Consider the following 55665-nt stretch of genomic DNA (forward strand, 5'->3'; position numbering starts at 1 on the left):
GCGACGTTCTGATCGAAATGCTGGCTGGTCAGATACCCGCCCAACCGCGCTGTCATCATTGCTGACGTGATACCGTGGCCGGAGACGTCGATGCTGTAGAACCCGATCCGGTTCGCGCCCGGCGAAAACATCCCCACCAGGTCACCTCCGATGTGGCCGCAGGGTTTGAGCAGCAGGCTGACCCGGGACTTGCCAAATTCCCGATAGAGTTCCGGCACCAGTGATTCCTGAATCTTGCGCGCCTGGATCAGATCCTTGTCGATGGCGTCATGAGCAAGGCGCAGTTCGGCCAAAGCGGTTTCGATCAACCGGTTCTTGTCCGAAAGCTCGCGCTGCATATCAAGAATGCGGGCCCCTGCCGAAATGCGGGCCCGCAACTCGTCTGCTTCAAGCGGTTTGATCAGGAAATCATCCGCACCGGCATCCAGGCCGCGCGCGACTTCCTGCTTCTCACTTTTTGAGGTCAGAAGGATGAAATAGGTGTACTGGTCGTTCTCCAACGCGCGAAACGCCCGGCAGAATTCCAGCCCGCCCATGCCCGGCATCACCCAGTCACTGAGCACCAGATCGGGCAGGCCCTTTTTGCAGATCTCGATCGCTTCTTCACCGCTGTCGGCCTCGACAACCGTGAATCCCCATTTCTTCAGCGACGCCACCAGAATACGGCGTTGCAGGCGGCTGTCATCGACCACCAGCACCGTCCGGATGGCTCCAAAATCCAGGTCAGCCTTGGCCTCAATTTGGCTGGACACTCGCACGCGAAACCTCTGCGCATTTTCCTACGGGGGTGCGGCAAAGCTATGGCGCACGGCTTAACAACCGATGAAAGCTGTTCACCGCAGCGGCTTAACCCGGATTTTACCCCTGGCCGGTATTCAGAGACGATACCGGTCAAGGTGGAGAACGGTGATGATACACTGGCCAAGGGTGCGCCAGCTGCGTGATGAAGTCGGGGCCGAGGAGTTCGACGAAGTCGTCCGGATTTTTCTGGATGAAGTCGGTGAGGTCATGGGCCGCTTGACGTCGGACACTGACCGATCCGCGCTTGAGCAGAACCTGCATTTCCTCAAAGGCAGTGCATTGAGCCTTGGTTTTGAGAGTCTGTCCAAACTCTGTCAGGATGGCGAACGGCGCGCCGCTGCGGGCCATGGGGCGGAAGTCGATCTGGACGCGGTCGTCGCGGCCTTCGACCGCTCGCGCGCGGAATTCATGTCCGGCTTGAAGGACAACCTGTAATCGGTCAGATCACAAACTGTGCCAGCGTCTCGTCCTCGGTGATGTCGGTATAGACGAACCCGGCATCGTCCAGATGTGCGAACAGGCGCAGGAAATTGTCCGGCTTGCTGGTCTCGATCCCAATCAGGACCGAGCCGAAATTGCGCGCCGATTTCTTCATGTATTCGAACCGGGCGATATCATCCTCGGGGCCGAGGATGTTCAGAAATTCCTTCAGCGCACCGGGGCGCTGCGGCAGGCGCAGGATGAAGTATTTTTTGACGCCCGAGTAGCGCTGCGCCCGCTCTTTGACCTCGGGAAGACGCTCGAAATCGAAATTCCCCCCCGAGGTGACGCAGACGACCGTCTTGCCGCGCACAAAGCTTTGGACGTCGCCCACCGCCTCGATCGCGAGGGCCCCGGCGGGTTCCAGAACGATGCCTTCCACGTTCAGCATCTCGATCATGGTGGTGCAGATGCGGTCCTCGGACAGAACGATCACGTCCGACAGGTGCCGGTCACGCAACAGCTGGAACGGCTTGTCTCCGATCCGGCCCACCGCCGCGCCGTCGACGAAATTGTCCACCTTGTCCAGCGACACCGGATGGCCCGCCGCCAGCGCCGCGCGCAGGCAGGCCCCGCCCGCGGGTTCGACGAACAGGCAATGGGTGCGGTCGCCGAACCACGTCGCCACGCCCGAGGACATGCCGCCCCCGCCCACCGGCAGCACCACGTGATCGGGCAGGCGGCCCAGCTGTTCCTCAATTTCGACGGCCAATGAAGCCTGCCCTTCGATCACGTCGTCATCGTCGAAGGGCGACAGGAAATACCCGCCCTGCTGCGCGCACCACTCCTGAGCCGCGGCAAGCGTGTGGTCGAAATAGTCGCCGGTCAGGTGGATCTCGACGTTGTCGCCTCCAAAGATTCGGGTCTTCTGGATCTTTTGCTGAGGTGTTGTCACCGGCATGAAGATCACGCCTTTGACCCCCATGTGCTTGCACATATAAGCCACGCCCTGCGCGTGGTTGCCCGCGCTGGCGCAGACGAACAGGTCCTGGCCCTGCTGCTTGCGCATGGCGTTGAACGCGCCGCGGATCTTGTAGGACCGCACCGGGCTGAGGTCTTCGCGTTTCAGCCAGATGTCGGCATCATATTTCTCGGACAGATGGGCATTGCGCTGCAACGGTGTTGCAGGAAATACGGTGCGCATCGCCTGTTCGGCGGCGCGGGCGCGGGTCATGAAATCACTCATGCCGCTTTCCCTGCCCCATCAGGCCGACAAGGGCAAGGAATACATCGGTGTACGGGCGATCAGCCCAGTTCGCGCTTTTCGATGAACACGCCGTACATCGTGGTCAGGATGCTGACGTTGATCATCGGCAGGATCAGGATCCCGAAAAACAGGGCGATCAATACACCCAGTACCGGAATGATCGACAAAACTCCGATCGCCAGCTGAACAAGGAACTGAAACAGGAACGAGATCACGATAAGAACGACGATTGTACCTCCGGTACCCAGAGTGTTGTTCCAAGCCTCGCTCAACGTGATCGGCTGGCCGATTGCCGCAGCCGGCAGGATGATGGACAGCCGATAGAAGCAAATAGCCAGGAAAACCAGGTAGCCGATGGTCAGGATGATCGAAATGGCGATCAGTCCTTCGCCCAGCAAGCCTGTCAGGATCCCCATCGGCAGGAACGCAATTGCCATCAGGATCCCCAGCATCAGCCCGCGTCCGAAATAGGCCAGAATGCGATCGAACCGAAAGGTGGGCAGCACGCCGGAAGGATACTCTTCCAGAAGAATGTATCTGTGCCAGGCCACCGCGATCCAGCCCATGACGAGGACCATCACGACGAACAGGAGAAACGCGAACAGAATAAGGGCCCCCGGATTCACCCCCGGCGGTAGCCCGTTCGGATTGTCATCAAATGCCTCGAGTGGAATTCCAGACACCATGAACACGCCGATGATTGCAACCGTTCCGATTATGGCCGGACCGATAACGATTTGCGCTACCTGCTTGAGGTTGCCAAAAACCATCCGAAGCGAGTGGGCAAAAATATTCCATCCGAGCATTCCGAATTTTCCTTAATCAATCCATGGTTGCTACCGTTTGACTGCAAATCCGCCGCCCGGTCAATCCACAGCTTCTTGCCCCCACGTCGAAAACCCGCTAGGGGCCAATCGTCTTACGCATAAGGGGAAGTCAGATGTCCGCGCCCAAGAAAGTTGTTCTGGCCTATTCCGGTGGCCTTGATACCTCGATCATCCTGAAATGGCTGCAGACCGAGTATGGCTGCGAGGTGGTGACCTTTACCGCTGATCTGGGTCAGGGCGAAGAGCTGGAGCCCGCCCGCCAGAAGGCCGAGCTGCTGGGGATCAAGCCCGAGAACATCTATATCGAGGACATCCGCGAAGAGTTCGTCCGCGATTTCGTCTTCCCCATGTTCCGCGCCAATGCACAGTACGAAGGGCTTTACCTGCTGGGCACGTCCATCGCGCGTCCGTTGATCTCGAAGCGCCTGATCGAGATCGCCAAGGAAACCGGCGCCGACGCAGTGGCCCACGGCGCCACCGGCAAAGGCAACGACCAGGTGCGGTTCGAACTGGCGGCCTATGCGCTGAACCCCGACATCAAGGTGATCGCGCCCTGGCGCGAGTGGGACCTGACCAGCCGCACCAAGCTGCTGGAATTTGCCGAGGCGCACCAGATCCCGATCGCCAAGGACAAGCGCGGCGAGGCACCCTTCTCGGTCGATGCGAACCTCCTGCACACCTCGTCCGAGGGCAAGGTTCTGGAAGACCCCGCCGTTCAGGCGCCCGACTATGTCTATCAGCGCACTGTCCACCCCGAGGACGCCCCGAACGAACCCGAATATATCGAGATCGGCTTTGAAAAAGGCGACCCGGTCAGCATCAATGGTGAGGCGATGAGTCCCGCCACCATCCTGACCAAGCTGAACGAATACGGCGGCAAGCACGGCATCGGCCGTCTCGATCTGGTCGAGGGCCGGTTCGTGGGCATGAAGTCGCGCGGCATCTATGAAACACCGGGCGGCACCATCCTGCTGGAGGCGCATCGCGGCATCGAGTCCATCACCATGGACCGCGGCGCGATGCACCTGAAGGACCAGCTGATGCCGCAATATGCCGAGCTGATCTACAACGGCTTCTGGTACAGCCCCGAGCGCGAGATGCTGCAGGCCGCCATCGACAAAAGCCAGGAACACGTCACCGGCACCGTTCGCGTGAAGCTGTACAAGGGTCTGGCCTCGACCGTGGGCCGCTGGTCGGATCATTCGCTGTATTCCGAGGCGCATGTGACCTTCGAAGAAGACGCCGGTGCCTATGACCAGAAAGACGCTGCGGGCTTCATCCAGCTGAACGCGCTACGGCTCAAGCTGCTGGCGGCACGCGACAAGCGGTTGTCCAAGTGACCGAGGATGACGGCATAAACGACGAACTGGAAATGTTCATCGAAGCGCAGGACACGGTCTGGTCCGATGTCCTGCGCGAACTGGAACAGGGGGAGAAGACCAGCCACTGGATGTGGTTCGTCTTTCCGCAAATGGCCGAACTGGGCCAGTCGCACATGGCGCAGCTCTACGGGATCGAGGATCTGGACGAGGCTGCCGCCTATCTGGCTCACCCCGAACTGCGCCGCCGCCTGACCGAGGTAGCCCGGCTGATGCTGACCCACGCGGGCAAGGACCCGGCCGAGATTCTGGGCAAGGTGGATGCCAAGAAGCTGCGGTCGTCCATGACCCTGTTCGCCGCTGTGCCCGATGCTCCGCCCGAATTCCTGGCGGTTCTGAATGCGTTCTATGACGGGCGGCCCTGCCCGCGCACGCAACAAGCCCTGGGCTGAGCGGTTTCCCGTAAGGTCACGCTTGCCCCGGGTCCGGCGCTCTGTCACGCCGAACGCAAGTGCGAAAAAGGGAGGCAGGGATGCTGCAGGAGATCGCCGAGGGAATCCAGAAGGGACTGGCCGACAAACGCTTTGACGGCTCGTTGAAATTCGATTGCGGCGCCGATGGCGTGATCGTGCTGGCCGACAACACGGCCACCACCCAGGACCGCGAGACCGATTGCACCATCCGCATCTCGCGCGACAATCTGGGCAAGCTGCTGACCGGCAAGCTGAACCCGATGACCGGGGTGATGATGGGCAAGCTCAAGATCTCGGGCGACATGGGCGTCGCGATGAAGCTGGGGCAGCTGCTGGGCTAGGCGATAAACTCGTCTCACCACCGCGTGACAAACGGTTTCAGCCGATTGTCAGCCGCCCCGTCGCGCGGCAGCCTGAGGCAGAAAGGAGGTCCGCCATGACCCGTTGCCTCGACCAGATCAAGCTGACCCTTCTGTTTGCGCTGATTGCGCTGGCGCTGATCCTGCGCGCTCAGCCGGCCCCGGCGGCCGGGACCGAGACGCTGACCGTGGCGGGCGGTTGTTTCTGGTGCGTCGAAGCCGATTTCGAGTCCGTGCCCGGCGTGATCGAAGCGGTTTCGGGCTATACCGGCGGCACAACCCCAAACCCCACCTACAGCCAGGTCACGAGCGGCGGCACCGGCCATTTCGAGGCGGTGCAGATCACCTTCGACCCGGCCCGCGTTTCCCGTGAAACCCTGCTGAGCCTGTTTTTTCGCTCTGTCGATCCCACCGATGCCGGAGGCCAGTTCTGTGACCGGGGCGAAAGCTATCGCACCGCGATTTTCGTCTCTGACACAGGAGAAAAAGCTTTGGCCGAACGCAGCAAAGCCGAAGCGCAGCGTGCGCTGAGTCAGGCCATCGTGACTCCGGTCCTGCCGCTTGGGGCGTTCTATCCGGCCGAGGCCTATCATCAGGATTACTACAAGGGCAAAAAGCTGGTGTTCACCCGGTTCGGGCCGAAACGCCAGCTGAATGCCTACAAGGCCTATCGCAAGGCCTGCGGCCGCGATGCGCGGGTCCGGCAGCTGTGGGGCAGCGCCGCACCGTTTGCCGGATCTTAATCCAGCGCGGCCTCGCGCACCTCTTTCAGATCGGGAATGACGTCTGCCGTACCAGGCCGCATCACCATCAGCGCAGCGGCCCGGTTGGCCTGGGTGATGGCCTGCGCCATCGGCATCCCCCGGTCCATTCCGGCCAGGACATATCCGGTAAAGGTGTCCCCGGCCCCGGTCGTGTCCACGGCCTTGACCTTGTGGGCGGGAAACTCTGCCGCCGCCTGGCCGCGTTGATGATAGCGGGCGCCTTTTGACCCCAGCGTGACGATGACATGTTCGACCGGCAGATCGGCCGGGGCCAGCCCCGTGGCCTGTTGCAGCTGGGCGGCCTCGACCTCGTTCAGGATCAGGAAATCCAGATAGGGCAGCACCGCCTGCACCGCCGGCGCGCTGAAGGGGGCTGCTGCATAGCACACCGTCAGACCCCGCTCGCGGCCCAGCTTCGCGGCCTCGACCTGTGCGGTGGTCTCGTTCTGGAAAACCAGAAGATCGCCCGTGTCAGAGTCTGTCAGCGCGGCAGAAACCTGATCGGCCCCGATTGCGTGGTTGGCGCCGGGGTACAGGATGATCAGGTTTTCGCCCTGCGCATCCACGGCGATGATCGCATGGCCCGTGGGCTGATCGACCTGCGCGATGTGCCGCGTGTCGACCCCGTATTCGGTCAACCGGTCGCGCGCCCACAGCCCGTCGGCCCCCACGGCGCCGATATGGCACACATGCGCCCCGGCCCGCGCCGCGGCAACCGACATGTTCGCGCCCTTGCCGCCCAGAAACCGCTGCAAACCGCTGGCCGCCAGGGTTTCACCCGGCGCCGGCAGGTGCGGCAGCGCATAGACCATGTCGGCATTGATCGAGCCCAGGTTCCAGATTGCCATCGGATCACGCCATGTCGCACGAGGCCAGGATGGCCATGTTCAGGATGTCATTCGCGGTCGAGCCGGTCGAACAGATCTGGATCGGCTTGTCGATGCCGGTCAGGATCGGGCCGATCACCGTGGCTCCGGCCATTTCCTGCATCAGCTTGGTGGAAATCGAGGCCGAGTGCCGCGCGGGCACGATCAGGATGTTGGCCGGCCCGGTCAGGCGGCAGAAGGGATAGGCCTCTTGCTGGTGGGCGTTCAGCGCCACGTCGACGGTCATCTCGCCTTCGTATTCGAAATCGACGCCGCGCGCCTCCAGCACTTGCGGGGCCTTGTACAGCTTTTCGGTCCGTTCGGACACCGGATAGCCAAAGGTCGAGAAGCTTACAAACGCCACCCGCGGTTCTAGCCCCATATGACGGGCAACCGTGGCGGCGCGTTCGGCAACCGTCGCCAGATCGTTCTCGTCGGGCCATTCATGCACCAGCGTGTCGCCGATCAGCACGATCCGGCCCTTGTGCAGCAGCGCGGTGATTCCGGCGGCGCCATGGGCAGCATCGGCGTCGAATACGTGATTGATCTGATCCAGAACATGCGCCGATTTCCGGGTTGCACCTGTCACCAACCCGTCGGCGTGCCCATGGGCCAGCATCAGCGCGGAAAACACATGCCTGTCGCGGGCCGCGAGGCGATGTACGTCCTTGCCATCGAACCCGCGCCGCTGCAGGCGTTTGTAGAGAAAGTCCTTGTAGGTTTGCAGGTGCTGCGTGTTGGCGGCGTTGATCACCTCCAATTCACGCACTGCGTCGCCCAGACCAGCGGCCTCGAGCTTGGCTTTCACGTCATCGTGCCGGCCCACCACCAGGGCTTTGCCAAATCCTGACCGTTGATACATCACCGCCGCACGCAAAACGCGGGGGTCGTCACCTTCCGCAAAGACAATCCGGTTTTGTGCCGCACGGGCCCGGGCGTTCAGGCCGCGCAGAATGCTGGCGGTCGGGTCCATGCGCGACTTGAGGCTCAGCTCATAGGCCTCCATGTCGATGATCGGCCGCCGGGCCGCGCCTGTGTCCATCCCCGCCTTCGCCACAGCGGGCGGAATCCGATGGATCAGACGCGGATCAAACGGCGTTGGAATGATGTAGTCGCGCCCGAAGGTCAGCGATTTTCCATAGGCCAGTGCCACCTCGTCGGGCACATCCTCGCGCGCCAGACGGGCCAGCGCGTGGGCACAGGCGATCTTCATCTCGTCGTTGATGGCGCGGGCGTGGATGTCCAGCGCCCCGCGGAACAGGTAGGGAAAGCCCAGAACGTTGTTGACCTGGTTGGGGTAGTCGCTGCGCCCGGTGGCCACGATGGCGTCAACGCGCACCTCGTGCGCCTCTTCCGGGGTGATTTCCGGATCGGGGTTGGCCATGGCGAAGATCACCGGATTGTCGGCCATGCTGGCGACCATCTCCTGCGTGACCGCGCCTTTGACGGATACGCCCAGGAACACGTCGGCGCCCTTCATGGCCTCTTCCAGCGTGCGCAGCTCGGTCGAAATCGCGTGGGCCGATTTCCACTGATTCATGCCCTCGGTCCGGCCCTGATAGATCACGCCCTTGGTGTCGCAGACGATGCAGTTCTCGTGCTTGGCGCCCATCGCCTTGAGCAGTTCGATACAGGCGATGCCCGCCGCCCCGGCCCCGTTGAGGACGATCTTCACATCCTCGATCTTCTTGCCCGAGATGTGCAGCGCGTTGATCAGCCCCGCCGCACAGATCACAGCCGTGCCGTGCTGGTCGTCGTGAAAGACGGGGATGTCCATCTCTTCCTTCAGGCGCTGCTCGATGATGAAACATTCGGGCGCCTTGATGTCTTCCAAGTTGATGCCGCCAAAGGTCGGCCCCATCAGCTTGACCGCGCGGCAGAATTCGTCGGGGTCCTCGGTGTCCAGCTCGATGTCGATCGAGTTCACGTCGGCGAAGCGCTTGAACAGGACGGATTTGCCCTCCATCACCGGCTTAGAACCCAGCGCGCCCAGGTTGCCCAGCCCCAGAACCGCCGTCCCGTTCGAGATCACGGCCACCAGGTTACCCTTGTTGGTATAGTCATAGGCGGTTTCGGGGTTTTCCGCGATCGCCTCGCAGGGCACGGCCACGCCGGGGCTGTAGGCCAGCGACAGATCGCGCTGCGTGGTCATGGGAACGGTGGCCTGCACCTCCCACTTTCCAGGGGTGGGTTCCAGGTGAAAGGCCAGCGCCTCTTCTTTGGTGATCTTCGCTTTGGGCATTGTGACGGTCGGTTCCATGACTTCGGGGCTTTTCGCCTCATACCGCAGCCGGGGGCGCGCCTCAACGACTATGCGATTTCAGCTTTCGTCGCGGTTGGGGGATTTGTAAGGTCGCGCCGGAATACGCCAGAGGGGAGCAGCCTTGTCCAACGTCACGCCGATGATGGCGCAATACCTGGAAATCAAAGAGGCCCACAAAGACGCCCTGCTGTTTTACCGCATGGGCGATTTCTACGAGATGTTCTTCGAGGATGCCGTGAACGCCGCCGAGGCGCTGGACATCGCCCTGACCAAGCGCGGCAAGCACAATGACGAAGACATCCCCATGTGCGGCGTGCCGGTACATTCGGCCGAGGGCTATCTGCTGACGCTGATCCGCAAGGGCTTTCGCGTGGCGGTCTGCGAGCAGATGGAAAGTCCGGCCGAGGCCAAGAAAAGAGGCTCTAAATCGGTGGTAAGGCGCGATGTCGTGCGCCTTGTCACCCCCGGCACCCTGACCGAGGACGCCCTGCTGGAGGCCCGCCGCCACAACTTTCTGGCCACCTATGCCGAGGTGCGCGACGAGGCCGCGCTGGCCTGGGCCGACATCTCGACCGGGGCGTTTCACGTGATGCCGCTGACCTCGGTGCGCCTCAGCCCCGAGCTGGCCCGGCTGGCCCCGTCCGAGCTGATCGTGGCCGATGGCGCCGAGGCCAATCTGCGCGACACGGTCCAAGACCTGGGCATCGCGCTCACCCCGATCGGGCGGGCCAGTTTCGACAGCACTGCGGCAGAAAAACGCATCTGCGGCTTGTTTCACGTGGGCACGCTGGACGCGTTCGGCAGCTTTGGCCGGGCCGAGATCTCGGCCATGGGCGCGCTGATCGACTATCTGGAAATCACGCAAAAGGGCAAACTGCCACTGCTGCAGACGCCGATGAAGGAATCCGAGGATCGCGTCGTGCAGATCGACGCGGCCACCCGCCGCAACCTGGAACTGACACGGTCCTTGTCGGGCGGACGGGCCGGGTCGCTGCTGTCGGTGGTGGATCGCACGGTGACCCCGGGCGGCGCGCGCTTGTTGGAGCAACGCCTGTCCAGCCCCTCGCGCAATCTGGATGTGATCCACGCGCGGCTGGACGCGGTCGATTTTGCCGCCCAGGACAGCTTGATCGCCGCCGATCTGCGCGAGGCGCTGCGCAAGACGCCCGATCTGGACCGCGCCCTGTCGCGCCTGTCGCTGGAGCGCGGCGGTCCGCGCGATCTGGCCGCCATCCGCAACGGGCTGGCGCAGGCGCAGGCCATTGCCGAGATCTGCGCCGGTCAAGACCTGCCGGTGCTGCTGGCAACTGCGGTGCTGAACCTGGTGGGCTTCGACGACCTGCTCGACCTGCTGGATCAGGCGCTGGTCGCCGACCCGCCGCTGCTGGCGCGCGATGGCGGGTTCATCGCCCCCGGCTTTGACGCCGAACTGGACGAGGCCCGCACCCTGCGCGACGAAGGCCGCTCGGTCATTGCCGGGTTTCAGCAGAAATATGCGGAACATACCGGCATCGCCTCGCTGAAGATCAAGCACAACAACGTGCTGGGCTATTTCATCGAGACCACGGCCACCCATGCCGAAAAGATGCTGAACCCGCCCTTCAGCGAGACCTATATTCATCGCCAGACCACCGCCAACCAGGTGCGGTTCACCACGGTTGAGCTCAGCGAGATCGAAACCCGCATCCTGAACGCCGGCAACCTGGCGCTTGAGATCGAAAAGCGGCTCTATCAAAGGCTTTCCGACGAGATTCTGGCGCAGGCTGCCCGCATCAATCAGGCCGCGCGCGGGTTGGCTGAACTGGACCTGACCACCGCGCTGGCCGATCTGGCGCGGGGCGAGAACTGGTGCCGCCCACAGGTGGACGGCTCCCGCGCCTTTGATGTCGTTGCGGGGCGTCATCCGGTTGTGGAACATGCGCTGCGCCAGCAATCCGGTGATGCCTTCATCGCCAATGACTGCGACCTCAGCGCCGAGGACGGTGCGGCCATCTGGCTGCTGACCGGCCCCAACATGGCCGGTAAATCGACCTTCCTGCGCCAGAACGCACTGATCGCGCTGCTGGCGCAGATGGGCAGTTTCGTTCCGGCCGAACGCGCCCATATTGGGCTGGTCAGCCAGCTGTTCAGCCGCGTGGGCGCCTCCGACGATCTGGCGCGGGGGCGATCGACCTTCATGGTCGAGATGGTGGAAACCGCGGCGATCCTCAACCAGGCGGATGACCGGGCGCTGGTGATCCTCGATGAAATCGGGCGTGGCACCGCCACCTATGACGGCCTGTCCATCGCCTGGGCCACGCTGGAACATCTGCACGCCGCCAACCGCTGCCGCGCGCTGTTCGCCACGCATTACCACGAACTGACCGCGCTGGCCAGCAAGCTGGAGGGCGTCGAAAATGCGACCGTCGCGGTCAAGGAATGGGAGGGCGAAGTGATCTTCCTGCACGAGGTTCACAAGGGCGCGGCCGACCGCTCTTACGGCGTGCAGGTCGCGCAATTGGCCGGCCTGCCCGCCTCGGTGGTCGAGCGCGCACGCGTGGTTCTGGACCAGTTGGAGAAGACCGAGCGCGAGGGCGGCAAGCAAAAGGCGCTGATCGATGATCTGCCGCTGTTTTCCGCCGCACCGCCCCCGCCGCCACCGGTTGCGAAGGCCTCGCCAGTCACCGACATGCTGGACCAGATCCTGCCGGACGAGCTGACCCCCCGCGAAGCACTGGACCTGATCTACAAACTGAAAGAGGCGGCCAGATCCTGACCGCCCCATTCAATTGTCACTGAAGCACTGGCCCGTCAGCTGGCCGGGGTCGAGCTGACCCCCACCTGCGCCGGACGCAGCAGGCGGTCATGCAGCATGAAACCTTCGGCCGAGACCTGGATGATCTCGCCCGCTTTGGTGCCCGGCACCGGAGCTTCGAACATGGCTTCGTGCAGGTTCGGGTCAAACTTGTCGCCAACTTCGGGTGTGATGACCTCGATCCCGTGTTTCTGGAATACGTCCTTCAACACGCGCATGGTCAGCTCGACACCTTCGATCAGGCCGGCTGCAACTTCTTTCTGCTCGTCCGTAGCCGCCTCGAGCGCTCGTTTCATGTTGTCGTAGACCGGCAGCATGTCGCGCGCCAGTTTGGACCCACCATACTGTTCGGCCTCGCGGCGGGCCCTGTCGCCACGCTTGCGTGCGTTTTCCGCATCCGCCAGGGCGCGCATGAACTTGTCGCGCAACTCGTCGCGCTCGGCCTTCAGGGCATCCAGTTCCAGCGCTTCTTCGCTGATCTCGGCCATCTCCTCGGCCAGTTCTTCCGCCTCGGCAGTTGCAATGTCGTCCAGAAAGTCTTCGTTCTTCGGCTCTGCCATCTTTTACCCTCTAGCTCCGATCGGAAATCAGCTTCCCAACCAGTTGCGCCGTGTAGTCCACGATCGGCACGATCCGCCCATAGTTCAGACGGGTCGGCCCGATCACGCCAACGGCGCCGATTATCTTTCGATCAGCGTTCATATAAGGAGACACCACCAAAGAGGAACCCGAAAGTGAGAAAAGTTTGTTCTCGGAACCGATAAAAATGCGCACACCTTCGCCTTCCTCGGTCAATTCGAGGAATTCGGCAATGTCACGCTTGCGTTCCAGATCGTCAAACAGGACCCGGATTCGCTCCAGCTCCTCTTCTTGACCGGTTTCGCCCAGCAGATTCGCCCGCCCGCGCACGATCAGACGCGCCGAGTCCGACGCCTCACCCTCCCAGGCCGCAAGGCCGCTTTCCACAAGCTCGCGGGCCAGCACGTCGATCTCTTGCCTGCGCGCTGCGATTTCGGTCTGGATCATCCGGCGCACATCAGACAGTTTCCGGCCCTCGATCAGGGCGTTCAGGAAATTGGCCGCCTCACGCATCGAACTGGGCGTCTGACCCGGTGGTGGCGTGAACAGCCGGTTCTCCACATGGCCATCCGCGAAAACCAAAACCACCAGGGCCCGGTCATGACCCAGGGAAACGAACTCGATATGCTTGATTTCGGATTCGTGCTTGGGTGTCAGCACCAGCGACGCGCCATGCGTGACGTTCGACAAGGCAGCCCCGACGCGATCCAGCATACCGCTGACATCACCGGAATTGCTGCCCAGTGTCTCATCCAGCTTCTTGCGGTCGTCCTCGCCCAGGTCGCCAACTTCCAGCAGGCCGTCGACGAACATGCGCAACCCGACCTGTGTGGGCACCCGGCCGGCGCTGACATGCGGACTGCCCAAAAGGCCCAGAAACTCGAGATCCTGCATGACATTGCGAACCGTTGCCGCACTGACTTTTTCACTGAGCGACCGGCTGAGGGTGCGGCTGCCGACAGGCTCGCCGCTTTCCAGATAGCTTTCGACGATCAGGCGAAACACTTCCCGCGACCGGTCGTTCAACTCGTCCAGAATTTTGCTCGCTTCACTCATCGGTGGTTCCCTTGCTGGGTGGCCATTAAATAGCTGCCAACAGAAAGGTCAATCGGGGTTGCATCGCTGCCATGCCGGGCGTTATCCCCAAGCCAGCAGACAAAGGATATCTCATGCGACCCTCTGGACGAGATTTAAGCGAAATGCGCCCGGTTTCAATCGAGACCGGGTTTACCAAACATGCCGAAGGTTCCTGCCTGATCAAAATCGGCGACACCCATGTTCTGTGCACCGCCACGATCGAGGATCGCGTGCCGCCTTTCATCAAGGGGTCAGGCCTGGGCTGGGTCACCGCCGAATACGGCATGCTGCCCCGCGCGACCAACACCCGGATGCGGCGCGAGGCCGCCAGCGGCAAACAGGGTGGCCGGACCGTCGAGATCCAGCGCCTGATCGGCCGTGCCCTGCGCGCCGGGGTCGACCGCGTCGCCCTGGGCGAACGCCAGATCACCGTCGATTGTGACGTACTGCAGGCCGATGGCGGCACCCGCTGCGCCTCGATCACCGGCGGCTGGGTCGCGCTGCGGCTGGCGGTGAACAAGCTGATGAAGGCCGGCGACGTGATCACGGACCCGCTGGTCGATCCGGTCGCCGCCGTATCCTGCGGCATCTATGCCGGCCAGCCCGTTCTGGACCTGGACTATCCCGAAGACAGCGAGGCCGGCGTTGACGGAAACTTCATCATGACCGGCTCGGGCAAGCTGATCGAGGTGCAGATGAGCGCCGAAGGTTCGGTCTTCAGCCGCGCGCAGATGGATCAGCTGATGGAACTGGCCGAAAAAGGCGTGTCCGAGTTGGTGGCCGCGCAAAAGGCCGCCACTGCATGACCCGCCGGTTCGAAGGTGATCGGCTGCTGGTGGCCACGCACAACAAAGGCAAGCTCGAGGAGATGGCCCATCTGCTCGAGCCCTTTGGCGTGACCGTCGTGGGCGCGGCCGAGATGAACCTGCCCGAACCCGAAGAGACCGAGGACACGTTCGTCGGCAACGCGCGCATCAAGGCCCACGCGGCCGCACAGGCCACTGGTCTGCCGGCCCTGTCCGACGATTCCGGCATCACCATCGATGCGCTGGATGGCGCGCCGGGCGTGTACACCGCCGACTGGGCCGAAACCGGAAATGGCCGCGATTTCTTGATGGCCATGACTCGCGCCCACACCGAGCTTGAGGCGCGCAACGCCCCGCATCCACGCACCGCCCAGTTCCGCTGCACATTGGTTCTGGCCTGGCCCGACGGGCACGACGAGGTGTTCGAAGGCGTCGCGCCCGGTCATCTGGTCTGGCCGATCCGCGGCAAGGACGGGTTCGGCTATGATCCGATGTTCGTCCCTGACGGATTCGACATTACCTTTGCCGAGATGGATCGCTGGGAAAAGAACAAGATCAGCCATCGTGGTCGCGCGGTGGAGCTGTTCGTGAAAGGCTGTTTTGGCGGATGATTGGCGCAACGGGGGCTTTGGCCTGTACGTGCATTGGCCCTTTTGCGGGGCCAAGTGTCCCTATTGCGATTTCAACAGCCATGTTTCCAGAAATATTGACCAAAAACAATGGCTTGACGCATATCTGTCCGAACTGAAGCGATCGGCTGCCGAAACCCCTGACCGGGTTCTGAACACGATCTTCTTTGGCGGCGGCACCCCATCGCTGATGGCGCCCGAAACCGTCGCCGCCGTGATCGACACCGCCCGCAGCCTTTGGCGGCCCTCCAATGACATGGAGATCACGCTCGAAGCCAACCCCGGTTCGGTCGAGGCCGGACGGTTCGCCGCCTATCGCGATGCGGGAGTGAACAGGATCTCGATGGGCATTCAGGCGATGAATGACGAAGATCTGAGGCGGCTGGGCCGAATCCACAGCGTGGCCGAGGCACGCGCCGCCTTCGACATTGCCCGCACCTGTTTCGACCGGGTCAGCTTTGACCTGATCTATGCCCGCCAGTACCAGACGCTTGAAGCCTGGCGCGCCGAGCTGACCGAGGCGCTGTCGATGGCGATCGACCATCTGTCACTGTACCAGCTGACCATCGAGGCAGGCACTGCCTTTGGCGACCGCTACTCGGTCGGCAAGCTGCGTGGCCTGCCCGAGGACGACAACGCCGCCGACATGTACGTGGCCACGCAAGAGGTCTGCGAAGCCCACGGCATGCCCGCCTACGAGGTGTCGAACCACGCCGTTCCCGGGGCCGAGTCGCGGCACAACCTGATCTATTGGCGCTATGGCGATTATGTCGGCATCGGACCGGGCGCCCATGGACGGATCACGGTAGATGGCCAACGGATCGCAACCGAAACCCATCTGGCACCGAACGCGTGGCTGAATGCCGCCGAGCAGGGAAATGGCGAAAAGCTGCGGACCCCACTGACCGACGAAGAACAAGCGAATGAATACCTCATGATGTGTCTTCGCTTGACTGAAGGTCTAGATATGGACCGTTTCAATCGCCTGTCCGGGCACCCTTTGCCACAACCCAAACTGGACTACCTGCAAGACATCGGAATGATCGCCCAAGACGGACCCCGCGTTTCCGCAACTGCTGACGGCCGTGCGGTTCTCAATGCGGTGATCCGTGAGTTGCTGGATTAGACATGCACTATTTGTGGGCCACACTGGGATTGCTCTGCGTTGCGTTGGCCATGATCGGTGTTGCCCTGCCCCTGCTTCCCACCGTTCCGTTCCTATTGCTGGCCGCCTTCTGTTTCGCGCGCTCTTCTTCCCGGCTGCACAACTGGCTGATGTCTCACCGAACCTTCGGCCCGTTGATCCTTGATTGGCAAACCTCGGGCGCGATCCGGCCAGCCGCAAAAAAGGCGGCGACCCTGTCGGTTGCCGCCGTCTTTGGTTTGTCGGTTCTAGTCTCTGTGCCCAGCCATGTCCTGATTATTCAGGCCGTGACCTTGGGCGCGGTGATGATCTTTATCTGGTCACGCCCTAACGGCTGAGCTTGGCACACAGATCATCCAGTTGATCCAGGTTTTCATAGGTCAGCACGACCTGCCCCGTCTCGGTTCCGGGCTTGTGGTTGATGACCACCTTCATCGCCAGAATCGCGGAGAGGTCTTTTTCCAAAGCCCGCGTATCCGCGTCCTTACCTGCATTGAGGTCCCGCGACCGCGGTGCGGGACGATCCTTGTCACCCTGTTGTTGTTTCTTGACCAGTGCCTCGGTCGCGCGGACTGACAAACCGTCTTTCACGACGATTTTTGCCAGTTCGGACGGATTATCCGCCGTGATAAGGGCGCGCGCGTGTCCGGCTGAAAGTTTACTTTCAATAACAAGGGCTTGAACGTCACTTGGCAGTGACAGCAACCTCAGAAGGTTGGCAATATGGCTGCGGCTCTTGCCCAGGGCTTCGGCCAGCTTTTCCTGGGTATGGCCGAACCGATCCATCAATTGCTTGAAGCCAGCAGCCTCCTCCACGGCGTTCAGATCAGCCCGCTGGATATTCTCGATGATGGCGACTTCCAGAACTTCGGTGTCGTCAAATTCGCGTACGATGACCGGAATGTCGTGCAACTGCGCCATCTGCGCGGCGCGCCAGCGGCGCTCACCCGCGACGATTTCATATTCGCCGCCGCCCACAGGGCGAACGATCAGGGGCTGGATGATCCCTTTCTCTTTGACCGAGGCAGCAAGCTCGTCCAGTTGATCCTGCGAGAATGTACGGCGCGGCTGATTCGGGTTTGCCCGCAGCTTCTCGATCGGAACCTTCATGTCCGGCCGACGAGGTTCAGCCGTAACCCGGCTTTCAGGATCCTGTGATACATCCGCCATCAAGGCGGACAAGCCGCGCCCCAATCCGCGAGGTTTTCCTTTTCTGGCGCTCACTTCGCCCTCCTGACAGCCGCTCAGGCAGCCACTTTCTTGTTCTTTTGCATGATTTCGCGTGCCAGATGCCGGTACGCCATCGCCCCCAGAGACCCCGAGTCATATTGAAGGACCGGAAGTGCAAATGACGGCGCTTCGCTGACCCTGACATTTCTGGGTATCTTGGTTTTAAATACCATCTCTCCCAGATTGTCACGTGCATCCTTTTCGACCTGCCGGGACAAGTTGTTGCGGTTGTCATACATGGTCAACACAATACCTTCGATTCTGAGGTCTGGATTCGCGGTCTGGCGAACCTCTCGAATCGTAAGCATCAGTTGCGACAGGCCTTCCAGTGCAAAGAACTCGCTTTGCAACGGAACCAAAACCGAATGCGCCGCCACCATTGCGTTGACTGTCAGCAGATTGAGGGACGGCGGGCAGTCGATCAGAACGAAATCAAAACTGAACTTGTCGATTGCCGGTTGCCTGAGCGCGTCGTGCAGCAAGTAGCTGCGTTTTTCATTCGAGATCAGCTCAATGTCTGCCGAGCTGAGGTCAACCGTAGCCGGAACGATACTGAGGTTTTCGATTTCGGTTTCCTGCACGACGGCCTCCAAGGGTGCCTCGTCGAGGATCAAGTCATACGTGGTCCAATCACGATCCTCTACCCCAAGCCCGGTGGACGCGTTTCCCTGCGGGTCCAGATCCACGACCAGAACCTTGCATCCCGCCTCGGCCAAACCCGCCGCCAGATTGATCGCTGTCGTAGTCTTGCCAACCCCACCCTTCTGATTGGCAACTGCCATGATACGAGGTCCTGCAGGGCGCGACAGATCAACCACGTGAGACTCCTTTGATCTTCAGGATGACAGCCTGGGGGTCAGTTAAACTATTAGCTGTCTCCGTGGTAAAATTCCATTCCCGTTGTGCCGCGTCGATTTCTTTTTTCCAGGTGGCGCCTTTGGGAAACACGGCCACTCCATCTTCCTTTAAATGCCTGTCACAAAACGACAATAAGGTCGTCAGGCCCGCGAGCGCCCTTGCGGACAGGACATCAGCGCCCAAGGGATCCACAACCTCGATCCGCTTTGAAATCACCGAGCAGTTGGCCTTGGTTTCTCGAATGACGGTCCGCAAAAACGCCGATTTTCTCTGATCGCTCTCAACCAGGGTAAATTCCGTCTCGGGCGATGTTTCAGAGGCCAGTATCGCGCAGACCAGCCCGGGAAATCCGCCACCGCTGCCCAGATCGACCCATTGATTCTTTGGCTCAACCAAATGGAAGACCTGGATCGAGTCCTTTATATGTCGGGCCCAAACCTCCGGCAGGGTGCTGCGCGAAACCAAATTGATCTTCGGATTCCACTTTCGCAGAAGATTGACAAAGATTGACAGCTTTTCGAATGTTTCACGTGAAACATTCATGCCATCGGGCGAAGCGCACAAGTCGCCGTTCATGCCTTTTTTGCTCTCTGACTGCTTCTGAGTTTCGCCAGTACCAAGGTCAAAGCAGCAGGTGTAACACCCTCCACGCGGCTCGCTTGGGCAATGTTTGCTGGTCGCGCGGTTGACAGCTTCTGCTTCAACTCATTCGAAAGGCCTGTGAGCGAGGAATAGTCAAAATCCGCAGGTATGGCATGAGTTTCGTCGCGTTTCATGGCTTCGACATCTCGTTGTTGCCGAGCTATGTAGTTGGCGTATAGCGCGTCCCTTTCGATCTGCCGACGGGTGTCTTGGTCGACACCGTCCAGCTGCTGGATCAGCGGTACAAGGTCCTCGAAGCACACGTTCGGAAAAGCCAAGATTGCCATTCCGTCCCTGCGGTTACCATCCTGATTCACTTCGATGCCAGCTGCGCGAATTTCCTTGGGGGTATAAGTCCTTTCGGTTAGTACTGACTTCACAGCGCCCAGCTTTTCCATTTTTATTTCAAAAGCCAGGCGACGATGATCCGATATACACCCAATTTCCAGGCCTTGCGGCGTAAGGCGTTGATCCGCATTGTCGGCACGCAAGGACAAACGGAACTCGGCGCGCGAGGTGAACATCCGATAAGGTTCCGCCACGCCCCGTGTGGTCAGATCGTCGATCATGACACCAATATAGCTATTGGCTCGGGTAAAATGAATCGCATCTCGCCCCTGAACTTCCAACGCGGCATTCAGGCCCGCGACCAGGCCCTGAGCGGCCGCCTCCTCATATCCTGTGGTTCCATTGATCTGCCCCGCAAGATATAGTCCTGGGATCTCCGGTAAAGCCAAGGTCGCGTTCAACACACGCGGGTCCACATAGTCGTATTCAATGGCGTAGCCCGGCTGCAGGATCTCTGCAGACTCAAGGCCTTTGATGGATCGGACATACTCAACTTGTACATCCTGAGGCAACGAAGTCGAAATCCCGTTTGGATACACCGTGTGGTCATTGACCCCTTCAGGCTCCAGGAAAATCTGGTGGGAGTCCTTGTCCGCAAACCGAACGATCTTGTCTTCGATCGAAGGGCAATATCGCGGCCCCACTCCCTCGATATGCCCTCCATACATCGCGGAACGGTTAAGGTTCTTTTCGATGATTTCATGGGTTCGCGCGTTCGTGTGAGTGATGCCGCAAGATATCTGCGGCGCCACCGGTGTATTGGACAAGAATGAGAACAAGGTCGGGTCATCATCACCGTCCTGCCGTTCCAATCCGTCCCAGTCGATCGTGCGCCCATCAAGTCGAGGAGGCGTTCCTGTTTTCAGCCGCGCCATCGGCAGGTCATAGCTATCCAACCGCTCAGCCAGCCGGACAGACGGCCTGTCGCCCATACGGCCTCCGGGCCTCTGAACATCGCCGATATGGATCACACCCCGCAGAAACGTTCCCGAGGTCAGTATAACCGCTTTCGCCGGAATTTCAGATCCGTCAGACAGAACCACCCCGGCAACGCGATGGCCGTCCATTCGGAAATCTATGACTTCTCCGGTAATGACCTCGAGGTTCTTGCGCGCCATTGTTTCCTGTTGCATTGCAGCCCGGTACAGCGCGCGGTCGGCCTGAGCGCGTGGCCCCTGAACGGCCGGCCCCTTGCGGCGGTTGAGCAGGCGAAACTGGATTCCCGCCCGGTCTGCAACCCGTCCCATAACGCCGTCCAGCGCGTCGATCTCACGAACCAGGTGGCCTTTTCCAAGTCCGCCGATCGCCGGATTGCACGACATGACGCCGATGTCGGTTTCCGAAAGTGTCACCAAAGCTGTCTGCGCACCCATCCGGGCCGCGGCATGGGCCGCCTCGGCCCCTGCATGTCCCGCTCCGATAACTACGACGTCAAACTCCGAATGTTTCACGTGAAACACTCCTCATTTACCCAAACAAAAGCTGGCGAATATTTCGTCCAGCAGATTTTCCACATCTACTCGACCGACCAAAGACTCCAACGCGCGTATGGCGGTCCGCAGCTCTTCTGCTGCAATATCGTACAGGTCCGGGCCAGAATCCAAAACCCTGAGTGCTTCGGAGAGAGCGGCCGAGGATTTCAGCATTGCAACACGGTGGCGTTCCCGGGTGGCAATACCAGAACTTGCGGTTCTCTCTCGTAAAACTACCGATATGTTGTGAATCAGGCGATCGATTCCCTGACCTGTCTTCCCCGACACACCCTCGGTCCCATCTGAACGAAGGTCGGACTTCGGCAGAACCTGGATGTCGCCGGATTGCATACCGATTCCCAAAGCTTGCGGGTCCTCGGTCAGAAATACGCGAAGGTCGGCATTCTCCGCCCGCTTTCTGGCCAGAGCGATCCCAAGACCCTCTACGTGGTCCTCGGTTTCGCGCAACCCGGCCGTATCCAGCAACGTGACCGGCAAGCCTGCCAGGTCCATTCGCACCTCGATAATATCGCGGGTGGTACCAGCATATTCCGAAGTAATTGCCGCCTCCCGGCCCGCAAGCGCATTCAGCAAGGTCGACTTGCCCGCGTTCGGTGGGCCGACGATAGCCACTTCAAAGCCGGAGCGAATCCGCTCGGCAATCCTCACGCCCTTCGCCTCCCGCTCCAGATCCGCCATGACAGCGGTCACAAGCGATCGGACTTCGGGTGACACATCCGTTGGCACGTCTTCATCGGCAAAATCGATGACGGCTTCCAGCAACGAGGCCGCCCGGATCAAATCCCGCCGCCACCGTTCTGCCAGGTCGCCCAATTCGCCAGCCAGAATGGTCTGAGCCTGCTTGCGCTGTGCCTCGGTCTCTGCGTCGATCAGATCAGCCAGGCCTTCGACCTGGGCAAGGTCCATCTTCCCGTTTTCAAGAGCACGCCGGGTGAACTCGCCCGGTTCGGCCAGTCGCAGATCCGGCATTTCGGACAGGACGCGCAGAACCGCGTTGACCGAAGCCGTGCTGCCATGGATCTGCAACTCGGCCACATCTTCGCCGGTAAAGCTGGACGGACCGTGGAAGGTCAGGACCAGCCCGTCATCCAGGCGCGACCCATCAGGTGCCCGCAACTCACGCAGGCACATGCCACGCAACGGCAAATCTCCACCCGACAGAACCTTGGCCGCGTAGTGCGACTGCGGTCCTGACAGGCGGATCACAGCAACCCCTGCCTTGCCTTGCGCGCTGGCCAAGGCGAATATCGTATCCATTCGAAGGCCTCGCGTCGGTTACAAGACCGTATCAGGTATTCATCGAGTCGAAGAACTCGGAATTGGTCTTGGTCTGTTTCAGCTTGGACAACAGGAACTCAATCGCGTCGGTTGTGCCCATCGGGTTGAGGATACGGCGCAGAACGAAGGTTTTGGCCAGATCGCCCTTGTCGACCAGCAGGTCCTCTTTGCGGGTGCCGGACTTGAGGATGTCGATCGCCGGGAACACCCGCTTGTCTGCGATTTTGCGATCCAGAACGATCTCCGAGTTGCCGGTGCCCTTGAATTCTTCAAAGATCACCTCGTCCATCCGGCTGCCGGTGTCGATCAGCGCGGTGGCGATGATGGTCAGCGAACCGCCCTCTTCGATGTTGCGCGCTGCACCAAAGAATCGTTTGGGCCGCTGCAGGGCGTTTGCGTCCACACCACCGGTCAAAACTTTGCCGGAAGACGGGACCACAGTGTTGAATGCCCTACCAAGTCTTGTGATCGAGTCGAGAAGAATAACAACATCTCGTTTATGTTCGACCAGGCGCTTGGCTTTTTCGATCACCATCTCAGACACGGCCACGTGGCGGGTCGCCGGTTCATCAAAGGTCGAAGATACCACCTCGCCCTTCACCGAGCGCTGCATGTCGGTCACCTCTTCGGGGCGCTCGTCGATCAGCAGGACGATCAGGTAGCACTCCGGATGGTTGCGCTCGATCGAGTGCGCGATGTTCTGCAGGATCACCGTTTTACCGGTCCGCGGCGGCGCCACGATCAGCGACCGTTGGCCCTTGCCGATCGGCGCAACCAGGTCGATCACCCGGGCCGACTTGTCCTTGATGGTCGGGTCCTCGATCTCCATCTTCAGCCGCTCGTCCGGATACAGCGGCGTCAGGTTGTCAAAGGCGATCTTGTGTTTCGCCTTTTCCGGGTCTTCGAAGTTGATCTTGGTCACCTTCGTCAGCGCGAAATATCGCTCATTCTCTTCGGGGGCCTTGATCTCGCCCTCGACCGTGTCGCCGGTGCGCAGCGAGTGCTGGCGGATCATCTCGGGCGAGACATAGATGTCGTCCGGGCCGGGCAAATAGTTCGCCTCGGGCGAGCGCAGAAAGCCGAAGCCGTCCTGCAGCACCTCAAGCACACCGTCGCCGCCCACGGTCCAGCCCTCATCCGCGCGTTCGCGCAGGATCTGGAACATCATCTCGCCCTTGCGCATGGTCGAGGCGTTTTCGATCTCGAGCTCTTCGGCCATGGCCAGAAGGTCTTTGGGGCTTTTGGCCTTCAGATCGGCCAGATTCAGGGATTCGGTTGTCATTATGATACGGACCTTGGCCGCAAGGGTGCGGCACAGCGTTGAATTTCAAACAGGAAGATGCTCCATCCGGACGGATGGGTTGATCCCTTCATAAGGCCGGTCGCCGCCCGAGTCAAACCGGTGCGGAAATGGCCCTCAGAACTTCAGAATGACCGCCAGAACGATGATGACCATCAAAACGGTCGGAACCTCATTCATCATGCGGTACTGGCGCCCTGTGAGCGTATTGCGGCCTTCAACGAAATCCTTGCGCCGGGCCATCAGCCAGTGATGGAACCAGGTCATGCCGATCACCGCCGCGCCCTTGACCCAGGGCCAGGACCAGTCCCACCCGACGATGCCGGGAGTGAAAACCATGATGAGGCCACAGACCCAGGCTACGATCATCGCCGGCCGCATGATCACGCGCAGCAGCTTTTCTTCCATTTCAAAGAAGATCTCGGGCGCGCCGTCGACGGCCTGCGCCTTTTCGACGTGATAGACGAACAGACGCGGCAGATAAAACAAACCCGCCATCCACGAGATCACCGCCATGATGTGCAGCGATTTCACCCAAGGGTACAGCGTGAAGAGAAGATCGGTCATCGGGTTTCCCGGCACTGGTCGGACCCTCCCTAATAAAAAAAATAGAAAAGAGAAAGGATGATGGTTTTGTAGGGTGGGCAAAATCCGTGGATTATTGTTTTGTCCGCCAGTTTTCCCCAGGTGGATGAATAAATTCCAAAACTGGGTGATTCTGGTGATTTCATTTTTTACATAATAAAAACAAACGGTTAAATTACACATCGCGGATCTGTCTTGGGGATAACTTAATGGACATCTTTTGATGAACAGGAAGTCCCAAGATCCCGAGTTATCCTTGTCCCGACCGGACAGTCTTTGAGCGACTCAGGGAAGTTTCAGGCCGAAATCGCAGGCTTGCGTGTCAACCGGAAAACCATACAAACCGTTCAAGACCAATGATCCACTTGCCCACGGGGTTTTCCACATGACTGTCCCCATCGTTCTTGCCTCGGGGTCCAAGATCCGCGCGCAGCTGCTGCGGAACGCCGGGGTGCCGTTTTCCGTCCAGGTCGCCCGCGTGGACGAGGATACCGCCAAACGCGCGCTTGTGGCCGAGGGCGCGCCGCCCCGTGACATCGCCGATGCTCTGGCCGAGCTCAAGGCGCGCAAGATCAGTGACAAGACGCCCGGCGCGATGGTTCTGGGCTGTGACCAGGTTCTGGATTTCGATGGACGTCTGCTGTCCAAGCCCAAAACGCCGGAAGACGCGCTGGCACAGTTGAAAGCTATGCGCGGCAAGCGCCAAATGCTGCTGTCGGCAGCGGTGATCTATCAGAACGGCGAACCGGTCTGGCGCCATGTCGGTCAGGTGCGGTTGCGGATGCGCGCCAGTTCGGATGCCTATCTGAAGGGCTATGTCGCGCGCAACTGGGACAGCATTCGCCATGCGGTCGGGGCCTACAAGCTGGAAGAAGAGGGTGTGCGCCTGTTCAGCAGCATTGACGGCGACTATTTTAACGTCTTGGGTATGCCCCTGCTGGAGCTGCTCAATTTTCTTGCGGTCCGAGGGGTGATCGAACAATGACCGACAAACGCATTCCACTGGCCGGAGTCATCGGACACCCGATTGCCCATTCCCGATCGCCTGCCCTGCATGGCTATTGGCTGAAGACCTATGGTTTGCCGGGCCATTATGTGCCGATGGATGTTGCGCCTGCCGATCTTGAAACGGTCCTGCGCTGCTTGCCCAAGGCCGGGTTCGTGGGGGCCAATGTTACTGTTCCGCACAAAGAGGCCGCGTTGCGCCTGGCCGATCATGTGTCGGACCGCGCCTCGGTGGTCGGGGCGGCGAACACGCTGGTGTTCCGGTCCGATGGCTCGATTCACGCAGACAATACCGACGGGTACGGGTTCATGCAGAACCTGCGCGCGGGCGCGCCGGATTGGGTGCCGCAGGATGGCCCGGCGGTGGTATTCGGCGCGGGCGGTGCTGCGCGGGCGGTGCTGCAGGCGCTGGCCGAGGCCGGCGTGCCCGAAATCCTGCTTACCAACCGCACGCGGTCGCGCGCCGATCACCTGAAAGAGGAATTCGGCCAGCGCATCACCGTGGTCGACTGGGTCCAGGCCGGAAACGTGATCGAAAACGCCGAACTGGTGGTGAACACCACGTCGCTGGGTATGCAGGGTCAGCCCGAGCTGCGCGTCCCGCTGGACGGGTTGCAGCCGGGAACGGTGGTGACTGATCTGGTCTACACGCCGTTGAAGACCCGCCTTCTGGAACAGGCCGAGGCTGCGGGCTGTACCGTCGTCGATGGGCTGGGCATGTTGCTGCATCAGGCGGTGCCCGGGTTCGAGCGGTGGTTCGGCTTGCGCCCCGAGGTTACGGAAGAAACCCGCGCAGCGGTTCTGGGATGAGCTTTGCGCTGGGTCTGACCGGGTCGATCGGCATGGGCAAAAGCACCACCGCCGACCTGTTCGCGCAGGAAGGCTGCGCCGTGTGGGATGCCGACGCCGCGGTGCATCGGCTGTACGCGGCCGGCGGCGCGGCGGTCGCGCCGATCCGCGCGGCATTTCCCGAGGCCATCGAGAATGGCGCTGTCAGCCGTGATGTCCTGAAACGGATCATCGGTGCCGATCCGACCGCGTTGAAACGGATCGAAGTCATCGTGCACCCGCTGGTGGCCCAGGATCGCGAGGCGTTTCGACAGGCGGCCAAGTCGGACATCCTTGTCTTTGACATCCCATTGCTTTTCGAAGCCGGCGGCGACGCGCAGATGGATGCGGTGGCCTGCGTTTCGATCCCCCCGGACGAGCAGAAGCGCCGTGTCATGGCACGGGGCACGATGACCGAGGCGCAGTTCGAGCAGATCCGCGCCAAGCAGATGCCGAATGACGAAAAATGCGCGCGGGCGGATTTCGTGATCGTCACCGACACTCTGGACCATGCCCGCGCACAGGTGCAGGATGTGGTCAGGCAGATCAGGGCAGGACTGACAGATGCGTGAAATCGTACTGGATACGGAAACCACCGGATTCGATCCCGAAAGCGGCGACCGGATCGTCGAGATCGGGGCTATCGAGCTGTGGAACCACGTCGCCACGGGCGAGACCTATCACGTCTACATCAACCCCGAACGCTCGATGCCGGCCGAGGCCTTCGGCGTGCACGGCATCGGCCCTGACCTGCTGGAGCCGCCGCAACCTCCCGAACCGGGCCAGATCACCCTGAAGGACAAACCCGTCTTTGCGAAGGTCGGGCAGGCCTTCCGCGATTTCGTGGGGGATGCGCGGCTGGTGATCCACAACGCCTCATTTGACATGAAATTCCTCAATGCCGAGTTGGGATGGATGGGCCTGCCCCCGATTCCGATGGAGCAGGCGCTGGACACGCTGGCGATCGCGCGCAAGCGGTTTCCCGGCTCGCCCGCCTCGCTGGATGCGCTGTGCCGACGGTTCAATATCGACAACTCGAACCGGGTTCTGCACGGTGCGTTGCTCGACTCGGAAATCCTGGCAGAAGTCTATCTGGAGCTGATCGGCGGACGCCAACCTGATTTCGGCCTGTCCTCGGCGTCTGCCGAAAGCTCAACCGGTGGCGACATCTGGCGCCCCGGTCCACGGCCCAACCCACTGCAGCCCCGGATTACCGAGGATGAGCGTGCTGCGCATGATGCATTTGTCGAAAAGCTGGGCGAAAACGCCCTGTGGTCCCGCACCTGACCAGGGTCAGATGCGGGTTGCCTGATTACGTCTCGGTCTTGTCGGACGCCTCGGCCTGACGGCGCATCAACTCGTTGCGGTACAGACCGACGAAATCGATGTTGTCCAGGTTGACCGGCGGGTAGCCACCGTCGCGGGTGATGTCGCTGACGATGCGGCGCAGGTAAGGGAACAGCATCCGCGGGCATTCGATCATCAGGAATGGGTGCAACTGATCATTCGGAACGCCTTCCACGTGGAACAGGCCGCAATAATCGATCTCGCACAGGAACAGGATGTCCTCCAGACCCTTGGCCTTGGACTTGAGGTTCAGCTTGATCGACACCTCGTATTGGTGGTCGGCCGAGCGCTTTTTCGCATCCAGGTTCACCTGGACCGAGATCTCGGGCTGCACGTCGCCCGAGACGCCTTTTTGCGCCATCACGTTTTCAAAGGACATGTCCCGGATGAACTGTCCCAGAATGCGCATCTGGATTTGGGGGGCTGCCTGGGGCTCGGTTGTGCCGGCGGCGGTTTCTTCGGTCATGGATCCGCTCCAAAATTTAAATTCGCCACTGCTTATCAAGTTGGGCCGGGCACCTCAATGCTGGTGCGGCCCTTCCACCCATTTCGACGGTTGCGCGGGTTTTGTGCGCACTTCCGAATACTCTCCATCTATGATGTCATCCCCACCGAACGGATCGCGCGCCGCCCCGTATTGCGGGCCGGGACCCATCTGGAACTGGGTAATCGTGACCCGTGACTTGAGATACCGAAAAACCGCGGCCCGCACCCCGGGAACCAACAGCGCAAAGCCGATTGCGTCGGTGAAGAACCCGGGCGTCATCAGCAGAACGCCCGACAGCAGGATCATTGCACCATTGGCCAGCGGTTCGGTCGGGTCGTCCAGTTCGGAAAAGGCGCGCTGCAGCTGACCCATCGCCATGCGACCTTGTGTCCGCACCATCGCGGTACCCAGAACGGCGGTCAAAACCACGATTGCCAGCGTCGGCCACAGGCCGATCAGACCGCCGACCTGGATAAAAAGGGCGATTTCGATGATCGGCACCAATAAAAATGCCAAGAACAGATACATATGCGCTATCCTTTCCCATAGGCCGGGCTGTGGACTTGCCACCAACTGTCACCTACATAGTGGCACGAGGCCGCGTGTACAAAGTCTCGGTGCTGAAAAGAGGACGAAATGAACTCACCCCTGATCCAGCTTCTGGTGCTGGCTGGCATAGCCATCTTCCTGATCCTGCGTCTCAGAAGCGTGCTGGGCACGCGCGAAGGCTTTGAAAAACCACCGGTGCCGAAGCAACCCGACACCGGGAAGTCGCGTCGTGATTTCGAAGTGATTGACGGCGGTCCGGATCGTGACATTACCGACCATGTCCCCGAAGACAGCGAATTGGCGCAGACGCTGGCTGCGATGAAGCGTGTCGAGCCGAGCTTTTCGGTCAGCGAGTTTCTGCAGGGCGCCCGCGGCGCCTATGAGCTGATCGTCATGGGGTTCGAGCGGGGCAACCTGGATGAAATCCAGCCCTTCCTGTCCGAGGAAGTGTTCGAAACCTTCGTCTCGGTTGTCGCCGATCGCGAGGACAAGGGCCTGACGATCGAGGCCGAATTCATCGGTGTCCGTGAGATGGGGCTGGTGGATGCCCAATTCGACAAGGATTCCAACCGCGCCGAGATCACTGTGCGGTTCGTCGGCGAGCTGACGTCGGTCGTGCGTGACCGGGGCGGTGACATCATCGAAGGCAGCCCCAACACGATCAAGCGCCAAAAGGACAGCTGGACTTTCGCCCGCGTCATGGGCGCGGATGATCCGAACTGGCTGCTTGTCGCCACGGACGCATGATCGGAACGCTCCGGTCGCTGATGCTGGTGGCGGTTCTGACCGCCGCCAACGCCGCCGGAGCCGAGGCGACGCGATCCATCCTGTCATTTGCTGACCTTGACGGCTGGGCCGAGGATGACCACGGCGCGGCCTTGTCCGTTTTTCTGGACACGTGCGGGGATCTGGACGATCCGGACTGGCGTTCGTTGTGTGCAGCCGCAGGGACATACGAGCCCGATGCCGCGCGCGCCTTTTTCGAATTGTTCTTCCGGCCCATCCTGATCGAGGACGAAAAGGCCCCGCTGTTCACCGGATATTTTGAACCGGAATTGAACGGCTCGCGGACGCGGACTGAAACCTACAGATACCCGGTCTACAAGATGCCGCCCGAGGCGCGGGAGGCCGGGCAATGGCTCAGCCGGCGCGAACTGCTGACCAGCGACGTGATGAAAGGCCGGGGCTTGGAAATCGCCTGGGTCGATGACCCGGTCGAGTTGTTTTTTCTACAGATTCAAGGCTCGGGGCGCATCCGTTTGCCGGATGGCAGTTCCGTGCGTGTTGGATATGGCGGGGCCAACGGCCACCCCTATCGGTCGGTTGGGGTTGAACTGGTCCGGCGCGGTATTCTGGGTGCGCATGATGTGAGCGCCCGGATGATCCAGTCGTGGGTGCGCAAGAACCCCGAGATTGGGGCCGAGCTTTTGATGCACAACCCGTCCTACGTATTTTTCCGCGAGGTTTCGCGGGTGGCTGCAGACCGCGGTCCTTTGGGCGCAATGAACCGGTCGATCACCGCAATGCGCAGCATCGCCGTTGACCCGGCCTATACCCCGTTGGGCGCGCCAGTCTGGGTCGAAAAAGACGGCAGGACTCCGCTGCGGCGCTTGATGATCGCACAGGACACCGGCTCGGCAATCAAAGGCGCACAACGGGCCGACATCTTTTTCGGAACCGGGGACGCCGCGGGACAGGCGGCGGGCCAGCTCAAGGATCCCGGTCGCATGATCGTTCTGCTGCCGATCCAGCGCGCCTATGCCATGCTGCCGGATGAGTTCTGATGACCCGCCGCAAGCTGACCGAAGACGAGATCGAATTGTGGCACAAGGTGACCCGGCAGACCGAGCGGCTGCACCCGGAGATTCCTCAGTCCGTGCACCCATCGACCTTGCCGAAACCCAAGCCGAGAAAAACCCCCAAAGCGCGGATAGACGCCTTTGAACTGGGTCAGAACGCACCTGCAAACGGGCGCGGCCACAGCTTGAAGCCCGCAATCGGCGACAGCCTGCGCGCCGCACCCGTACAGATGGACAGCAAGGCCTTTGCGCGGATGAAACGCGGCAAGCTGAAGCCCGAAGGCATGCTGGACCTGCACGGAATGCGGGTCGATACGGCCCATCCTGCTCTGATCCGGTTCATCCTGTCGGCGCAGGCATCGGGAAAACGACTGGTTCTGGTGGTCACCGGCAAAGGCAAGGACAGAGACGAACCCGGCCCGATCCCGACGCCCCGCGGCGTGCTGCGCAACCAGGTGCCTCAGTGGCTGCATTTGCCGCCGCTGGCCCAAGCGGTTCTTCAGGTCAGTCCCGCCCATATCAGCCATGGCGGTGATGGGGCTTACTACGTGTATCTGAGGCGGGTCCGCTAAAGCAGCCGCCGGGCCCTGTAAATACCGATCCAGACTATGCCGCACGTGGCTACGAAGAACCAGGCGATCCACAGGAACTGCGTGCTGAGTGGCACGCCCAGATCGATCAGCCCGCCAGTCAGGCCGGGCCCGACAGCAGACCCCAGCACCATGACGGCGGCAGCCATCGCCTTGATCGCCCCGATGTGACGGGTGCCGTAGAACTCGGCCCAGAACGCGGCGGGCAGCGTACTGTTGGCGCCGACCGAAATGGCAAGACAGGACAAACCGATTACGGCGCCGGGGATTGTCTGGACAAACGCAAACAGGGCAAACCCGGCAGCCATCGGAATCTGATAGAACGGCATCATCCGCGCCGTGCCCCATCTGTCCAACGCCCAGCCCGAGGCGAACATCGCCAAGATCGACACCCCGGTATAGACCGGAAACAACGCAACCAGTTGGATGTGGGCCCAGCCCTTGGTCTGCGCCAGATGGACCTGGTGAAAGAAGAACGCGGTAATGAATGCCGAAGGCCCCATGAGCGCCGGCATCATGAACCAGAAAAGCGGGTTCAATAGCGTTTCGCGCCGGGTCCAGTGCCGCCCAAGCATCCCGGTCGCGCTGGTTTCCCGGGCTAGGCTTTGCGGTGTCCGTTCCTGACGCAGCATTCGCATCAACGCGGGTATTCCCAACAACGCGATGGCGGCGGAGAGCGCCCAAAGAAAATGCCAGTCGACAAAGGCCATGGCGGCGACGAACAGCACGGGCAGCAAGGCTTCGCCGACGGCAAATCCCAGCGTTGCGATGGAGAGCGCCCTGCCCCGCGTGGCCGTGAACCACCGGGCCATCGCAACCATGGCAATGTGGCTGCACATGCCCTGGCCGAACAGACGCAGCAGAAAGATCACCACGGGCAACAGGATCACCCAGTGATTGACCGCCATCGCCAGCGCGGCACACGCAAGCCCAAGCAGGACAGCCGGGCCCAGAACTCGGACACGATAGATATCGGTCAGCCCTCCGGCCCAGATCATGACGATCGCAGAAACAGTCGTGCCCAACGAATAAAGACCGCCCCATGCGCCGTGGCTGAGGCCGAACTCGGCCCGGATCTGTCCGGCGAAGATCGAAATGAAAAAGGTCTGCCCGAAACTGGACATGAAGGTCAGCAAGACCCCCGCGCCCAACCACGGAGCATTGTCCGCAAGGAAAAGGCGGACCCCACGCCCCATCACGGGGTGCTGACCCGCACCTGCCCGGTTTCGGTCAGAACAACCTCGGTCGCGCCGGCATCGTTTCGCACGGCCGGCGGCACCAGAAGATCAATGCCACCCTGATCCCGGCCAAAGGTCCTGCTGACCCGGCCCGCCGCGTTGAGAATCGACAGAAGTGCCGGAGATGTGGCGGCCACGAAATGCGAGGATTCGGCATCCTTGTTGAAGGCCGTGGTGTCGATGATGCTGACCGGGTACTGCGCCAGCTTCTCAGTCGAGCTGATGTTGCCCAGCCGCTCGCCCTTGGCGGTTCCGCGCAGGCGTCCGGACACGTTCAAGATCTTGTCTTTCCGCGAGACCATGATCACGAATGGCTCGGGCGGAGATTTGATCACCGCCATCTGCGACCGGAACACGTCAACGTCGAGATCGGGCGAGATCAGCAACACACCTTCCAGATTGCGCCGGGACCAGCCCGGCTCGCGCAGCTCGGCCTGACGCATCATCTCCATGGTCAGCGCGCCCCCCATCGAGTGCGCAACGATCAGCACGCGCGGGACGCCCAGGGATTTCAGCGTAGAGATGGTTTGTTGCAGACCGTCGCGGGCAAACAGCATGCTGTCCAGATCATAGGCATAGCCCGATCCGGACCCTCGGCTGGGCCAGGAATAGACCAACGTCTTGCCAGGCAGGCCGATGTCGTGAGCCAACTGAGCCGCGCGAAAAACGGTTTCGGTCTGGGTGGCGTTGTAGCCATGAACAAAAATCGTAACTTCCTTGGCGCCGTTCAGCCGTGCTTTCAGATCCTGCTCGGACGGAAATTCTCGCACACCGGCCAAAACGAATTGCCGGCTCGGGGTCGGGTCCGAATAGGAAAACTCAAGCGTCCCGGGGCGGTGGTTCGGCGGGATCGAGACGGTGGTTTCGAGGAATTGCAGGCGGTCAGCGCGACGATACCCGTAAGAGCCATCGGCCTCGCGTGCGCGGGTGGTCGCCGCGAACACGGTCTGCGCCGTGCCGACGTCCAACGCTTCGGGCAAGGTGACCGAGATGGATCGGTCAACGCAGCCTCCCAAAACGGAAACCGTGACGAAAATGATCAGATAGCGCAGCACGGAACGATCCCAGACCAACAGTTACGTGCTACGCATAGCGTAACCTGCCGACGCGTCCAGATAATTGCGCAGGACCAACCGGCAAAAACCGGCTGATCATGTTACAGAACGTAACGGCTCAGGTCCGTGGATTTGGTCAGCTCACCAAGGTTTTCATCCACAAAGGCCGCGTTGACCACGATTTCCGCGCCGGCACGGTCAGGCGCGACAAAGGATAGATCTTCGAAAACGCGCTCCATCACGGTGTACAGGCGACGGGCGCCGATATTCTCGACGCTCTGGTTCACCTCGGCAGCGATCCGGGCCAGCGCGGCGATCCCGTCCTCGGTAAAGCTGACGGTGACGTTTTCGGTGCCCATCAAAGCCGTATACTGGCGGGTCAGCGCGTTGTCCGTCTCGGTCAGGATGCGCACGAAATCCTCTTCGGTCAGCGCGCGCAGCTCGACCCGGATCGGCAGACGCCCCTGCAGTTCGGGCAACAGGTCCGAGGGCTTGGCGATATGGAACGCGCCGCTGGCGATGAACAGAATGTGGTCGGTCTTGACCGGGCCGTGTTTGGTGGACACGGTCGTGCCTTCGATCAGGGGCAGTAGGTCGCGCTGCACGCCTTCGCGGCTGACATCCCCGCCGCGGGTTTCTGCCCGGGCGCAGACCTTGTCGATCTCGTCCAGAAATACGATGCCATTCTGCTCGACCGATTCCAGTGCCGCGCGGGTGACGGCCTCGTCATCCAGCAACTTGTCGGCCTCTTCCCCGATCAGGATGTCATAGCTTTCGGCAACGCTCATGCGGCGCTTGACGGTGCGCCCGCCGAATGCCTTGCCGAAAATGTCGCCTAGGTTCATCATGCCCATCTGTCCACCCGGCTGGCCGGGAATGTCGAACATCGGCACCGGGTTGGACGTATCGGCCAATTCAAGCTCGATCACCGTGTCATCTAGCTCTCCGGATTTCAGCTTCTTGCGGAACATCTCGCGGGTGCTCTCGCGGGCGTCCGAGCCGGCGATGGCCTCGATCACACGGTCCTCGGCAGCTTGATGCGCCTTGGCTTTGACCTCTTCGCGCATGTATTCACGGGTCTGGATGATCGCGGCATCGGCCAGATCGCGGATGATCTGTTCGACATCGCGGCCGACATAGCCGACCTCGGTGAATTTGGTCGCTTCGACCTTGATGAAAGGCGCGCGGGCCAGCTTGGCCAGGCGGCGGCTGATCTCGGTTTTGCCCACGCCGGTGGGCCCGATCATCAGGATATTCTTGGGATAGACCTCGTCGCGGATGTCATCCGCCAACTGCTTGCGCCGCCAGCGGTTGCGCAGGGCCACGGCGACAGCGCGCTTGGCATCCTTCTGCCCGATGATGAAACGATCCAGTTCCGAGACGATCTCGCGCGGGGTCAGGTCGGTCACAGGGCAGTCCTTTCGATGGTCGGCAGTCAGCTGCGGCTTAGGTAAGCACGGGGTCGGCAAAAACAACCGAGACCGCACATTTGGCCGCGTTGGTTAACAATGACCCGGCGCCAATGCAATTCTTTCCTGACCTCCATGTTGGGAGATTTCGGTGTGCTCTGATAGGGTTGGCGGAATGTGCGCGGGACCCGGAGAGTGAAATGACCAAGATTGCCAAGATAACCCTGCTGTTCGTGGTGTTCGTGGACCTGATCGGCCAAGGGCTGGTTTTTCCGATCATCAACTCGCTGATCATGGAGACGAAATCGGGCTTTCTGCCGGAAAGCACGTCAATGGGCAGCCGTCACTTCTACTACGGTCTGGTGATCGGGTGTTTCTTCCTGTCCTGGTTTCTGGGCGTCGTCTATGTCTCGAAGGTCTCGGATTCCATCGGGCGCAAGAATGCACTTCTGGTCTGTCTGGGCGGCGCGCTGGCTGGCTATGCGATCACGATTGCGGCGCTGTATCTCAATAGCCTGATCCTGTTGATCGTGGGCCGGTCGATCACCGGGTTCACGGCCGGAAACCAACCCATCGCGCAGGCTGCCATGATCGACGGCAGCACGGATGCGGCCGATCGTGACCGGAACATGGGTTATATCGTGACAGGGGTCAGCTTTGGCCTGGTTGGCGGCCCGATCATCGGAGCGGTCCTGTCGGATGCGACGCTTTTGGGCAGCGTTGCCACGCTCAAGACCCCATTCTACGGCGCGTTTGTCCTGGTGCTCATCGCGATCCTGCTGGTGCTGTTCTTCTTCAAGGATACCCGAACCGAACGCGAACCCTTCGTCTTTCGCCCCCGCGACGTAACCGACAGCCTGGTCGCCGTGCGCGGCCACCCCATGGTTCTGAAGATCCTGCCCGTCTACGCGTTCTTCATGATCGCGAACGTCACCTTCTACGTGTTTGTGGACAATTTCCTGACCAGCGCCTTTGGTTATGGCGTGATCGGTGGCAGCATGGCGATGGTCGTCATCGGTGTTGCGCTGGCCTTCTCAAGTACGTTTCTCGTGAAACCCGCGCAGGAACGGTTCAGCAAGCACAACATCATCTATGTTTCGCTGGTCGTCATGGTGATCTGCGGCTTTGCCTTTGCCTTCAGCCCCAGCGGCGTGCTCAGCTATGTGCCGGTGTTCCTGTTCTATTTCCTGTTCGGCGTGGCCTACCCGACCCTTCTGGGCCTGTTTTCCTCGTCGGTCAGCGAGGCGGATCAGGGCTGGGTCATGGGCGTGACCACGGCTGTGTTCTGCCTAGCGGGTGGAATCATGTCGCTGATCGGCGGCGGGTTGATGAGCATCGATATCCGCCTGCCCTACTACATCGTGATCGCCTCGGCCATTCTGGGGCTGATCGGGATGCACCGCCGGTGGAAGGGCAAGGAGATTTCGGCCCTGCTGGCCTGACTCCTAGCCCGAAATGCTCTCAACCGTCAGGTTGCCGTTGGTGTAGACACAGATATCCGCGGCAATTGCCATGGCCTCGCGGGCAACCTCCTCGGCCGACTTGTCGCTGTCCATCATCGCCCGCGCGGCTGCCAGGGCAAAGTTGCCACCCGACCCGATCGCCGCCACGTCATGTTCCGGCTCGAGCACGTCCCCGGCCCCGGTGATCACGAACAGGTCGCGGCCGTCGGTGACGATCAGCATCGCCTCAAGCTTTTGCAGGTACTTGTCGGTGCGCCAGTCCTTGGCCAGTTCGACCGAGGCGCGGGCCAGTTGGCCGGGCGTGGCCTCCAGCTTGGCTTCCAGCCGTTCCAGCAGCGTGAAGGCATCGGCGGTCGATCCGGCGAACCCGGCGACGATCTCGAACCCGCCGGGCGACAGGCGCCGCACCTTGCGGGCGGTGCCCTTGATCACGGTCTGGCCCAGGCTGACCTGCCCGTCACCCGCGATGACGATCTGGCCGCCTTTCTTGACGCCGATGATCGTGGTGCCGTGCCAACCGGGAAAGTCGTTCTCCGCCATTCAAGCCTCCGTATCCGTTGATGCCCTATATGGGCCGGGGGCGCGATCCGCGCAACCCGTTCTCAAACTGCCTAAAAGATATGCAATCTGTGCATCACGGGGTTGTCGGACCAGCAATTGTGAGTCGCCTGTCGCAAGACTAGATGAGGCTTACAACCGACACAGGGTCGGCTGTTTCAAAAAAGGAATGCGCAAATGGCAACCACCGCAAATATCCATGCGCCGCTCGGAGCAGCTACCATCCTGCGTGTAGTGGACGGCATCTCGCACGCTTTCGAAGCTGTCGCCGAATGGAACACCGCCCGCAAGACCCGCAAGCTGCTGTCGCAACTGAGCGATGCCCAGCTGGAAGATATCGGTCTGGTCCGCGAAGATATCGCCAAGATCTGAATTCAGACCGAATTCGACTAAAGACGAATGGCCGCTTGGATTTCCGGGCGGCTTTTTCTTTTTGCGCAGACCATGCACAAAAAAAGGCGCCCGATGAGGAGCGCCTTCTTTTGTTGAGTTCCGTTCGGTATCAGATGGATTCGTCGATCCAGCTTTGCAGGGCGGCCTTCGGGGCAGCGCCTGCGCGGTTCGAAACCACCTGACCGTCCTTGAAGATGAACAGCGCGGGAATACCACGTACACCCATGGCTGCGGCCGAGTTGGGGTTGCTGTCCACGTCGACCTTGGCGATCTTGACCTTGCCGCCATATTCGGCCGCCAGCTCTTCCAGAGCGGGTCCGATCTGCTTGCAGGGTCCGCACCACTCGGCCCAGAAATCCACCACGACGGGGACGTCCGAGTTCTTGACTTCGGCGTCAAAGGTTTCGTCGGTTACGGCTACGGTCGACATATTCTGTCTCCTGAATGACATGCGGTTGGGAGTCGAACGTAGGTGCGCCCATTGGGGAGGTCAAGATATCTGGGCCCGCACCAGCGCATCTGTCACAAGATCGTGTGGCAGCCACATCAGGCGCGCCGTCCGTGTCCACAGAATCGCGGTGCGGATCTCGCGGCCGGGATAGATCTGCGACAGCGCCGCGGCATAGGCGCCCATCTGGCGCAGAAGACCCTCGGGGCAGGTCTCGACCCGATCGGGAACCGTGGCGTTCGATTTGAAATCAATGACTTGCACCGCGTCATCCGTCACGATCAACCGGTCGATCACCCCGTGGATCCGACGACCGTCCAGAGTGGCCGAGACGGGCACCTCGGCCAGCGCAGCCGGTGCAAAGACGGGGGCCAGGTCCGGGGCCGTCAGCACGCCCGCCGCCTCGGCCAGAAGGTCGCGGCGGTCACCGTCCTGCATATCGGGCAGAAGCCGGGCGCAGAGCTGATCCCACCGGTCGCGCGGCGCCTGGCCCAGATGTTCGAGCAGCAGGTGCAGGCGGGTGCCGCGCAGTTTGGCGGCCTCTTCCTCAAGTCCGGTCTCGCCCGGCAGGGCCTTGGCCCCGCCTAGATCGGACGGGCTGAGCGTCTCGGGATCGGGCGTCGGCTCGGGCGCGGGCCGGTGGAACAGGTCCGGCAGGGTATCCTGCACCGGTTCCGGGGTCGGGCGATGGTCCAGTGGCAGATCCTCCCAATCGCCATGCGCCAGACGGCGGATGCCGGTGCCGGGGATCTCGGTGGCCCCTGCCCGGCCCATCGCCTCTTCGACCAGCTGGTACCAGCTGGACCCGTCCTTGCCCAGATCGCCGGCAGCCGCCACGATCAGCCATTTCTCGGCCCGGGTCAGCGCAACGTACAGCAACCGCAGCCGCTCGTTCTCCTCGCGTTGGCGCGCGTCTTCGCGGGCGCGGGCGATGAGGCTGGGCGACAGGTCGGCGGGCACCTTCCACAGCGGCGTTCCGTCGGCGACCATGATCTCGGCATCGCGGGGCGGCTGCCGCTTGCCGGTGTCCGGCAGGATCACGATCGGCGCCTCCAGCCCTTTCGAGCCATGCACTGTCATCACCCGGATCATGTCGCCCACGCCGGTCATCTGGCGCTTGATCTCAAGGTCGTCGGTCTGCATCCAGACCAGGAAGCCCGTCAGGCTGGGAATGTCCGACCGCTCATAGGCCAGTGCCTGCGACAGCAACGCGTTGATGCCGTCCTCGGCCTCGGCACCCAGACGGCCCAAAAGTTTGCGGCGGCCGTCATGGCGGGTCAGCACCCGTTCGATCAGGTCATAGGGGCGCAGAAAGTCCACCTGCCCGCGCAGATCGTTCAGTACCGCCAGCGTTTCGGGAAAATCCCCGGCTCGTTGGCGCAGCGCCGCCCACAGGTACCTTTCCTGCCGGCGATGAGCCAGGTCGAACAGCATCTGCTCGGACCAGCCGAACAGCGGCGATTTCAGCACCGTGGCCAGTGACAGGTCATCCTCGGGCGTGGCGAGAAAGCTCAGCAGCGCGGCCAGATCCTTGACCGCCAGTTCCGCGCCCACCTTCAGCCTGTCGGCCCCTGCGATCGGCAAACCCTGGGCCTTGCAGGCGCGGATGATCTCGGCGAACAGGTCCGAGCGGCGCTGAACCAGGATCAGGAAATCCCCCGGCCGCACCTTGCGGCGCACGAATGTGCCGCGCGTGGGGCCGTCTTCGGGGATGGTTTCGCCGGCGTCGATCATGGCCTTGATGCGCGCGGCGATCTGGTTGGCCAGGATCACCGTGTGATGCTGCGCCGCGGGCCGATCGACCGGGTCGGTCCAGTCGCCCTCGTCCGCGTCCTCGACCTTTTCCACCACCGGCCACAGATCGACCCGGCCGGGCAGATCGGCCTTGAAGGCGCGGTGCTGGGACTCTTTCTGAAACCCCGCATCGGCGCGGTTTTCGAACAGGATATCGACCAGCGACAGGATGGCGCTGGAGGAGCGGAACGAGTATTCCAGCGTCCAATCCCACAGTTTAGAGCCTGATTCCTTTAGTTTCCGCCCAAACTCGGCCTGCATCCGGTCAAAGGCCTGCGGGTCTGCCCCCTGGAAGGAATAGATCGACTGTTTCTTGTCGCCAACCACGAAGATCGTCCGCTCGACCCCGGACCGCGCGCCCTCGCCGCTGGTGAATTCCTGCGCCAGTTTCTCGACCACATCCCATTGATCGGGGCTGGTGTCCTGCGCCTCGTCCACAAGGATGTGGTCGATGCCGCCATCCAGCCGGTACAGAACCCAAGCGGCCACCGCCGGATCGTTCAGCAACAGGCGCGCGCGCAGGATCAGGTCGTCGAAATCCAGCCAGCCGCGCAGTTGCTTGCGGCGCTCATATTCCGGCAGGAATGCCGCCGCGAAGCGGTGCAGCACCAGAGATTTGCGTGCGGCTGCCAGCGCCAGTCGCCCTTCCCTTGCAGCCTCGACCCGCCGCATCAGCGCCTCGAGCGGACCCATCTGCCCCGCCAGGACCCCCTCGCGCAGCGCCTTGGTGGGAAAGCTGTTGATCTTGGCGGTAAAGGGCTCTTTGGCGGATTTGCCGGTCAGGAACACGTCTTCCAGCACCGGCAACTGACCCAAGGCGGGTTCGGTGAAGCCCGACAGTTTCTCGGCCGCCTTGGCGTCGGTCTTGCCGCCGCCCGCCAGCGCCGGAAGGATCGAACGGATCAGCTCGACCTCGCCGCCCAGAAACACCTGCGCCAGCAGCGCGTCCTCGTCGAACCCCTCGGGCAGGCCAAAACGGGCCAGCAGGTCGGGCCATTGCAGCGCGGGCATGAACAGGGTGCGCTTCTGGGCGATCGCGGCGGTCAGCTTGTCAAAGCCGGTATCGGTGATGTGGCGGGCCACGTCCTCGATCATGCGGGCCTGCGGGCCTTCGGCGAAATCCTCGACGATTTCCTCGCGCAGCAGGGCCGCGGCACGGTCTTCCACCTCGGAAAACTGCGGGCTGACCCCGGCCTCGAGCGGGAACCGCCGTAGCAGCGAGGCGCAGAACGAGTGGATCGTCTGGATCTTCAAACCGCCCGGCGTTTCGATCGCGCGCGCGAACAGGGTGCGGGCACGGGCCAGGCGGTCGGGGTCGATCACCCCTTCGACGCCCAGTTCGGTCAGTTGCCGCAGCAACGCCGCGTCGTCCAGCATCGCCCACTCGCCCAGCCGTTTGAACAGGCGGTTCTGCATCTCGCTGGCGGCGGCCTTGGTGTAGGTCAGGCAAAGGATGTGCTGCGGCTGAACACCGTCCAGGAGCAGCCGCGCCACGCGGTCGGTCAGAACCCGCGTCTTGCCCGAGCCCGCATTGGCCGCCAGCCAGGTCGACGCATCGGGCCGCGCCGCCTGAACCTGCCGTTCGGTCGCTTCGTCGCGCGGGGTCATGTCAGATCCTCGGGCTTGGTTTCGGCGGTGCGGTCCCATTCGCCGAACCGCGCCAGGTGGTCATAGTCGCCCACGTCGCTGTCCTTGTGCATCATCCGGCGCGAGGAGAAACCCTGATCAGGCTCTAAATAGGTGGAAATCAGCTCTTTCAGCTCGGCCAGAACCCTGTCGGGCGGCTCTTTGTCCAAGGGTGCCGGGACCTCTTTGTAGGTGCCGCCCATACCGATGAACACGGCGCTGGCCACGGCCATCGGGTCAAATCCGTCGATCCCGCCCTGCTCGGCCATCGCGGCTTCGATCAGCAGCTGTTTGTCGAACTTGGCCTGCTGCGATTCCGAGGGCGGCGTGCCGGTCTTGTAGTCGATGATGGTCAGGGCGCCGCGGCTGTTGCGGTCGATCCGGTCGGCGCGGCCATTCAGGGTGAACCCAAGCGGTTCCAGCGTCAGGCACATCTTGGCCTCGAACGCGATCGGGCCGCCGTCGCTGCGGCGGCTGATCTCGGCGCGCAGAAAGTCGTCGGCGATCCGCTCGAGCCGCGCCAGCCACAGTTTCCGGGCGGTGGGCCAGGCGACATGCTCACCCAGCAGTGCCTCGGCCCGTTTCAGGAAGTTGTCGCGGGTCAGCAGAGCCCCGTCCAGCACGCTGTCCTTGACGAAATGTTCCAGGATCTCGTGGATTACGATGCCGCGCAGCAGGGCGTCGGGCGCCTGCACCAGCGGGTCCAGCGGCTTCAGGCGCAGGACGTGCTTGGCATAGATCGCATATGGGTCGCGGATCAGCCGCTTGATCTCGGTCACCGACAGACGGCGCGGGCGCGCGGCCACCGGCGGGCGCGGCGAGGGGCGTGGTGCGGCGGCGATCCGGGGCGCCTGTTCCAGCATCTCGGACCAGCGCAGCCATGTCTTGCCCCGGTCGCGCATCTTTTCCAGCGCCGCGCGGCCGCCCTGATCCGGCAGGCCCTGCAACAGGTTGGTCAACCGGTTTAGCCAGCGTGACGGCACGGTCTCGGCATCATCCGAGCGGACGGCGCGGGTCAGCCAGACCTCGGGCGCGCCGATGGCCTGCTGGAAATCATGGGCCGACAGGCCGATGCGCCGTTCCGGCAGCAGCAGGCCGGCACGGTCGCGCATCTGGCGGTTCAGCCAGGGGTCGGGCACGGGGGCCTCGGGCCAGCTGCCCTCGTTCAGCCCACCCAGGATCAGCAGGTCGGCGCCCTGGACGCGCGCTTCGAGCGTGCCCCAGATCATGATCCGCGGGTGGGGGGCGTCGCGGTCGCGGACCTCTTGCCCGGCCAGCAGCGCGCCCAGCAGATCGGCGAAATCCAGCGCCGTTATCTCGCCGCCGTGCTCGGCCTCGTCCGCAAGGCCCGAGATCACCGCCAGCGCCGCTTGGCCTGCGTTTTTGTCCCACAACTCGCCCGCGCCGCCGGTTCCGGCGCCAGCAATCGCTTCGGCCAGATCGCGCAGGCGCTGCACCCAGTCGGTCAGGGGCAGGGTGCCGCTGATCTGCTGGTCGCAGAAATTGCGGATCAGCCACCGGACCCACGTGTCGGGCACGTCTTTTTCGACGGCAAAACCTGTCAGGCTGTCGCTGTCGGGAAAGGGCGGGCCATTGCGGCGCAGGTGCAGTTCCAGATCGCGGCTGTGCAGCAGATGGGCACCGCGGTCGCCTGCGCTTTGGCACAACGGGTGTTTCAGCAGGGTCAGCAGCGCCTCGGCATCCAGACGGCGCGCGAACAGCCCGGCCACGTGACGCAGGAACCGGCCCGGCGGAGACAGTTGCAGCGGCAGGCCGGCGCTGTCGTCGGGCAGGATGTTCCAGCGGTCCAGCGCGGCGCTGACCTGGCGCGTCAGCATCCGGTCGGGGGTGATCAGGGCGGCGGTCTGGCCGGTTTCGGCCGCCTGCCGCAGGCGCAGGGCGATGGCCAGCGCCTCGGCCCGGGGTGATTGCGCCTCAACTAGGGTGATGTCGCGCGTCGCGGCATCCAGGTCGCGCAACTGCGGGCCTTCGCTCATCCAGGCATCGGTGATCGGGGCCGGACGCAATGCCAATGAAACCAGACGGTTGCGCGCGGGCGAGGGGGGCTGGTCCGGGGTCCAGGCTGCGATCTGATCCGGCCCTATCCCCAGTTCGGTCATCAGCTTGCGGAACCGATATTGCGGGTGATCCTCCGAGGTCATTGCCGAATCCAACCGTTCCCAGACGTGGGCGGGCTGGTCGAAATCGTACCCCGGCAGGATCAGCGCCCCCTGCGGCAGCTGCGCCACCGCCTGCATCAGCATCAGCGTGGTCCCGCGCGAGCCGGTGGAACCGGCCAGGATCACGGGGTGTTGCGGCGGCGCGTCCTGCCAGCGGGCGATCAGGTTCTCGACCACGCGGCGTTGGCGGGCCTGCACGTCCAGGCTGCCATCCACGGTCTTCAGGAACTGGTCGGCTATGCCGATGAAGGCCTGCGCCCGTGCCCAATGGCCCGACAGGTCGGTCACGTCCAGTTGCCGGATCGCCTCGGGCGGGACGCCCTCGCCCTGCATCTCTTCGATCAGGGCAGCGAGGCTGTCGGACAGGTCAAACAGCGACGACCGCGCGGCCAGGTCCGGTTGCTGGTCCAGCAGGCGGGACACCAACTGCGTCAGTTCCAGCCGGCGACGCAAGGGCGGCACGGCGGGCGGCACCTGATCCAGATCGACGCTTTCGCCCAGATCGGTCACCAGCGAAATGCGGGGCAACAGGCAGGGCGGGCCCTGATCGAACAGATCGCGCACGCGGCGGGCCATGCGGCGGGTGTTCAGCACCAGTTGTACGTGGGCCAGCGCCTCGGGCGGGTGGCCGTCGCAGCGCGCCCGCAGGCCGCGCACCAGCGCCTGCGGAAAATCCGCGCCGGGCGGCACCGCAAAGACCCGGGGGTTGGCGCTGGGTTCAAACATCGGCCAGCATCTCCTCGGCCAGGGCGATGCCTTCGGGGCGGCCCACATCGCACCAGCGCCCGGGGTATTGCAGACCGAACAGCCGGCTATCGCGGTGCATCCGGTCCCACAAGACATTGAGCGAGAACGCTTTTTCCGGAATGTCTGTTAGGCCGTCGGTCTTTAGGATCTGAATGCCGCCATAGACGTGACCCGGCCCGCGTGCAAGCCGGCCTTGGGGGTCGATCCTGAAATCTCCGGGGCTTGTATGTCCGATCGTCTGTTCGATCGGCACGCAGATCAACAGTGCGTCCATCCGCGTCGGGTCCCAGGCCGACTGCAGCAATTCCAAAGGGTTGGGCCCGGACCAAATCGCATCGGTGTTCATCGTGAAAACCGGCCCCGGACCCAACAGCGGCAAGGCCGCCCGCAACCCGCCGCCGGTTTCCAGGATTTCCGGCTGTTCGTGTGACAGCAGAACACCACGTGGCGCCAAATGATCGGTCAGCTGATCGGCCATGTAGTGCAGGTTCGCGACCACCCGGCGCGGCCGTACCGCGCCCGCTAGGTCCAGCGCATGGTCGATCAGCGGCCGCCCGGCCACCGGGATCAGCGGCTTGGGCCGGGTGCGGGTAAACGCGCCCATTCGGGTTCCGAAACCGGCGGCAAACAGCATGATGGCCTCGGGTGTATCGGTCATCCGGCCCTCAGCCTTGCAAGGTTTTCGGGCGTTGGGGATGGCAGCGCCTGCCGAACCAAAACCGCGACCGAGACCAGCGCCGGATGCTCGAGATCGCGCATCAGATGACCCCAGGCCGCCGGGATAAGATCCACGTAATGCGGTTTGCCATAGTCGGTGGCGAGGCGGGCAAATCCGCCCAGTATCCGCAGGTTGCGTTGGGCGCCGAGGACACTGTACGCCGTGCGGAAATCGTGGTCATCCACACCTGTTGCCGTGATGTAGCGGTTGACCATGCTCATCTCGATTGCGGCCGGGACAGTGCGGCGGACATCCTGCAGCAACGACATCAGGTCATAGGCGGGATGGCACAGCATTGCGCTTTGAAAATCCAGCAGGCCGACCCGGCGAACCCCGTCGCGCTTAGGCAGCCAGATCAGGTTCTCGGCATGGTAGTCCCTTAGGGTCACCACCCGCGTACCCGAGGTTTCCTGCAGCAATATGTCAGCGAACCGATGCTGAAAACGATCGTGGGCGTCTTCGTCATAGGCGCCTTGTATCCCTTGGGCATATTTGGTGAAGGCAAGGGCCGACAATTCCGCCATGAGGGACGGGTCATAGCTGTCCAACGAGGGCAGGGGCCCAGAGTGCAGATGGACCAGCACGTCGGTTGCGGCCTCGTACAATTCACGCTCGACCTTCGGCTGCTTCTCGATCAGGTGGGCAAACAGATCGTCGCCGAAATCCTCCAGCAGGAGGAACCCGTTCTCGGCGTCCTCGGCAAGAATCTCGGGCGCGCTCAGACCGACGGACTGCAGGTATTTTGCCACCCTGACAAAGGGTTCCACGTCTTCCCCCTTGTCCGGGGGCGCGTCCATCAAAACGGCGGTTTGCCCCGTGTCCCGGTCGGTCAGACGTTCATACCGGCGGTTCGAGGCGTCTCCGGCCAGCGGTGCGCGAGAGGCTTTGGCCCAAGGGGTCCGTGCGATCAGCGCCTCGGCTAGAACTGCGCGGTTGGTCATGCGATCCTCTTCAATTTGTCGGTCCACTTGGGGTCGGACCACGTCAGGGTCAGGTGTCGGGTTTCTTCGGCAGCAGGGTCGGCATGAAACTGCACCAACAAGGCCGAGGCCGGCTGTAGCGCACCCAGCTTGTCAGGCCATTCCACCAGGCAGATCGCCGTGTCAAAGGCCTCGGTCAGGCCCAATTCCTCGATCTCATCCACCGAAGTCAGCCGGTACAGATCGGAGTGCCAGATTTCGCCGGCTTTGCCATCGTAAACCTGAACCAGCGTGAATGTGGGCGATGGCACATCTTCGGGCACAGGCAGTGCCGATTGGATCAGATTGCGTGCAAAATGGGTTTTGCCACTGCCGATTGGGCCGTCCAGCAAAATAATGTCGCCGGGCGCCAAATGGGCGGACAGGCGGCTGGCCAGATCGGCGGTTTCTTCCGGTGATGTCAGAGTGATCGAAGCGGGCGAATTCATGGCGCCACAATGAACGGGGCCCGAACCCTCTGCAACCCGGTTCAGGCGGTGATCTGCAACATATCCGGCGTTTCTCCAAGCGCGTGTTCGATCGTGAACCGGACGATGGTTGCGCCGTTCTGGATTGGGCTGACCGTGCACAAGAGCCGGGTGCCGTCGCGCTTGTACAGATCCGAGCTCCACTCGACCCGGTTGTTGCGCATTTCCACGAAGTCCCGAATGTCACCCAGAATTGGATTGGCCTGACATTGCGACTGCCACTGGCGTGTGACGTCCAGAACCGTGACTGGTTCAAAGCCGACCTCGTCCGAGTCGCCCCACAGCAGCTGGTAGGCGTAGTTGGTGAAGGCCAGCGTCCCGTCATCGGCAAAAACGGCGACGGCGTCCGCAAGCTTGTCGAGGATTGACTGCATAAGGTCCATCTCGGATCGGAATCGGCGGGTCAGGGTGATCTCGGCCGTAATGTCCTCGAACAGGAAGGCGACGGCGCCGTCGGGATGGGGGCGACCGCTGACCGAATAGACTGAGCCCGACGGCAGTGACCAGGTTTCCTGGTAGTTTCCGTCCTCGGCCGCCTCCAGAAGATCGTTCATCTGCCGGCGCCAACTGCGGTAGTTCTTGGGTTCGGGCATCATGTGCTGATCCCGAAGGCGGTCAAAAAAGCTTGAGATATTCGGCCGACAACTGAGGAAATCGGGCGGCAAAGCAGTCAGGTCGATCAGGGCAGGGTTGAACAGTGCCAACTGGCGGTTTCGATCAAAGATTGCCAGGCCGATCGACAGCTGCGCGAAGGTTTTTGTCATCGTCTGGACGAATTTGCGCTGGGCGGTCTCGGCCTCGACAATGGCGTTTACGTCGACCGCATAATGCAGGTGACCTTCGTCCAGTTCCACACGCGTCAAATCGAACCACAACTTGCTGCTGCTGTCCTTCACCGGAATTGAAACACGGGTCTTCTTGCCGGGTCGCGCCTCTTCGGTCAGTTCGGGGAACATGGGTTGGGTCAGATCCGTGTCCTGCCCGCGCGCCTTACGGGCCAGCGCGACATAGGCGGCGTTGCACCATCTTATCTTGTTGGCATGATCCAGAAGCCACACGGGGTAGGGCGCGCGGTCCATGGCCAGGCGGATCGGATCGTTCGGATCCCTCCTTGCCGGTTCGGTGATGCCGGTCAAATCACGCAACTGCACCCGGACGATGCCGTCGATCCATTCACACCGAACCTCGCGCTCGACCGTACAATCTATGGCCGAAACCACGATATTGCCCTGCTGGCGGACGGTTTCGTAAGTCTCGGGGAAGGCCGGAAAGTCGCGCTGCAGCAGGCGCCTGAGATCATCCCAGTCATTCACTGCCTCGAACCCGGACAGGGCGATGTCGGAGTGGCTGATCAGGCGGCTTCCGTTGAACAGAAACACCGCATCCAGCAACGAAGCCGGCGCAGACAAACCGAAATTGTCACCGCGCCGCGGACGGCGCGGCATGAGCCACTGCAGGGCAAAGCCCGACGAAACCAGGCTGATCGCCGCAAGTATGATCCAGTCGGCCACAGCGCCGCCTACCCCAAAAACAAACCGGACCCGAATTTGCGCTGAAATGGTTAACGGTGTCTTAACTCAGACCTGAAACCGTTCGTTCACGCCCGACGGAACCGGGTTGTCGCCTGTCTGCGCATCGATCAGCTTGCGCGGCCATGTCACCAGCACGATTGCACCGCGTCGCTCGGCCTGGTCCGTCACCGCCTGGTAAGGGTCAGACCCATTTGCAAATTTCAACTCGGCGCCGCTGCGCTCCAAGAGCGTTTTTGCGATGAATAGGCCCAACCCCATACCCTCGTATTCGGGGCGTGTGCGCAGATCGCTTTCGGCGCGTCTGCGGCGCATGAACGGGTCACCGATACGGCCAATGATGTGTGACGGATAACCGCGCCCGTCATCCATGATGCTGACGGTGATCCGGTCCGGCGTCCATTCGGCCTCGACCCAGACTTGCGCTCGGGCAAAGTCCACGGCGTTCTGGATCAGGTTTCGCAGGCCATGAATGATCTCGGGTTTGCGCAGGATCGAGGGCTGCTGGACATCCCCGTCAGGCCCGGGGCCTTCGTCAAAATGTACCTGTTTGCCCCTGTGTATGTGGGGCTCGGCCGCCTCGTGGATCACGGTGGACAAAGGTGCCTGGCGCAGGTGCAGGTCATCTTTGCCGGCCCGACCCATGTCGCGCAGAATGTCCCGGCATCGGTCGGCCTGCTCGCGGATCAGGGCGGCGTCTTCCTTCAGGTCCGGGCGGTCGTCCAATTCTTCGATCAGTTCTGAGCTGGTCAGCTTGATGGTGGCCAGTGGCGTCCCCAACTCGTGCGCTGCGGCCGCGACAACGCCGCCCAAGTCGGTCAGCTTTTGCTCGCGCGCCAGGGCCATATGGGTGGCGGCCAGCGCCTCGGACATCGACTGCACCTCGGCGCTGATGCGGTGCGAATAAGCGCCGATGAATACGATCGCGATCACGATGGCGGCCCAGTTGCCGAACAGCAGGATGTCGGGGATGTCCAGCACAAGGCCAAGATCGGTGCGCAGCGGCAGGTGAAACTGGGCCAGAAGCGTCGCCAGCACGATTGCGGCGCCCCCGATGATCAGGGTCGACCGGGTGCTCATGACGTTGGCCGCAATCGTCACCGGACCCAGCAAAAGCAGGGCAAACGGGTTGTTCAGACCGCCTGTGAGATACAGCAGGAAAGCCAGCTGCAGCAGGTCGAACATCACCATGAGGAAGTTTTCGAATTCCGACAGGCGCTTGTTCTGCGGGAACAGCAGGATGGCAGTCAGGTTGCCCATGACCGAAACACCGATGGCAAGGTAGCACAGCCCAAGCTCCAGCTGGACGTGATAGGTCTGCTGGGCCACGGTGATGGCCGTGATCTGGCCGATGATTGCCACCCACCGCAGCAGGATCAGTGTGCGCAGCCGGATCCAGCTGCTGCGTTCCTGTCCGCGCCAGAGGCTGGTGCTGGAATCCGTCATCGGGTGATTATGTCCTGTTGCGTCCGCTGGTCAACTTGATAGGTGTCCCGGCCGAACCGATCAACAACCCCATGTGTCAGGAATTTCGCCATGACCCGCCTTTATGCCATTCTTGCAACCGTCGTGTTGGCCGTGGGCCTGGGCGCCATGTGGCTGATGACGCGCGGCGGCGGTTCGGACGACAAGTTTGCCCAGTGCCGGTCCAGCCAGATTGCAGGCGGCACCGCAACCATCGGCGGCCCGTTCGAGTTGATCAACTCCAAGGGTGAAATCGTGACCGACAAGGACGTGATCACCGAGCCCTCGCTGATCTATTTCGGTTATACCTTCTGCCCCGATGTCTGTCCTCTGGACACCACCCGCAATGCCGAGGCCGTCGACCTGCTGACGGAGCGCGGTTATTCGGTCACTCCGATCTTCATCTCGGTTGACCCGGACCGGGACACCCCCGACGTCGTGGGGGATTTTGCCTACAACCTGCATGAAAAGATGATTGGCCTCACCGGTACGCCGGAGCAGGTCAAGGCCGCGAGCCAGGCCTACAAGACCTACTACAAGGCCCACGACAAGAGCGACGAGTACTACCTCGTCGACCATTCGACATTTACCTACCTCGTCACGCCGCAGGATGGGTTCCTCGAGTTTTTCAAACGCGACGCGACGGCCGAGCAGATGGCCGACACCGTTGCCTGCTTTGTGGACCAGGCGGCAGAATAACCGCCGGTTTGACCTTTGGTGTGGCGCTGCTATTACTCATCTCAAAGCCTATCGGCATGAAATAGCAGAAAGACCACACCATGGCAGACAGTGCTCAGCTTGACATCGGCCCCGACAAATCCCTGCTTCTGGTGGATGATGACGAGCCGTTTCTGAGACGTCTCGCCAGGGCGATGGAAAAGCGCGGGTTCGAGGTGGAGACCGCCGGATCCGTCGCCGCCGGCCGCGCCATCGCTACCGCCCGCCCGCCCGCCTTTGCCGTGGTGGATCTGCGGCTCGAGGATGGCAACGGGCTGGACGTGGTCGAGGTGCTGCGGGAAAAGCGCCCCGACAGCCGGGTGGTGGTTCTGACCGGATACGGTGCGATCGCGACCGCCGTGGCGGCGGTGAAAATCGGCGCGACCGACTATCTGTCGAAACCGGCCGATGCCACCGATATCACCAACGCGCTGCTGGCCAAGGGCGACGAACTGCCCCCGCCCCCCGAAAACCCCATGAGCGCCGACCGCGTGCGGTGGGAGCATATCCAGCGGGTCTATGAGCTGTGCGACCGCAACGTCTCGGAAACCGCGCGGCGTCTGAACATGCACCGCCGGACCTTGCAGCGGATTCTGGCGAAACGCAGCCCGCGGTAGCGTTTTGCCGATCGGCACTGTTCTGGCAACAGGCTTGGAAAATCAATAATTTAAGGTTCGCCTACAACTTCCACTGAACCTTCGCCAATAAGGTCCTGAAGTTCTGTTGTAGAACGCCTGCCGGTCCGTCTGCTCGTGCGGATTGCTTCGCCAGCAATTCGAACCACCTCAGGGGACGAAGCAAATTTTGAGTGACTTGTGCTTTGAGAGTCCTGGACTTGGCTGAGATCAATAACGGTGACTCCTGACCTTGCGAGTTCGGCTGCATCGGCTGCGCCAACACGGTCGACTCCGCCAGAAATGAACTTCGAAAAACTCAAGGCTCCGTCGTCCGAGGATACGAGAACAAAGATTTTCTGATTGTCGTGGGTGATAGTTGAGAGCTGGCTTTCGAATACCGCCAAATCGATATCGGGTGCTGCCAGAATTATGTTTCGAATTTTTTTGTTGGGATTAAACTCGCCAGCAATTTCGGCTTGTGAGATGGCTTCCATCGTAAGGAACGCTCCCATCGAAAACGCGAGTATGTCAAATTGTTGAGCCTGTGATCGCGAAATGATCTCACCGGCTTTCAAAAAGTCTGATCTGGCAGCGAGGGCGCTGTTGATATCGTAGACGTACTTCAGAGTCTCTGCAGCAGACGCCCATGACATCAATACGGGGATCCCGTCATACTCGGTATCTTCGACAAACTGTGCCAATCTAAGGATGGCATCGCTCAGGGTCGTGTTGTAGCCGTGCACAAAGACCAGAACGTTTCTGTCGGAAACGCTGAGGTTCAGTAATTGATTGTCAATTTCAGAAACAAAGGCGGCTTCCGAAACATAGACTTTTGGTTCAACTATGGTGAAGTGCTTTGAGGCAATAGGTGGCAGAGAGCTGGCTCTTTCAATTTTCCCTGCTTTGTGAATTGGCGGGATGGTGACGACTACTGAAGCCAAGCCCAAACCCTCACCGCGGTCACCGGAAAAGAAGACCCCTTCTGCACCGGACGCTTGACGCGTCGTGGCAATGAAGACTGTTTGGCGCGTGGCCTCTTCTACCTCAGATGCAGGCAGTCTTGGATTATCGATCCCTACCAATTCCGGCGGGCGGCCGCATGAAGCCGCTCCCAGCAACATCATCGTGGATAAACACAGAAGCCGGAATGCGCGCGGTAGATCCGAAGTTCCAATTCTGAGGCGTTTCATACAACGACGATCACTCGGCTTGGTTGCACCTCATTAGACTGACGGTGTCGTTCTTCTGTCAACCGACGAACGCTGGAGCCGCTCTTTTTGGCTCAAGCAGTGTCTTCTCTGCGGTACGATATTGAGTAAATGAGGCCGTTCTTCGGAGTTTAGACAAACGGACTGCGTGGGCGCCGCAGAGGCAAATATGCGGCTGGGGGCAAGCAAGAATCCGTTACCATTCGAGTTTCATAGCTCCGCCAGCAGCTCCGCATGCCGCGCCGTATATGCCTGTCGCACCTCGACCGGTGGCCTGAGTGTGATCTGCAACCCCTCCATCACCGCCTTGTCCGGGCGACCGAAGAATTTCGTCGCCTCGGCCTCGGAAAACCCCGCGATCTGGGTGGCCTCCATCCACGCGCTGATTTTGTCGGCTTTCTTGATCTGACGTTTCACCGTTTTCGGCACCGCGGCGGGCAGGCCGAAGCGGATGTGGATTGCCGCCGCCAGCCGGTCGTCCAGCGCGCCGTAACCCGGGCCTACCGCGGCCTTCACCGGCGAGATCATGTCGCCGATCACATATTCCGGCGCATCGTGCAGCAGCGCCGCCAGCCGCCATTTCACCGGCGCCTTGGGGGCGATCCGGCCAAACAGTTCTTCGACCAGCAGGGAATGCTCGGCCACGGAATAGGCGAAATCACCCGCGGTTTGGCCGTTCCAGCGCGCCACGAAAGCCAGCCCATGGGCGATATCCTCGATCTCGATATCCACCGGCGTCGGGTCCAGCAGGTCCAGCCTGCGGCCTGACAGCATCCGTTGCCATGCCCTGGGTCGTGTTGCCATTCTGCCATGCCCCCTTGTGCCGAACGTGCCTGAAACACGGTTTTGTGCTATGCTTAAGCCATCCTGATCACCGGCTGCCAACAGTTTCTTGAGCAATCGTGCTTTGAACCGGCAGCCAGGGATCACGACATTAGGTCTGAGGGGGGCGCGTGCTCCTCCCAGCATGCCCCTCTCGGATCGAAACCCGAACCGAAAGGAGCTTGTCATGTTCAAGCGTTTATTGGGAATGGCCCTTGTCTTTGGAATGGCTGCGACCGCGCCGCCTGCACTGGCGCAAAACTGCGCCCTGCGCGCGGATGTAATCGCCAAGCTGCAGCAGATCTATTCCGAAGAGCTGGCCTTTGGCGGATTGCAGAACACGCGGGGCGGTCAGACGGTCATGGAGGTATGGGCCTCGCGCGAAAGCGGCACCTATACCGTGTTGATGACTCACGCCAACGGAATCAGTTGCATTGTCGCCGCTGGCACCGATTTCTTCGAAGTGACGCCCAGGGCCCCGGCCGAAGGAGCGCCCAGTTGATTTGACGCCCACGCCCCAATCGCCATCCACGTTGCCACTTTTCCCCAACGGTGTTAGGGGCTGCCCAAACCGTTGTTGATCGGAATGGAGCATCTGATGGCTGGCGACTACATCGTCAAAGACATTTCACTGGCCGGGTTCGGCCGCAAGGAACTGGATATCGCGGAAACCGAAATGCCGGGCCTGATGGCTCTGCGTGCGGAATACGGCGACAGCAAGCCGCTGAAGGGCGCGCGCATCGTCGGGTCGTTGCACATGACGATCCAGACCGCCGTTCTGATCGAGACGCTGGTCGCGCTGGGCGCGGACGTGCGCTGGGCGTCGTGCAACATCTTTTCGACCCAGGACCACGCGGCGGCGGCCATCGCCGAGGCGGGCATTCCGGTCTTTGCCATCAAGGGTCAGACTCTGGAAGAGCACTGGGACTATCTCGACAAGTCTTTCCTGTTCGAAGATGGCCCGAACATGATCCTGGATGATGGCGGCGACGCCACGCTGTACATCCTGCTGGGCGCGCGCGCCGAAGCGGGCGAGGACATCATCTCCGTCCCGTCCTCGGAAGAGGAAGAGGTCATCAAGGAGCAGATCAAGAAGCGGATGGCCGCAAGCCCGGGCTGGTTCACCAAGGTGCGCGATCAGATCAAGGGTGTGTCCGAGGAAACCACCACCGGCGTCAACCGCCTGTATCAGCTGGTCAAGGACGGCCACCTGCCATTCCCGGCGATCAACGTGAACGACAGCGTCACCAAGTCGAAATTCGACAACAAGTACGGCTGCAAGGAATCGCTGGTCGATGGCATCCGTCGCGCCACCGACACGATGATGGCCGGCAAGGTTGCCGTGGTCTGCGGTTATGGCGACGTGGGCAAAGGCTCGGCCGCGTCCCTGCGTGGCGCCGGTGCCCGTGTGAAAGTGACCGAGGTTGACCCGATCTGCGCCCTGCAGGCCGCGATGGACGGGTATGAGGTGGTTCTGCTGGAAGACGTGGTTTCGACCGCCGACATCTTCATCACCACCACCGGCAACAAGGACGTGATCCGCATCGAGCACATGCGCGAGATGAAGGACATGGCCATCGTCGGCAATATCGGCCATTTCGACAACGAAATTCAGGTGGCCAGCCTGAAAAATCACAAATGGACCAACATCAAGGACCAGGTGGACATGATCGAGATGCCTTCGGGCAACCGCATCATCCTGCTTTCCGAAGGCCGTCTGCTGAACCTCGGCAATGCCACCGGTCATCCGTCCTTCGTGATGTCGGCCTCGTTCACCAATCAGGTCCTGGCCCAGATCGAGCTGTTCACCAAAGGCGACCAGTACGAGAACAAGGTCTATATCCTGCCCAAGCATCTGGACGAGAAGGTCGCACGCCTGCATCTGGACCGGATCGGCGTCAAGCTGACCAAGCTGGACAAGGAACAGGCGGACTACATCGGCGTCACGCCCGAAGGCCCGTTCAAGCCCGAGCACTACCGGTATTGATCCGTCAGAAATTCGCGGAAAAGGCGGCCATCCGGGCCGCCTTTTTTGTTGCGATCAGCGGAGCGGCGGAACGAAATCGCCGCGCCCCTGCGGCGTCAGGTCCAGAATGTTCCACAGGGGCCAGGCTGTATCGACATGGCGTGGATGCCAGTCGCTGGGCTGAAAGAACAGCTCGGAGCTCCAGAAATGGTGGATTCCCTGCGCATCGCGTTGAAACACGTTCAGAATCGGCAACTGGTTTCCGTCCTCGGTCTCGGCCAGATAGTCTTGCTGGTACGTTGTATCCAGCGCGGAATACAGCGGCAGATCCTGCCAGCCCATGCGCTGGCTCAGCGCAGCCATGGCATCCGGGGTATTCTGCGCCACGACCGCAAAGGCGGTTTTTCGGGTCAGATGTGCGACCTGCCCGGTCAGCCCGTCCAGAAAGGCCGAGCACATGGGGCAGGGGTCCTGCGCCTTGGGGCCAAACATCAGCGAATACACGACCAGAGTGTCATGATCACCGAACAGGCTGGAAATCGGGGCAATATTGCCCTCGAGGTCCCGAAAGGCATAATCCTGCGGGATTTGGCCGCCCTTGGGCAAGGTCCGGCGCAGCGCGGCCACTTCCTCGACCCGCGCACGCAGATCGGCTTCGGCGGCCAGCAGGGCATTTCGGGCGGTTCGGTACTCGGCGCTTTCGTTCGGTAGGGCGATGGTCATGGCGGTCTCCTCGACTCAATGATTAACTAAAATGTTAAATAAAAGTGAAACAATGATCAACCCGCGGGTGCGTGTATCCCTGCCTTGGGGGGAAACCGTCGGATTTTTCCCTTTGTTGAAAAGCTGTCAGCCGTTACCGTTCAGCCAGCGCCGCAAAGGCCGGAACCCAACCCACACAGGAGAGGACAATGGGAAAACGTGACGAGTTGATCGCCAAATACGCGGATGATCTGAAGAATAAATGCGGCGTGACGCCGGACATGGACCTGCTGACCAAGGTTACCATTGGATGCGGCCCGGCCATCTATGACGCGGATGCCGCGACCGTGGCCGCCAGCCAGGAAGGTGAGCTGGAGACCGTCAAGAACAACTTTCTGATCAAGAAACTGGGCCTGTCGGATGGTCCCGAGCTGATGGCAGCGATTAACAAGGTCATGGAGACCTATGGCATGTCCGAGCGCAACAAATACCGCGCGGTGGTCTATTACATGCTGACCAAGCATTTCGGCAAAGAGTCCGTCTACGGCTGATCCCGCCGCGACATTCGGAAACGCCCGCCCGACTGGTTCGGCGGGCGTTTTGCATTTGAATCATAATCTATTGATTTCATGTTTGAAAAACCGCGGCGCCTTGGGCTACATTCAACCCGTGACCAGGACGGTCAGAACCAGAGATTTCTTTGCGTGTGGTGAGTAGGGAGCACGCGGGGTAGGGAAGGTTCTGCAGCGTGAGGGCCTTCCCTTTTTTCTCAATCCGTCTGGGCCTGGCCCAGTTCGCAGATCACCGCCCATTCGGCATCCGAGACGGGCTGCACCG

The 55665-nt window shown here is 61.6% G+C and carries 56 protein-coding genes (2 of these 56 only partly in view); 24 read left to right on the forward strand and 32 right to left on the reverse strand.

Annotated features, from left to right (window positions below):
* Positions 1 to 752 carry the 5' portion of a PP2C family protein-serine/threonine phosphatase gene (locus AC2FNL_RS18730; RefSeq protein WP_496834655.1) on the reverse strand. The gene continues 514 nt to the left of window position 1, outside the view, so only the first 752 of its 1266 coding nucleotides appear in the window; its start codon is at positions 750 to 752; the stop codon falls past the left edge of the window.
* Between the two features lie 157 nt (positions 753 to 909).
* Here AC2FNL_RS18730 and AC2FNL_RS18735 point away from each other — a divergent pair, with 157 nt between their 5' ends.
* A complete protein-coding gene (locus AC2FNL_RS18735; protein ID WP_093963910.1) occupies positions 910 to 1236 on the forward strand; it encodes an Hpt domain-containing protein in 327 nt (108 codons plus the stop codon).
* Between the two features lie 4 nt (positions 1237 to 1240).
* Here the strand turns inward: AC2FNL_RS18735 and ilvA are convergent, their stop codons facing one another.
* The gene (gene ilvA, locus AC2FNL_RS18740) at positions 1241 to 2467 is read right to left on the reverse strand and encodes a threonine ammonia-lyase IlvA (protein ID WP_496834656.1); all 1227 of its coding nucleotides are present in this window, start codon (positions 2465 to 2467) and stop codon (positions 1241 to 1243) included.
* 59 nt (positions 2468 to 2526) lie between these two features.
* Positions 2527 to 3294 (reverse strand): hypothetical protein, encoded by a 768-nt coding sequence (locus AC2FNL_RS18745; protein WP_496834657.1) that lies wholly within the window; start codon positions 3292 to 3294, stop codon positions 2527 to 2529.
* Between the two features lie 134 nt (positions 3295 to 3428).
* Between AC2FNL_RS18745 and AC2FNL_RS18750 the strand changes: the two genes are divergently transcribed.
* The 4 genes from AC2FNL_RS18750 (at position 3429) to msrA (ending at position 6209) form a co-directional block, all read left to right on the forward strand.
* Entirely contained in the window at positions 3429 to 4655 is a 1227-nt protein-coding gene (locus AC2FNL_RS18750; RefSeq protein ID WP_093963907.1) for an argininosuccinate synthase, read from the forward strand.
* A gap of 32 nt (positions 4656 to 4687) precedes the next feature.
* Positions 4688 to 5086: a DUF1810 domain-containing protein gene (locus AC2FNL_RS18755; RefSeq protein ID WP_496834694.1), complete on the forward strand. Its 399-nt coding sequence runs from the start codon at positions 4688 to 4690 to the stop codon at positions 5084 to 5086.
* Between the two features lie 80 nt (positions 5087 to 5166).
* The gene (locus AC2FNL_RS18760) at positions 5167 to 5448 is read left to right on the forward strand and encodes an SCP2 sterol-binding domain-containing protein (protein WP_093963906.1); all 282 of its coding nucleotides are present in this window, start codon (positions 5167 to 5169) and stop codon (positions 5446 to 5448) included.
* 95 nt (positions 5449 to 5543) lie between these two features.
* Positions 5544 to 6209, forward strand: a complete 666-nt coding sequence (gene msrA, locus AC2FNL_RS18765) for a peptide-methionine (S)-S-oxide reductase MsrA (protein WP_496834658.1) — start codon at positions 5544 to 5546, stop codon at positions 6207 to 6209.
* On the opposite strand, the gene AC2FNL_RS18770 is transcribed toward msrA, so the two are convergent.
* A complete protein-coding gene (locus AC2FNL_RS18770; protein WP_496834659.1) occupies positions 6206 to 7078 on the reverse strand; it encodes a ribokinase in 873 nt (290 codons plus the stop codon). The two genes, msrA and AC2FNL_RS18770, sit on opposite strands and share 4 nt — an antisense overlap.
* Before the next feature lie 4 nt (positions 7079 to 7082).
* Entirely contained in the window at positions 7083 to 9338 is a 2256-nt protein-coding gene (locus tag AC2FNL_RS18775; protein ID WP_496834660.1) for an NADP-dependent malic enzyme, read from the reverse strand.
* A 160-nt stretch (positions 9339 to 9498) separates the two neighbouring features.
* On the opposite strand from AC2FNL_RS18775, the gene mutS reads away from it, so the two are divergent.
* The gene (mutS, locus tag AC2FNL_RS18780) at positions 9499 to 12114 is read left to right on the forward strand and encodes a DNA mismatch repair protein MutS (RefSeq protein WP_496834695.1); all 2616 of its coding nucleotides are present in this window, start codon (positions 9499 to 9501) and stop codon (positions 12112 to 12114) included.
* A gap of 35 nt (positions 12115 to 12149) precedes the next feature.
* On the opposite strand, the gene AC2FNL_RS18785 is transcribed toward mutS, so the two are convergent.
* Both AC2FNL_RS18785 and hrcA read right to left on the reverse strand, forming a co-directional pair.
* Positions 12150 to 12713, reverse strand: coding sequence for a nucleotide exchange factor GrpE (locus AC2FNL_RS18785; protein ID WP_093963902.1), 564 nt, complete (start codon positions 12711 to 12713; stop codon positions 12150 to 12152).
* Positions 12714 to 12723: 10 nt separating this feature from the next.
* On the reverse strand, positions 12724 to 13788 hold the full coding sequence (hrcA, locus tag AC2FNL_RS18790) for a heat-inducible transcriptional repressor HrcA (RefSeq protein WP_093963901.1): 1065 nt from the start codon (positions 13786 to 13788) through the stop codon (positions 12724 to 12726).
* 113 nt (positions 13789 to 13901) lie between these two features.
* On the opposite strand from hrcA, the gene rph reads away from it, so the two are divergent.
* From rph to AC2FNL_RS18810, 4 genes are read left to right on the forward strand one after another with little or no spacing between them, the layout of a single operon-like run.
* Positions 13902 to 14615 carry a ribonuclease PH gene (rph, locus tag AC2FNL_RS18795; protein WP_005979825.1) on the forward strand — a complete coding sequence of 238 codons (714 nt, stop codon included), beginning with the start codon at positions 13902 to 13904 and terminating at the stop codon, positions 14613 to 14615.
* A complete protein-coding gene (gene rdgB, locus AC2FNL_RS18800) occupies positions 14612 to 15226 on the forward strand; it encodes an RdgB/HAM1 family non-canonical purine NTP pyrophosphatase (protein WP_093963900.1) in 615 nt (204 codons plus the stop codon). Before rph ends, rdgB begins: the two co-directional genes overlap by 4 nt.
* A complete protein-coding gene (gene hemW / locus AC2FNL_RS18805) occupies positions 15216 to 16370 on the forward strand; it encodes a radical SAM family heme chaperone HemW (RefSeq protein ID WP_496834661.1) in 1155 nt (384 codons plus the stop codon). Before rdgB ends, hemW begins: the two co-directional genes overlap by 11 nt.
* Before the next feature lie 2 nt (positions 16371 to 16372).
* On the forward strand, positions 16373 to 16726 hold the full coding sequence (locus tag AC2FNL_RS18810; RefSeq protein ID WP_093963898.1) for a YbaN family protein: 354 nt from the start codon (positions 16373 to 16375) through the stop codon (positions 16724 to 16726).
* On the opposite strand, the gene AC2FNL_RS18815 is transcribed toward AC2FNL_RS18810, so the two are convergent.
* From AC2FNL_RS18815 to AC2FNL_RS18845, 7 genes are all read right to left on the reverse strand, one after another.
* Positions 16716 to 17612, reverse strand: coding sequence for a ParB/RepB/Spo0J family partition protein (locus AC2FNL_RS18815; RefSeq protein ID WP_496834662.1), 897 nt, complete (start codon positions 17610 to 17612; stop codon positions 16716 to 16718). The two genes, AC2FNL_RS18810 and AC2FNL_RS18815, sit on opposite strands and share 11 nt — an antisense overlap.
* Before the next feature lie 20 nt (positions 17613 to 17632).
* Positions 17633 to 18436, reverse strand: coding sequence for a ParA family protein (locus tag AC2FNL_RS18820; RefSeq protein WP_093963896.1), 804 nt, complete (start codon positions 18434 to 18436; stop codon positions 17633 to 17635).
* Positions 18429 to 19052, reverse strand: coding sequence for a 16S rRNA (guanine(527)-N(7))-methyltransferase RsmG (gene rsmG, locus AC2FNL_RS18825; protein ID WP_496834663.1), 624 nt, complete (start codon positions 19050 to 19052; stop codon positions 18429 to 18431). The genes AC2FNL_RS18820 and rsmG overlap by 8 nt, the downstream gene beginning before the upstream one ends.
* Complete coding sequence (gene mnmG / locus AC2FNL_RS18830) at positions 19049 to 20917, reverse strand: tRNA uridine-5-carboxymethylaminomethyl(34) synthesis enzyme MnmG (protein WP_496834664.1); 1869 nt, start codon at positions 20915 to 20917, stop codon at positions 19049 to 19051. Before mnmG ends, rsmG begins: the two co-directional genes overlap by 4 nt.
* Before the next feature lie 12 nt (positions 20918 to 20929).
* A complete protein-coding gene (mnmE, locus tag AC2FNL_RS18835; RefSeq protein WP_496834665.1) occupies positions 20930 to 22216 on the reverse strand; it encodes a tRNA uridine-5-carboxymethylaminomethyl(34) synthesis GTPase MnmE in 1287 nt (428 codons plus the stop codon).
* 31 nt (positions 22217 to 22247) lie between these two features.
* Complete coding sequence (gene rho / locus AC2FNL_RS18840; RefSeq protein WP_093963893.1) at positions 22248 to 23519, reverse strand: transcription termination factor Rho; 1272 nt, start codon at positions 23517 to 23519, stop codon at positions 22248 to 22250.
* Between the two features lie 135 nt (positions 23520 to 23654).
* On the reverse strand, positions 23655 to 24104 hold the full coding sequence (locus AC2FNL_RS18845) for a CopD family protein (protein WP_170342619.1): 450 nt from the start codon (positions 24102 to 24104) through the stop codon (positions 23655 to 23657).
* A 403-nt stretch (positions 24105 to 24507) separates the two neighbouring features.
* Between AC2FNL_RS18845 and AC2FNL_RS18850 the strand changes: the two genes are divergently transcribed.
* Genes AC2FNL_RS18850 through dnaQ form a run of 4 tightly spaced genes read left to right on the forward strand, consistent with a single transcriptional unit; the run spans position 24508 to position 27242 of the window.
* Positions 24508 to 25107, forward strand: coding sequence for a Maf family protein (locus tag AC2FNL_RS18850; protein WP_496834666.1), 600 nt, complete (start codon positions 24508 to 24510; stop codon positions 25105 to 25107).
* Positions 25104 to 25937 carry a shikimate dehydrogenase gene (locus AC2FNL_RS18855; protein ID WP_170433534.1) on the forward strand — a complete coding sequence of 278 codons (834 nt, stop codon included), beginning with the start codon at positions 25104 to 25106 and terminating at the stop codon, positions 25935 to 25937. Before AC2FNL_RS18850 ends, AC2FNL_RS18855 begins: the two co-directional genes overlap by 4 nt.
* Entirely contained in the window at positions 25934 to 26527 is a 594-nt protein-coding gene (gene coaE / locus AC2FNL_RS18860) for a dephospho-CoA kinase (protein ID WP_170456987.1), read from the forward strand. Before AC2FNL_RS18855 ends, coaE begins: the two co-directional genes overlap by 4 nt.
* A complete protein-coding gene (gene dnaQ / locus AC2FNL_RS18865; RefSeq protein ID WP_170419737.1) occupies positions 26520 to 27242 on the forward strand; it encodes a DNA polymerase III subunit epsilon in 723 nt (240 codons plus the stop codon). The genes coaE and dnaQ overlap by 8 nt, the downstream gene beginning before the upstream one ends.
* Positions 27243 to 27267: 25 nt before the next feature.
* Here the strand turns inward: dnaQ and secB are convergent, their stop codons facing one another.
* Entirely contained in the window at positions 27268 to 27768 is a 501-nt protein-coding gene (secB, locus tag AC2FNL_RS18870) for a protein-export chaperone SecB (protein ID WP_496834667.1), read from the reverse strand.
* A 54-nt stretch (positions 27769 to 27822) separates the two neighbouring features.
* Complete coding sequence (locus tag AC2FNL_RS18875; protein ID WP_170340668.1) at positions 27823 to 28317, reverse strand: FxsA family protein; 495 nt, start codon at positions 28315 to 28317, stop codon at positions 27823 to 27825.
* Between the two features lie 108 nt (positions 28318 to 28425).
* Here AC2FNL_RS18875 and AC2FNL_RS18880 point away from each other — a divergent pair, with 108 nt between their 5' ends.
* From AC2FNL_RS18880 to AC2FNL_RS18890, 3 genes are read left to right on the forward strand one after another with little or no spacing between them, the layout of a single operon-like run.
* Positions 28426 to 29085: a Tim44/TimA family putative adaptor protein gene (locus tag AC2FNL_RS18880; protein WP_093963885.1), complete on the forward strand. Its 660-nt coding sequence runs from the start codon at positions 28426 to 28428 to the stop codon at positions 29083 to 29085.
* Complete coding sequence (gene mltA / locus AC2FNL_RS18885; RefSeq protein ID WP_496834668.1) at positions 29082 to 30122, forward strand: murein transglycosylase A; 1041 nt, start codon at positions 29082 to 29084, stop codon at positions 30120 to 30122. Before AC2FNL_RS18880 ends, mltA begins: the two co-directional genes overlap by 4 nt.
* Positions 30122 to 30709, forward strand: coding sequence for a Smr/MutS family protein (locus AC2FNL_RS18890; protein WP_496834669.1), 588 nt, complete (start codon positions 30122 to 30124; stop codon positions 30707 to 30709). Before mltA ends, AC2FNL_RS18890 begins: the two co-directional genes overlap by 1 nt.
* On the opposite strand, the gene AC2FNL_RS18895 is transcribed toward AC2FNL_RS18890, so the two are convergent.
* The 3 genes from AC2FNL_RS18895 to hslU all read right to left on the reverse strand — a co-directional run bounded on the left by AC2FNL_RS18895 (position 30706) and on the right by hslU (position 34429).
* Positions 30706 to 31851: an MFS transporter gene (locus tag AC2FNL_RS18895; protein ID WP_496834670.1), complete on the reverse strand. Its 1146-nt coding sequence runs from the start codon at positions 31849 to 31851 to the stop codon at positions 30706 to 30708. The two genes, AC2FNL_RS18890 and AC2FNL_RS18895, sit on opposite strands and share 4 nt — an antisense overlap.
* A gap of 71 nt (positions 31852 to 31922) precedes the next feature.
* The gene (locus tag AC2FNL_RS18900) at positions 31923 to 33020 is read right to left on the reverse strand and encodes an alpha/beta hydrolase (protein WP_496834671.1); all 1098 of its coding nucleotides are present in this window, start codon (positions 33018 to 33020) and stop codon (positions 31923 to 31925) included.
* 101 nt (positions 33021 to 33121) lie between these two features.
* Complete coding sequence (gene hslU / locus AC2FNL_RS18905; RefSeq protein ID WP_170588118.1) at positions 33122 to 34429, reverse strand: ATP-dependent protease ATPase subunit HslU; 1308 nt, start codon at positions 34427 to 34429, stop codon at positions 33122 to 33124.
* Between the two features lie 200 nt (positions 34430 to 34629).
* Between hslU and AC2FNL_RS18910 the strand changes: the two genes are divergently transcribed.
* Positions 34630 to 35871, forward strand: coding sequence for an MFS transporter (locus AC2FNL_RS18910; RefSeq protein WP_496834672.1), 1242 nt, complete (start codon positions 34630 to 34632; stop codon positions 35869 to 35871).
* 3 nt (positions 35872 to 35874) lie between these two features.
* On the opposite strand, the gene hslV is transcribed toward AC2FNL_RS18910, so the two are convergent.
* Positions 35875 to 36432 (reverse strand): ATP-dependent protease subunit HslV, encoded by a 558-nt coding sequence (gene hslV, locus AC2FNL_RS18915; protein ID WP_093963878.1) that lies wholly within the window; start codon positions 36430 to 36432, stop codon positions 35875 to 35877.
* Positions 36433 to 36627: 195 nt separating this feature from the next.
* On the opposite strand from hslV, the gene AC2FNL_RS18920 reads away from it, so the two are divergent.
* Entirely contained in the window at positions 36628 to 36822 is a 195-nt protein-coding gene (locus AC2FNL_RS18920) for a DUF1127 domain-containing protein (RefSeq protein ID WP_093963877.1), read from the forward strand.
* A 130-nt stretch (positions 36823 to 36952) separates the two neighbouring features.
* Here the strand turns inward: AC2FNL_RS18920 and trxA are convergent, their stop codons facing one another.
* The 8 genes from trxA to regB all read right to left on the reverse strand — a co-directional run bounded on the left by trxA (position 36953) and on the right by regB (position 48778).
* Positions 36953 to 37273 (reverse strand): thioredoxin, encoded by a 321-nt coding sequence (trxA, locus tag AC2FNL_RS18925; protein WP_093963876.1) that lies wholly within the window; start codon positions 37271 to 37273, stop codon positions 36953 to 36955.
* A 60-nt stretch (positions 37274 to 37333) separates the two neighbouring features.
* On the reverse strand, positions 37334 to 40693 hold the full coding sequence (gene addA / locus AC2FNL_RS18930) for a double-strand break repair helicase AddA (RefSeq protein WP_496834673.1): 3360 nt from the start codon (positions 40691 to 40693) through the stop codon (positions 37334 to 37336).
* Positions 40690 to 43617, reverse strand: coding sequence for a double-strand break repair protein AddB (gene addB / locus AC2FNL_RS18935; RefSeq protein ID WP_496834674.1), 2928 nt, complete (start codon positions 43615 to 43617; stop codon positions 40690 to 40692). Before addB ends, addA begins: the two co-directional genes overlap by 4 nt.
* The gene (locus tag AC2FNL_RS18940; protein WP_496834675.1) at positions 43610 to 44296 is read right to left on the reverse strand and encodes a nucleotidyltransferase family protein; all 687 of its coding nucleotides are present in this window, start codon (positions 44294 to 44296) and stop codon (positions 43610 to 43612) included. The genes addB and AC2FNL_RS18940 overlap by 8 nt, the downstream gene beginning before the upstream one ends.
* A complete protein-coding gene (locus AC2FNL_RS18945; protein ID WP_496834676.1) occupies positions 44293 to 45297 on the reverse strand; it encodes an aminoglycoside phosphotransferase family protein in 1005 nt (334 codons plus the stop codon). Before AC2FNL_RS18945 ends, AC2FNL_RS18940 begins: the two co-directional genes overlap by 4 nt.
* Entirely contained in the window at positions 45294 to 45764 is a 471-nt protein-coding gene (gene tsaE / locus AC2FNL_RS18950; protein ID WP_496834677.1) for a tRNA (adenosine(37)-N6)-threonylcarbamoyltransferase complex ATPase subunit type 1 TsaE, read from the reverse strand. The genes AC2FNL_RS18945 and tsaE overlap by 4 nt, the downstream gene beginning before the upstream one ends.
* Before the next feature lie 41 nt (positions 45765 to 45805).
* Positions 45806 to 47314 carry a PAS-domain containing protein gene (locus tag AC2FNL_RS18955; protein WP_496834678.1) on the reverse strand — a complete coding sequence of 503 codons (1509 nt, stop codon included), beginning with the start codon at positions 47312 to 47314 and terminating at the stop codon, positions 45806 to 45808.
* A 66-nt stretch (positions 47315 to 47380) separates the two neighbouring features.
* Complete coding sequence (regB, locus tag AC2FNL_RS18960; RefSeq protein ID WP_496834679.1) at positions 47381 to 48778, reverse strand: sensor histidine kinase RegB; 1398 nt, start codon at positions 48776 to 48778, stop codon at positions 47381 to 47383.
* Between the two features lie 90 nt (positions 48779 to 48868).
* Between regB and AC2FNL_RS18965 the strand changes: the two genes are divergently transcribed.
* Complete coding sequence (locus AC2FNL_RS18965; RefSeq protein ID WP_170363938.1) at positions 48869 to 49495, forward strand: SCO family protein; 627 nt, start codon at positions 48869 to 48871, stop codon at positions 49493 to 49495.
* 80 nt (positions 49496 to 49575) lie between these two features.
* Positions 49576 to 50130 carry an ActR/PrrA/RegA family redox response regulator transcription factor gene (locus AC2FNL_RS18970; RefSeq protein ID WP_093963867.1) on the forward strand — a complete coding sequence of 185 codons (555 nt, stop codon included), beginning with the start codon at positions 49576 to 49578 and terminating at the stop codon, positions 50128 to 50130.
* Positions 50131 to 50180: 50 nt separating this feature from the next.
* Here the strand turns inward: AC2FNL_RS18970 and AC2FNL_RS18975 are convergent, their stop codons facing one another.
* Both AC2FNL_RS18975 and AC2FNL_RS18980 read right to left on the reverse strand, forming a co-directional pair.
* Positions 50181 to 51254 (reverse strand): alpha/beta hydrolase, encoded by a 1074-nt coding sequence (locus AC2FNL_RS18975; protein WP_217897899.1) that lies wholly within the window; start codon positions 51252 to 51254, stop codon positions 50181 to 50183.
* A gap of 294 nt (positions 51255 to 51548) precedes the next feature.
* Positions 51549 to 52142 carry an HD domain-containing protein gene (locus tag AC2FNL_RS18980; protein WP_496834680.1) on the reverse strand — a complete coding sequence of 198 codons (594 nt, stop codon included), beginning with the start codon at positions 52140 to 52142 and terminating at the stop codon, positions 51549 to 51551.
* A gap of 205 nt (positions 52143 to 52347) precedes the next feature.
* On the opposite strand from AC2FNL_RS18980, the gene AC2FNL_RS18985 reads away from it, so the two are divergent.
* Together AC2FNL_RS18985 and ahcY are read left to right on the forward strand one after the other, a co-directional pair.
* Complete coding sequence (locus AC2FNL_RS18985; protein WP_093963865.1) at positions 52348 to 52662, forward strand: hypothetical protein; 315 nt, start codon at positions 52348 to 52350, stop codon at positions 52660 to 52662.
* Positions 52663 to 52758: 96 nt separating this feature from the next.
* On the forward strand, positions 52759 to 54147 hold the full coding sequence (ahcY, locus tag AC2FNL_RS18990; RefSeq protein ID WP_496834681.1) for an adenosylhomocysteinase: 1389 nt from the start codon (positions 52759 to 52761) through the stop codon (positions 54145 to 54147).
* Between the two features lie 54 nt (positions 54148 to 54201).
* Here ahcY and AC2FNL_RS18995 read toward each other — a convergent pair whose 3' ends face one another.
* Positions 54202 to 54849, reverse strand: coding sequence for a DUF899 family protein (locus tag AC2FNL_RS18995; protein ID WP_496834682.1), 648 nt, complete (start codon positions 54847 to 54849; stop codon positions 54202 to 54204).
* A gap of 188 nt (positions 54850 to 55037) precedes the next feature.
* Between AC2FNL_RS18995 and AC2FNL_RS19000 the strand changes: the two genes are divergently transcribed.
* Positions 55038 to 55379 carry a DUF2853 family protein gene (locus AC2FNL_RS19000; RefSeq protein WP_093963863.1) on the forward strand — a complete coding sequence of 114 codons (342 nt, stop codon included), beginning with the start codon at positions 55038 to 55040 and terminating at the stop codon, positions 55377 to 55379.
* A gap of 218 nt (positions 55380 to 55597) precedes the next feature.
* Here AC2FNL_RS19000 and AC2FNL_RS19005 read toward each other — a convergent pair whose 3' ends face one another.
* Positions 55598 to 55665: the final stretch of an EVE domain-containing protein gene (locus AC2FNL_RS19005; protein WP_093963862.1), read on the reverse strand. The gene runs 355 nt beyond the window's last position; only the last 68 of its 423 coding nucleotides appear in the window; its start codon lies off the right edge, out of view; the stop codon is at positions 55598 to 55600.

It is taken from the genome of Ruegeria sp. CRTD044, assembly GCF_059613485.1.

What these genes read in the sequence shown, in the direction of transcription:
- AC2FNL_RS18735 (WP_093963910.1), top strand. Translation starts at nt 910, where the DNA reads ATGATACACTGGCCAAGGGTGCGCCAGCTGCGTGATGAAGTCGGGGCC.
- ilvA (WP_496834656.1), bottom strand. Translation starts at nt 2,467, where the DNA reads ATGAGTGATTTCATGACCCGCGCCCGCGCCGCCGAACAGGCGATGCGC.
- AC2FNL_RS18745 (WP_496834657.1), bottom strand. Translation starts at nt 3,294, where the DNA reads ATGCTCGGATGGAATATTTTTGCCCACTCGCTTCGGATGGTTTTTGGC.
- AC2FNL_RS18750 (WP_093963907.1), top strand. Translation starts at nt 3,429, where the DNA reads ATGTCCGCGCCCAAGAAAGTTGTTCTGGCCTATTCCGGTGGCCTTGAT.
- AC2FNL_RS18755 (WP_496834694.1), top strand. Translation starts at nt 4,688, where the DNA reads ATGTTCATCGAAGCGCAGGACACGGTCTGGTCCGATGTCCTGCGCGAA.
- AC2FNL_RS18760 (WP_093963906.1), top strand. Translation starts at nt 5,167, where the DNA reads ATGCTGCAGGAGATCGCCGAGGGAATCCAGAAGGGACTGGCCGACAAA.
- msrA (WP_496834658.1), top strand. Translation starts at nt 5,544, where the DNA reads ATGACCCGTTGCCTCGACCAGATCAAGCTGACCCTTCTGTTTGCGCTG.
- AC2FNL_RS18770 (WP_496834659.1), bottom strand. Translation starts at nt 7,078, where the DNA reads ATGGCAATCTGGAACCTGGGCTCGATCAATGCCGACATGGTCTATGCG.
- AC2FNL_RS18775 (WP_496834660.1), bottom strand. Translation starts at nt 9,338, where the DNA reads ATGCCCAAAGCGAAGATCACCAAAGAAGAGGCGCTGGCCTTTCACCTG.
- mutS (WP_496834695.1), top strand. Translation starts at nt 9,499, where the DNA reads ATGATGGCGCAATACCTGGAAATCAAAGAGGCCCACAAAGACGCCCTG.
- AC2FNL_RS18785 (WP_093963902.1), bottom strand. Translation starts at nt 12,713, where the DNA reads ATGGCAGAGCCGAAGAACGAAGACTTTCTGGACGACATTGCAACTGCC.
- hrcA (WP_093963901.1), bottom strand. Translation starts at nt 13,788, where the DNA reads ATGAGTGAAGCGAGCAAAATTCTGGACGAGTTGAACGACCGGTCGCGG.
- rph (WP_005979825.1), top strand. Translation starts at nt 13,902, where the DNA reads ATGCGACCCTCTGGACGAGATTTAAGCGAAATGCGCCCGGTTTCAATC.
- rdgB (WP_093963900.1), top strand. Translation starts at nt 14,612, where the DNA reads ATGACCCGCCGGTTCGAAGGTGATCGGCTGCTGGTGGCCACGCACAAC.
- AC2FNL_RS18810 (WP_093963898.1), top strand. Translation starts at nt 16,373, where the DNA reads ATGCACTATTTGTGGGCCACACTGGGATTGCTCTGCGTTGCGTTGGCC.
- rsmG (WP_496834663.1), bottom strand. Translation starts at nt 19,052, where the DNA reads ATGAACGGCGACTTGTGCGCTTCGCCCGATGGCATGAATGTTTCACGT.
- mnmE (WP_496834665.1), bottom strand. Translation starts at nt 22,216, where the DNA reads ATGGATACGATATTCGCCTTGGCCAGCGCGCAAGGCAAGGCAGGGGTT.
- rho (WP_093963893.1), bottom strand. Translation starts at nt 23,519, where the DNA reads ATGACAACCGAATCCCTGAATCTGGCCGATCTGAAGGCCAAAAGCCCC.
- AC2FNL_RS18845 (WP_170342619.1), bottom strand. Translation starts at nt 24,104, where the DNA reads ATGACCGATCTTCTCTTCACGCTGTACCCTTGGGTGAAATCGCTGCAC.
- AC2FNL_RS18850 (WP_496834666.1), top strand. Translation starts at nt 24,508, where the DNA reads ATGACTGTCCCCATCGTTCTTGCCTCGGGGTCCAAGATCCGCGCGCAG.
- AC2FNL_RS18855 (WP_170433534.1), top strand. Translation starts at nt 25,104, where the DNA reads ATGACCGACAAACGCATTCCACTGGCCGGAGTCATCGGACACCCGATT.
- coaE (WP_170456987.1), top strand. Translation starts at nt 25,934, where the DNA reads ATGAGCTTTGCGCTGGGTCTGACCGGGTCGATCGGCATGGGCAAAAGC.
- dnaQ (WP_170419737.1), top strand. Translation starts at nt 26,520, where the DNA reads ATGCGTGAAATCGTACTGGATACGGAAACCACCGGATTCGATCCCGAA.
- secB (WP_496834667.1), bottom strand. Translation starts at nt 27,768, where the DNA reads ATGACCGAAGAAACCGCCGCCGGCACAACCGAGCCCCAGGCAGCCCCC.
- AC2FNL_RS18875 (WP_170340668.1), bottom strand. Translation starts at nt 28,317, where the DNA reads ATGTATCTGTTCTTGGCATTTTTATTGGTGCCGATCATCGAAATCGCC.
- AC2FNL_RS18880 (WP_093963885.1), top strand. Translation starts at nt 28,426, where the DNA reads ATGAACTCACCCCTGATCCAGCTTCTGGTGCTGGCTGGCATAGCCATC.
- mltA (WP_496834668.1), top strand. Translation starts at nt 29,082, where the DNA reads ATGATCGGAACGCTCCGGTCGCTGATGCTGGTGGCGGTTCTGACCGCC.
- AC2FNL_RS18890 (WP_496834669.1), top strand. Translation starts at nt 30,122, where the DNA reads ATGACCCGCCGCAAGCTGACCGAAGACGAGATCGAATTGTGGCACAAG.
- AC2FNL_RS18895 (WP_496834670.1), bottom strand. Translation starts at nt 31,851, where the DNA reads ATGTCCAGTTTCGGGCAGACCTTTTTCATTTCGATCTTCGCCGGACAG.
- AC2FNL_RS18910 (WP_496834672.1), top strand. Translation starts at nt 34,630, where the DNA reads ATGACCAAGATTGCCAAGATAACCCTGCTGTTCGTGGTGTTCGTGGAC.
- hslV (WP_093963878.1), bottom strand. Translation starts at nt 36,432, where the DNA reads ATGGCGGAGAACGACTTTCCCGGTTGGCACGGCACCACGATCATCGGC.
- AC2FNL_RS18920 (WP_093963877.1), top strand. Translation starts at nt 36,628, where the DNA reads ATGGCAACCACCGCAAATATCCATGCGCCGCTCGGAGCAGCTACCATC.
- trxA (WP_093963876.1), bottom strand. Translation starts at nt 37,273, where the DNA reads ATGTCGACCGTAGCCGTAACCGACGAAACCTTTGACGCCGAAGTCAAG.
- addA (WP_496834673.1), bottom strand. Translation starts at nt 40,693, where the DNA reads ATGACCCCGCGCGACGAAGCGACCGAACGGCAGGTTCAGGCGGCGCGG.
- addB (WP_496834674.1), bottom strand. Translation starts at nt 43,617, where the DNA reads ATGTTTGAACCCAGCGCCAACCCCCGGGTCTTTGCGGTGCCGCCCGGC.
- AC2FNL_RS18940 (WP_496834675.1), bottom strand. Translation starts at nt 44,296, where the DNA reads ATGACCGATACACCCGAGGCCATCATGCTGTTTGCCGCCGGTTTCGGA.
- AC2FNL_RS18945 (WP_496834676.1), bottom strand. Translation starts at nt 45,297, where the DNA reads ATGACCAACCGCGCAGTTCTAGCCGAGGCGCTGATCGCACGGACCCCT.
- tsaE (WP_496834677.1), bottom strand. Translation starts at nt 45,764, where the DNA reads ATGAATTCGCCCGCTTCGATCACTCTGACATCACCGGAAGAAACCGCC.
- regB (WP_496834679.1), bottom strand. Translation starts at nt 48,778, where the DNA reads ATGACGGATTCCAGCACCAGCCTCTGGCGCGGACAGGAACGCAGCAGC.
- AC2FNL_RS18965 (WP_170363938.1), top strand. Translation starts at nt 48,869, where the DNA reads ATGACCCGCCTTTATGCCATTCTTGCAACCGTCGTGTTGGCCGTGGGC.
- AC2FNL_RS18970 (WP_093963867.1), top strand. Translation starts at nt 49,576, where the DNA reads ATGGCAGACAGTGCTCAGCTTGACATCGGCCCCGACAAATCCCTGCTT.
- AC2FNL_RS18975 (WP_217897899.1), bottom strand. Translation starts at nt 51,254, where the DNA reads ATGATGTTGCTGGGAGCGGCTTCATGCGGCCGCCCGCCGGAATTGGTA.
- AC2FNL_RS18980 (WP_496834680.1), bottom strand. Translation starts at nt 52,142, where the DNA reads ATGGCAACACGACCCAGGGCATGGCAACGGATGCTGTCAGGCCGCAGG.
- AC2FNL_RS18985 (WP_093963865.1), top strand. Translation starts at nt 52,348, where the DNA reads ATGTTCAAGCGTTTATTGGGAATGGCCCTTGTCTTTGGAATGGCTGCG.
- ahcY (WP_496834681.1), top strand. Translation starts at nt 52,759, where the DNA reads ATGGCTGGCGACTACATCGTCAAAGACATTTCACTGGCCGGGTTCGGC.
- AC2FNL_RS18995 (WP_496834682.1), bottom strand. Translation starts at nt 54,849, where the DNA reads ATGACCATCGCCCTACCGAACGAAAGCGCCGAGTACCGAACCGCCCGA.
- AC2FNL_RS19000 (WP_093963863.1), top strand. Translation starts at nt 55,038, where the DNA reads ATGGGAAAACGTGACGAGTTGATCGCCAAATACGCGGATGATCTGAAG.